The following is a 56,337-nucleotide window of genomic DNA, read 5'->3' as shown; positions in this document are numbered from 1 at the left end:
CCAAACTATTCCGCCGTCCGCGACGCGCGGCCCTGTCCGCACTGGCGGCGATGGCCGCCAGTGGCACAGCCGTCGCCGTGCTGCTCGTCAGCGGCACCGGAGCGAGCGCTGCCGAGGCACCGGTGGGCCTGGGAACGGCGGCGGACTTCTCCGTACTGGCCGGCTCCACCGTCACCAACACCGGGCCGAGCTTCCTCGCACAGAGCCTCGGCGTCAGCCCCGGCAACACCGCGCCCGGCTTTCCGCCCGGAATCGTCGCCGGCGAGATCCACCTCGCTGACGCCGTCGCACTGCAGGCCAAGAACGACCTGACCACCGCGTACAACGACGCGGCCGGCCGGACCCCGTTCACCAACCTGCCCGCGGAGCTGGGCGGCTCCACGCTGACCCCCGGGGTCTACCGGCTCGGCGCCGCGCAGCTGACCGGAACCCTGACGCTCAACAGCCAGGGCGACCCGGCGGCGGTGTTCATCTTCCAGATCGAGTCCACCCTCATCACCGCGTCCAACAGCAGCGTCGTCTTCATCAACGGCGCCACGCCCTGCAACGTCTACTGGCAGGTCGGCAGCTCGGCCACGGTCGGCACCGGCACCCGGTTCATGGGCAACATCCTGGCCCAGACCTCGATCACCATGAACACCGGCGCCACCCTCCAGGGCCGCGCCCTGGCACAGACCGGCGCGGTCACCCTCGACACCAACACCATCAACGCCCCCGTCTGCCTCCAACCGACCGGAACGCCCACCCAGCCCACCGGCACGCCCACGGGCACACCGACCGGCACACCGACCAGCACGCCCACGGGCACACCGACCGGACAGCCCACGGGCACACCAACCGGACAGCCCACGGCCACACCGACCGGGCAGCCCACGGCCCGGCCCACCCGCACCGCGCTGCCCGTCACCGGTGGCAGCGGCGGTGGCACCCTGCTGCCCGTCCTCACCGGGATCGGCAGCGTCGCCGTCGCCGCCGGCGCGGCCCTGCTGCTGCTCTACCGACGCCGGACCTCCGAGTCCTGACCGGTAGACCCCGGCGGCCGGTGACCAACCGGCCGCCGGGGCACCACCGTCAAGACCCGCCCTCAACCGCCCGGAGCACCCGCTGGCGGCGCCTGCACCATCGCGGCGATGAGGGCGGCCACCGGTACGGTGGCGAAACCGACCCGGGTGTCGCTCGCCCCGTACGGCAGCCACAGCTCGCCATCGTGGACGAGCCCTCCGCAGGAGTAGACGACGTTGGGCACGTACCCGTCCCGGTCGTTCTCGTCCGGTGACAGCAGCACACCGGGCAGGTGCCCGATGACGTGATCCGGCCGGTGCAGGTCGAGCAGGAGCGCACCGATCGCGTACCGGCGCATCGGCCCGACACCGTGGGTGAGCACGAGCCAGCCGGCGTCGGTCTCGATGGGCGATCCGCAGTTGCCGACCTGGATCAGCTCCCAGCTGTCCCGAGGCGCGTGCAGGGGGACGGGACGGCGCCAGCGGTTCTCGACGTTGAGGACGGTCAGGCCGATGGTCTCGCCGTCGGCGCGGCACAGCGCCAGGTGCCGGCCGCCGACAGTACGGGGAAAGAGCGCGATCCCCTTGTTGAGGGCACCCGGACCACGCATCGGTGTCATCTCGAAACGGCACAGGTCGGTGCTGACCAGCGCCCGGGTGGCGATGCTCCGACCGTCGAAGGCGGTGTAGGTGGCCCGGTACGTCGGCCCCGAGTCGTCGACGAACCTGACGAACCGGGCGTCCTCCATGCCGTTGCTCTCCGCCGGGATCGCCGGCCAGAGCACCCGCTCGTGCAAGGCGGTGTGCGCCGGAAAGGCCGTGGCGTAGCTGCCAGCGTTGGTACGCCGCAACTGATCGAGGGTGTCCATGCCGGTGCTGCGGGACAGCAGGTCCGGTGGCACGCCGCCGAGCACCCGCTCGAACATGGCGTCGTCGTACCGCTCGGGCAGGGCATCCAGCACGGTGGCGGTGACCTCGTTGTCCCAGTCCTCCTCGGCCAGGCCGGCGGCGAGCAGATCCCAGCGGTGCCGTACGCCCATCCGCCGCCCGACGGTCAGCGGGCCGGGCCGGCCGGCGACGGTGAGGCGGTGCCCGGGGCCGAGCACCGCGGTGGCGAACCCGATGGACGACAGGTGCCCCTCACCGATCTGGCGCAGACTGACCGCGACCCGCAGTTGCCCGTCGACCAGACCGGTCTGGTCGGGGTGGGCCACCATCGACGGGTTGCACAGGGCCGCGGACTCGACGGCGTACTCGTGGCTGAAGTACGCGCCGACCAGGAGCCGGCTCGTGGGTGAGAGGTCCCGGGCACCGGACGCGCGGTGCCGGACGAGGTCGTAGTGGTGCTGGAACGTGCCGGCGAGGTCGCGGTGCCGCGCACCGAAGCGGTCGAACGTGTCCCGTAGCAGCCGGCCGGTCTCCTCGTCGTCGAGGTGCGCCACCCGGTCGATGAGCGCCCGCGCACGGCTGCGGACCACCGCGGCGTCCTCACCCGGGACGAAGAGCTTGACGATGACCCGGCGCGCGTCCGGGGTGAGGGTGACGTCACGTCGAACGGCCTGGACTCCGGTCACGCCCACCGCCGCACGTGTTGCAGGGTGGAGATGAGCGCGAGCGTGGATTCGGCGCCCTGGTTGAGGTTCGGTCCGTGGGCGGTCAGCCCGTCGTACCCGCCGCCGGTCGCCGGATCCCACATCGGGGTGCCGACGTCGTTGTCGCCGAGGAACCACCCGACCGCCTGCCGTATCCCGGTCTCCCACTCGGGGTCGCCGCTGACCGTGGCCGCCGTGGCGCAGGCGTCGGCGAGCGCGGCCACCTCGATCGGCTGCTGGTCGTGGTGCAGCCGTACCGCCCCGTGCCGCCACCCTGCGGCCGGCACGACCGACAGCCTCCCGTCGCGCAGTTGAACGCCGCGCAGCCAGGTCAGCATCCGCAGACCGTCGTCGAGGGGTGGGCCGCCGTGCCGCAGCTGGCTGGCGGCGATGACGACCTCGGCGAGGGCCGGGTTGGCGTACGTCAGCTGCGGTCGCGGCCAGGGCCAGCGCGGGTCGTCGCCGGCCGGGCCGACGGCGCTCGCCGCGTCCGCCAGCAGAGCGGCCGCGGTGACGTGGCCCGGGTGGCGGCGCAGCACCTCGGCCGCGCCGAGCCCGGCGAAGACCATCGCGTGCGGTGCCGGGGAGCGCCGGGTGGCACCCCGGCTGAAGGCGACCAGCGCCTCCTCCCGCACCCAGGGGGCGGTGCTGCGCGCGACGGCGGTACCGAGCCCCCACAGCGCCCGACCCCACCAGTCGCCGAGCCCCGGGTCGTCGGTCCAGCGCCGGTCGTACCCCAGCCGGTTGTGGAAGGCGCCCCCGGCGTCCTGCGCGTGGGTCAGGAACGCGAGGTAGCACTCCGCGAGCCGGAGCACCTCGTCGGTGGGCTCCGGCTCGCGGCTGACCACGACCAGCCCACGGGCCACGTCGTCGGTGCAGTAGCCGTGCTCGCGGCGGACGATGGCGTGCCGGGCGTGCTCGTACAGGCCGGTGTCGTCGGTCATCCGGACCAGGTGCGCGAAGCTCGGCGCGGGCGCCGTCATCCAGCGCCGGGCGGCCTGTCGGCCGGCGGTCGTGGTCACACCGACGCCGCGCTGATCGCGGGCGGGCGGACCTCGATGAGCTGGTCGGCGAGGACGCCGTAGCGGGCCGCCACCGCCGGCCAGCGCAGGTGTGCCGCGAGCGGCCGCACGCGGCCGGCCAGCCGCGCGGTCAGGCCCGGCTCGGTGAGGACCCGCCGGATCGCCGCGGCCAACGCCGCCGGGTTCTGATGGGGTACGACCAGACCCGGTCCGCCGGTGAGCAGCTCGACGGCGTGCGGGAACGCCGTGGCCACGACGGGCACCCCGGCCGCCACCGCCTCGATGAGCACGCCGGAGGTGACCTGTTCACGGGAGTCGTAGGGCAGCACGACCACGTCGGCGGAGCGGATCAGCCGCCCGAGAGTCCCCTGGTCGTGGTAGACGTCCTGGTAGTCCACGGCATGCGCCACGCCCAGCTGGGCACCGAGCTGGTGCAGCCCCGCCCGGTACGTCTCACCGTGGTGTTCGATCACCTTCGGGTGGGTCCGGCCGGCCACGGTGTAGGTGGGTGTCGGCTCCAGGTCCTGCAACCGCGCGAGCGCCCGCAACGACCACTCGACGCCCTTGCCGGGGCCGAGCAGCCCCCAGGTCAGCAGGTGCGGTCGGGCACGTCGGTCGACGGGCACTCCGGAGAGTTCGGCGGCGCCGTGCGGGATCACCGTCACCTTGGCCGGTGGCACGGCGTAGCCGACGAGCAGCCGGTCGCGGGCGGTGTCGGTCATCGTGACGACCGCGCCGGCGGTGGCGACGATGCGCTCCAGCAGGGACTTCTGCCGGGCCGAGGGCTGACGGAGCACGGTGTGCAGCACCACGATGCTCGGCACGGTGAGCCGACGCAGCAACGGCAGGATGTCCTCGCCGTCGTTGCCGGGGTAGATGCCGTACTCGTGCTGGACGATCGCCACGTCGAAGGTGTTCAGGACGGCCGCGGCGTCCCGCCAACCGGCCGGGGTACGCGCCGACCAGGTGTGCACGACCCCCGGCACCGGTCGCTGGTCGTCGCCGTGGTCGGTGACCCGGACGATGCCACCGCGCGTGCCGTCGGCCGTGAGCTGGGTGGCGAGGGCGGAGTTGAAGGTGGCCAGTCCACACCGGGTCGGTGGATGAGTGCTGAGGAATCCGAAGCTGGGCATCGACGTCGGGCCTTCCGGTTGTCGGCCGCCACCGGAGTACGGGGCGGCCTCACGCGGTGACGGCGCACGCCGGCCAGCGTGTGTGGCCGGCGCAGCGGGTTGGTTCAGCCGTGGACGAGCTGCTCGTAGACGGCGAGGTAGTCGGTGACCATCCGGTCGGCGCTGAAGCGCTGTCGCGCCCGTGCCCGGCATCCGGCCCGGTCGAGGGTGGCGACCCGGGTCACCGCGTCGACGGCCTGGTCGACGGTGTGCACGAGGAATCCCGTCACCCCGTCGTCGACGACCTCCGGCATCGATCCCCGCGCGTACGCGACGACCGGCGTGCCGCAGACCATCGACTCCACCACCGACAGGCCGAACGGTTCGTCGAAGGCGATCGGGTGCAGCAGCGCCGCGCTCGCGCCCAGCACCTCCGCCCGGCGTCGCGGACCGACCGAGCCGAGGAAGACGACCTGGTCGCCGTCGATGTGGGGGGCGACCTGCTCCGCGAAGTACCGCTCGTCCTGGACGATGCCGCAGATGGTCAGGGGGCGACCGGCGCGGCGGGCGATCTCGATGGCGGTGTGGGTGCCCTTGTCGGGGTGGATCCGGCCGAACGCGGCCAGCCCGGGGCCAGCGTCGCTGCTGAACGGCAGCCCGCTCACGTCGACGCCGTGGTGCACGGTGGCGACGTAGTCGAGGTCCGGAGCCCGGTCCGCGTCCGAGATCGACACGTAGGACGAGCGGGCCCGGGTGTACGCGGGCAGGATCCCCGCGCCGGAGAAGCCGTGCACGGTGGTGAGCAGCGGAGCGTCACAGTGGTCCGCGAAGGCCAGCGGCAGCCAGTCGAGGTGGCTGTGCAGCAGGTCGAACTGCGCCGAGCGGGCCAGCGCGTGGGAGACGTGCATCGCCTCCCACACCCGGCCGTCCATGTCCGGGTCGTCCGCGTACCCCCGGGGGCTGACGCCGTCGAGCTGTGCGGAGGTGGCGGAGTCCAGGGTCGCGAAGAGGGTCACGTCCACGCCACGACTGACCAGCCCTTCCGCGAGCAGGCCGGTGACCTGCTCCCACGGGCCGTAGTGGTGCGGGGGCGTACGCCAGGCGATCGGGCCGAGAAGCGCAACCCTCACGGGGATGGCGCGTCGGCGAGGTCGGCCGGGTCGAGGTGCAGGGTGGCGAGCAGCCCGGAGTGCTTGGCCGGGTCGACCCGCTCCGGCAGCTCCCGCTCGACCCAGTCGGCCCGCGCCTGCTGGCCCCGGTCGCGAAGTGCGCTGACGATCCTGTTTCGGGCGATTCTCATCTGGTGCTCCCCCTGGTTGGCCGTGCGGTCGTGCGCGCGTACGGCGATCACGAACTGTGCGATGACCGGTGCATCTCACGGCGGGGACGTGGTCGGCGACGAACCAGCACGACAACACGTCACGGCGATGGGGATGGCGATCGGTTACGCCCCGAACGGGCTGGTGGCGACGGCATCTGCGGCCACCGGAGGCCCCGGGCGACATGTTCACCGTACGCCCTCCCGGTGCGGGCCGCACGGGCCGGCGACCCGACCGACCCAGATCGGCCAGCAATGTCGCCCCGATCGAGGATGCCGTCGAGACAGCCGGAGCTCAGGGCTCCAGCACGACCTTGCCCGCCCGGCTGCGGGTCTCGGCGAACACCATCGCGGCGGACACCTCGGTGAGCGGGTAGCGGGCGGCGATCTGCGGCACGATCACTCCCTGTCGCAGCAGGTCGAGCACGGTGCGGAGGTCGGTACGCAGGCGACGTCGGAACGCCGTCGGGCGGGTCAGGCGGCCGGCCCAGAAGTTGTAGAACCCGGCCCGGTGCCCGTTCGGCAACGCGTTCCAGGTGTAGAGGCGGGCCAGCAGCTTCACGAAGACCCAGACGATCGATGTGGCGGAGCCCAGTGCGGAGGCGTTGCCGTAGACGACCAGTTTGCCGCCGGGGGCGAGCAGGTCGTACGAGGTGCGGACGCCGGGGCCGGCGACCGGGTCGAAGACGGCGTCGACGCCACCCGGCGACAGCTCGCGGACGCGCACGGCCAGGTCCGGGTCGCGGTAGTCCAGCGGTTCGACGCCGAGTTCGCGCAGCGCATCGTGATGCTTCGCGGCGGCGGTGCCGATGACCCGCAGACCGAGGTGGCGTCCGAGCTGGACGAGCACCGTCCCGACGCCGCCGTTGGCGCCGTGCACGAGGATGGTCTGCCCGGCCCGCAGGTCGGCGCCGCGCAGCAGCTGCCGGGCGGTCACACCGTTCACCACGACGGTCTCGGCTTCGGCAGGGTCCAGATCCGCGGGTACGGGGGTCAGGTCGTCGACGTCGACCACCAGGTGGGAGGCCCAGGCGCCGGTCTTGGTGACCGCCGCGACCCGGGTGCCGATCAGCGAGTCGTCCCCGTCGGGCCCCACCGAACGGACCGTGCCGACCAGGTCGTAGCCGGGCACGAACGGGAACTTCGGCTGGCCGGGGTAGAGGTTACGGCGCATCGACTGCTCGGCGTACGAAATGCCGGTGGCCTCGACCTCGACGAGCGCCTGCCGCCGGTCGGGGACGGGCATCGCGCGTCGGTGGAGTTGGAGCCCGTCGGGCTCCACCACGCCGGGCAGCACCACTTCGGTGATCATCGGGTCGGTCGCCATCAAGTACTCCTTTGTTTGTAAGTGTGCACTCACACACTTCGCAGGTCGAAGAAATGGGCCGCTTCCGCGGCCCGGTTCGGGAGTCGGGTCAGGGGTGACGGATGCCGGCGGTCAGCGCCCGAGCCCACGGCTCAGGGACCTGCTCCAGGCCCGCGGTGACGATGAGATGACAGAGCTGGCCGTACGCGAAGAACTGCTGGACCTGCGCGTCGCTGGCACCGGCCCGCCCCTGCACGAGGGTCGCCACCCGCCGGTAGCCGGCCCGCACCACCTCGGCGATCTCGGGGATGTCCGTTACGGCCTGCGCCTGCACCTGGAAGAGCAGGAGATCACGGTCGGCGATCAGCTCCGCGTAGGCACCGCCCATCGCGTCGAGAACCTCCTCCGGGCTGGTGCCGCCGACCCGGTCCGCTCCGACCTCGATCGCCTCGGCGATCCGTGCGAAGCACGCCTCGGCGGCCGCCACGAACAACCCGAGCTTGCCGGAGAAGAGCCGGAACACGTACGCCTCGGAGATGCCGGCGGCGGCCGCCACGGCGGTGACCGGCGTGGCGTGGAAGCCGGTGCGCGCGAACGCCGACACGGCGGCGTTCAGGACGGTGACCCGGCGGGCCTCGGCGGTCGATCGCATGTTTGTAAGTGTGCACTCACAAACTAATGCCGTCAAGCCCGGTCAGGGCGCGATGCGCAGCACCACCGTGCCCCGCCGAGCGCAGCATGATCCTTGTCGACCGCAACACCGGCGTGGAGGCCGACCGGGCTGTCGTCCGGCGAACTGGCGGCGATCGACCCGAGCAGGGCCAGCGAACGCGCCGACTCCGAACCGGGCTCGGCGTGGTAGATCACCAGGAGCTGGCCGTCGGCGCCGGCGACCGCGAGCTTGTCGCAGTACAGGTCGAGGTCACCCACCTGCCGCTCACGACCCTGTTCCAGCCGCAGGTAGTGGTCGGCGCTGATGCCGGCCAGCATCGCCACCTCCTCCCGGCGCAGGCCGGGCACCCGGCGCAGCCCCACGCCCGGGCCGAGCCCGACGTCCTCGGGCCGGACCTACTCCCGGCGTGCCCGCAGGAAGTCGCCGAGCGGATTGGTCGCGTCCATGCCCTCGACGGTATGCCGCCCCCTCGGGCGGTGACTGGCCGTGTCACTACCAGGAACATCTCGCCCTGCCGGGCGGCCGGTTGTCGGTGCACAGTCGTACACGTATCCACTCCGAACACGGACAGAGGACGACATGAGCGAGAACCTTCCCGGCGGTGCCCTGACCCTGGCCGACGGCCTCACCCTGAGCCGGATGGGCTACGGGGCGATGCAGTTGGCCGGCCCCGGCGTCTACGGCCCACCCCGCGACCGCGAGCAGGCCCTGGCCGTGCTCCGCGAGGCGGTCGACCTGGGGGTCCGACACATCGACACCAGCGACTTCTACGGGCCCGTGGTGGTCAACGAGCTGATCCGCGAGGCACTGCACCCGTACCCCGAGGATCTGCACCTGGTCACGAAGGTCGGCGCGCGCCGCGGCGCCGACCGCTCCTGGATCCCGTCTCTCGAGCCGGACGCCCTCAAGGCCCAGGTCCGGGACAACCTGGACCACCTCGGCCTGGATGCCCTCGACGTGGTCAACCTGCGGGTCGGCGTGGCGGAGGGCACCGGCGACGCGCCGCTCGGGGAGCAGTTCGCCGCCCTGGCGGAGCTGCGGCAGGAGGGTCTGATCCGGCACCTCGGGCTCAGCAACGTCACGCTCAACCAGCTCACCGAGGCGCAGGCCATCGCGCCCGTGGTGACGGTGCAGAACCTCTACAACGTCGCCAACCGGCAGGACGACGCCCTGGTCGACCGGTGCGCGGCGGAGAACATCGCGTTCGCCGCGTTCTTCCCGCTCGGCGGGTTCACGCCGCTGCAGTCCGACACGCTCAACGACGTGGCCGCCCGGGTGGGTGCCACGCCGCAGCAGGTCGCCCTCGCCTGGCTGCTCCAGCGCTCCCCCACCACCGTGCTGATCCCCGGCACGTCGAGCCTGGCGCACCTGCGGGAGAACATGGCCGCCGCCGACCTGAAGCTGCCGGCCGACGCGATCGAGGAGCTGGACACCATCGGCGTCGCCTAGCGCTGGCGGGGCCGGGCTCGGTGCTGGCGTTGCTGGCGCGGCCGGGCTCAGTTGTGGTGCGGGCGGTTGCGGATGAGGGTGAGCGCGAGGACGGCGGTGACCAGGAAGACGATGCCGGTGATCCGCAGACCGGCCTGGACTCCGGTGGTCATCGCCTCCGCGAGTGCCGACCGGACCGGGTCGGGCAGCGGCTGGTCGCCGGTGGCGCCGGCGGCCACCGCCGCCCGCACGGCCGATCGGGTGGGTTCTTGCACCTGGTGTGCGGCGAGGCGGTCCGGCAGGTTGGCCAGCATCGTGGTGGTGAGCAGCGCGCCCAGCAGGGACGAGCCGAGCACCGAGCCGACCTGCCGGGCCGCGTTGACCGCACCGGAGGCCATGCCGGCCTGGGCGGGCGCGACGCTGGCCAACGCCGCCGCCGTCGCCGGGGAGACCACCAGACCGCTGGCGGCACCGAACAGAGCGAACAGCGCCCAACGGTGATCGAATGTCGTGGTCGCCCCCTGTGCCGCGAGCCCGAAGGTGGCCACCGCGCCGAGGGCCAGGCCGAGGGTGAGCGGTGCCTTGAAGCCGGTGCGCCGGATCGTCCGCCCGGCGGCGAAGGCCACGAGCACGTACACGCCGAAGAGCACCAGCATTCGCCAGCCGGTGTCCAGCGGGGTGAGGGCCTGGGCACGTTCGTGGAACAGGACGAGCAGGATCGCCACACCGGTGAAGCCGAACAGCGACACCGCGGCGACGACCATGACGGCGCTGAACGACGCCGACCGGAACAGCCGTACGTCGAGCATCGGCGCGGTGGCGCGCAACTCGACCAGCACGAACGCGACCAGCGCGGCGGCCGAGACGATCCAGGCGGTGGCCACGACTGGGCTGGTGTAGCCGTCGCGTCCACCCTGGATCATGGCGTAGACGGAGGCGGCGATGGCGAGGGTGCCGAGCAGCAGGCCGAGGAGGTCGAGTCGGCCCGCGCTCTGCCGGGACTCGGCCACCCCGATCGCGGCGACGACGAGGGTCACCACACCCAGCACGATCGTCGACAGGTAGACGCTGTGCCACTGGTGGTCCCGCAGCAGCGTACCGGCGATGAGCGGCCCGATCGCGAGCCCGATCCCGGAGGCGGCCGACCAGGCGGTGATGACCTCGGTACGGCGGTGCGGGTCGGTGAACGTCGCGCCGAGGATCGCCAGGCTGTTCGGCAGGATCAGGGCCCCGCCGAGTCCGGCGATCAACTGCCCGACGATCACCCAGGCGACGGTGGGCGCGCTGGCCACGACGGCACCGCCAACGATCATCGCGACGACACCCGCGCCGAACATGCGCCTGCGCCCGTAGCGGTTGCCCAGGGTGGCTGCGGACAACACCAGGCTCGCCACGACCAGGGTGTAGGCGCTGGGGATCCAGATCACGGTGGTCGGGTCGACCCGCAGGTCGCGCTGGATGGTGGTCAGGGCGGAGACCGTCGCGGTGATCTGCAGGAACGTGATCATCGCGCCCAGGCACATGGCGACCAGGGTCATCGGGCGGGAGCCACGGACGGATGAGCGGGCGGTGACGGCCGGTCCGGATCCGGACGGGGCCGTGATGCCAGTGGTCACGAGGTGTCCTCGGGTCGATGGAGGCTGGCTTTTATCTTGGCAACTCAGCAGCTCCCCAGTGAAGCACGCTGGCTAACTCCAACGCAAGTCAGGTAGGCTGGGTGGCATGGAGGACCTACGGGACGACCGCGACTCCTGGTCGATGGCGAACTGCTCGGTCGCACGGGCGATGGACATCGTGGGCAGCCGGTCGACGATCCTGATCATGCGCGAGGCGCTGCTCGGCACCCGACGCTTCGACGACTTCGTCCGCCGGGTCGGGGTCGGCGAACCCGCCATGGCGGCCCGACTCAAGGAAATGGTCGCCGCCGGCCTGCTCGAACGGATCCCGTACCGGGAGCCCGGGCAGCGCACCCGCCACGAGTACCAACTCACCCGCAAGGGCCGCGAACTACTCCCCGTCATCACGGCGCTGCGCAACTGGGGCGACACCTGGAGCGCCGACGAGGCCGGCCCCGGCATCCTCGCCACCCACCACAACTGCGGCGAGCCCGTCCGTGCCGTGATCCGCTGCGCGGCCGGACACGACGTCGAGAGCGGCGACATCGACATCACCGCCGGCCCGGGCCTGATCCGCCGCGACTGACGCCACACCGCCAGGTCAATCACTGACGCTGGCGTCCGGACGACGGTGCCTACGCGACCGCGCGGTCCCGATGAGGGCGCTGCCGTGACCAGGCGGTGGTGGAGGCCGTACGGCGTGCCCGAGCGGCGGGCAGCACCGTCAGCCTGGACGTCAACCACCACAACCGCCTCTGGTCGGTCAGCGACGCCGCCGCCGCACTGCGACCGCTGCTGCCCTCGATCGACCTGGTCGTCGCCTCCGACGACGAACTCGCCGTGCTGACCGACGCGACCGACCCCTCGCGGCACTGCGCGAAGCCGGCGTCACCGATGTCGTCGTGAAGCACGGTGCCGACGGAGCGACCAGCCACAGCGCGACCGGCACGGTGCACCGGCCGGCCCGGACGGTGCCGGTGGTCGACACCGTCGGCGCCGGCGACGCCTTCGTAGCCGGGCTGCTCTCCGGCTGGCTGGACGGCCTCGACGCGCCGGCCCGGCTGGACCGGGCCGTCACCACCGGCGCGTTCGCGGTCGCCACCAGGGGTGACTGGGAGGGCCTGCCGGACCGGAGCGAGCTGACGCTGCTCGACCACGGGCCTGGCGGTACGGTCCGCTGACCGGCGCGGCGGCCGACGCCGCCGTCGGAGATCGTTGGAGGAGCGCGATGGAGCTGACCGTCTGGAGCACCGACCGGTTGGAGCTGGGCGAGGGACTGCGCTGGGTCGACGGCCGGCTGGTCCTCGTCGACCTGCTGGCCGGCCGGCTGCTGGAGACCGGCGGCGACACCCCCGGCCCGCTGCGGGAGCTACGCCGCCTCGACGTTCCGCTCGGCGCCGTCGCCCCGGTGACCGACCGGCCCGGCGACTGGCTGGCCGCCGCCGGGACCGGCGTCACCCTGCTGCCCGCCGCCGGCGACCCCCGACCGGTCGCCGACCTGGTCGGCGACGCGCCCGAGCCGACCCGCATGAACGACGCCGTCGCCGACCCGCACGGCCGCTTCTGGGCCGGCAGCATGACGTACGCCGGAGTGCCCGGCGGCGGCACGCTGTACCGGCTGACCCCGGGCGCGGCACCGGTACCCGCGGTCACCGGCATGACCATCCCGAACGGCCCGGCGTTCGACGCCGCCGGCACCACGATGTACCTGGCCGACTCGCCGAGAGGCGAGGTCGACCGGTTCACCGTCAACCCGCGCACCGGTGACCTGCGCGGGCGGGAGCCGTTCCTGCGGCTGGCCCCCGCCGACGGCGGCCCGGACGGCATGACGGTCGACGCGGCGGGCCACCTCTGGGTCGCCCTCTGGGGCGGCTCGGCGGTCCGCCGTTACCGGCCGGACGGCACCCTCGACCGGGAGATCCGACTACCGGCAGCCCAGCCGGCCGGCATCTGCCTCGGCGGCTCCGACCTGCGCCGACTCTTCATCGGCACCGCCCGCCTGGGGCTGACGTCGGCCGGTCCGGCGGACGGCGCACTGCTCGCCGTGGACGTCGAGGTCCCCGGCCTGCCCACCCCGTCCGCCACCGCACCCGAGGCCAGCTGACCGTCCCGGCCAACGCGTCAGGCGTACCGGACGCCGGGGCGGGAATAGCGGCACGACGGCAACCGGCAGAGGGGCGAGACGATGAGCACCGTGGGGCGGGCGTCATGAACGGGCCGGTCGGCGACGAGCCGGTCGGGGAGCTGGAGCTGGTGCACACGTTCACCGGCCCGATGCCGACCGGGGTGAGCGTCTCGCACCAGGGCCGGATCTTCATCAACTTCCCGAGGTGGGGCGACGACGTGCCGGCCACCGTCGTCGAACTGCGCGACGGCCGCGAGGTGCCCTACCCCGACCAGGCGTGGAACGAACCGTCCGGCGACGACGACGCGGGGGCGTTCGTCTCGGTGCAGAGCATCGTGGTGGACCCGGCGGACCGGCTCTGGGTGGTGGACACCGGCAGCCCGAAGTTCCAGCCGACGAAGCCGGGTGGGCCAAAGCTGGTCCGGATCGACCTGGACACCGACACGGTCGCCCAGGTGATCACCTTCCCGAGGGACGTGGCACCCGCGTCGACGTACATCAACGACGTCCGCTTCGACCTGCGGCGGGGCGAGTCGGGGGTCGCGTACCTCACCGACTCGACGGACTCCGGGCCGAACGGGATCATCGTGGTGGACCTGGCCAGCGGAGCCTCCTGGCGGCGGCTGCACGACCACCCGTCCACCAAGGCGGAGCCGTTGAAGAACTACCGCCCGTTCGTCGAGGGCCGGCCACTCCTGTCCCGACCGCCGGACGGGCCGCCGAAGCCGCTGGCAATGGGCTCCGACGGCATCGCCATCTCGGCCGACGGCAGCCGGCTGTACTACTCCCCACTGATTTCCCGACGCCTGCACAGCGTGTCCGCCGAGGCGCTGGCCGACCCGTCGGTCACGCAGGAGGCGGTGGCGGCGACGGTCGTCGACGAGGGGGACAAGGCCACCGGGTCGGACGGGTTGGAGTCCGACGACGCGGGGCGCCTCTACCTCACCTCGTACGAGCACAACGCGGTGCTGCGGCGGCTGCCGAACGGCGAGTACGAGACCCTCGTCCACGACCCTCGGTTGCTCTGGCCGGACACCATGTCGGTGGCCACCGACGGGTACCTCTACGTCACCGCCAACCAACTGCACCGGCAGGCGCAGTACCAGGGTGGCAAGGATCTGCGGCGTAAGCCGTACGGGCTGTTCCGCACCCGCATCGACGCCGGCCCGGTGCTCCTGCGCCGCTGACCGGTAGGCATGGCTGGTCGGGTGGTGGGTAGCCCCTCGGGTGGCCGACTGGCATGAGGTGTTCGTCCCGGACACCCCGCTATTGGAGATCGTGGTCCGGGGCAGCGTCATGTACCTCGCGCTGTTCACCCTCCTGCGGGTCATCCTCAAGCGGGAGAGCGGCACCACCGGCGTCACCGACCTGCTGGTCATCGTGCTGCTCGCGGACGCCGCCCAAAACGGCATGTCCGGCGGCTACACCTCGGTCACCGACGGGGTGCTGTTGGTCGGGGTGATCATCGGTTGGTCGTACCTGCTGAACGCCGTCGCCTACCGCTGGCAGGCCGCCGCGCGGCTGATCCGACCCGGGTCGCTGGTGCTGGTGCGGGACGGGCGGGTCATGCGGGCCAACATGCGCCGGGAGCTGATCACCAACGAGGAGCTGCACACCCTGCTGCGCGAGCAGGGCGTCGTCGACCTCTCCCAGGTCCGCGAGGTGCGGATGGAGGCCGACGGCCGGTTCAGCGTGACCACCCGTACACCCGGTCGGCCCCGCAACGACCTCGACGCCCCGGGCGGCCTCGGCTGACGACCGGCCCGGGACAGGTCCCGCGGCCTCAGCCGACCGGCAGGGTGCGGTCCAGCAGATCGAACAGGGCGGCCCAGTGGCGTTCGGTGGCCTGCTCGTCGTACGCCGGGGTGTCGGACATGGTGTAGCCGTGGTGCGCTCCCGCGTACACCTCGGAGCGGTACCGCACGCCGGCGGCGTCGAGTGCCTTCTCCAGCGTGGCGATCTGCTCGGGCGTCATCGACTGGTCGGCGTCGGCGTGGCCGAAGTACACCTCGCCGATGATCGAGCCGACGCCCAGGTGAGGGCTGTCCGGCGCGTCGGTGACAATCCGCCCGCCGTGGAAACTCGCCGCCGCGGCGATCCGGTCCGGGTGCGCCTCGATGGCCCGCAGCGCGTTCGTGCCGCCCATGCAGTAGCCGGTGATCGCCACCGGGCCCGACCGGACGTCGTCGCGGGCGGCCAGGAACTCGAGGTACGCGGCGGTGTCCCGGCTGATGACGTCGGCGGTCAACGCGCCGATCAGCGGCATGATCTTCTCGAAGATCGCGCCCCGCTGGTCGGCCTCGGCGAGTCGGGACAGGTCGAACAGGGGCGCCCGGCCGGCCCGGTAGAACAGGTGCGGCGTCAGCACCAGGTAGCCCCGGGCGGCGATCCGCTCCGCCATCTCCACCAGGCGCGGGCGTGGCCCGAAGGCGTCCATGAAGAGCAGCACGGCCGGGAACGGGCCGTCCCCGTCCGGTCTGGTCAGGCAGGCGTCCGCCACGCCGTCGCTGGTCGGGATGTCCACCGTCGTCGTCTGCACCGGGCCTCCTCGTACGCCGATCTTGGTCCGTCCGGAACGTTACTCGCCACGCCGGCGGGCCCGACAACGGTCCGCCAGACCGGGACCGCCGATCCCTGGACAAGGCCACCCTGGGCAACGGTCGGCGGCCGGCCCAGTGTTGTCCGCGACCGATGAGGGACATCGTTGACCGGGGAGTTGCCATGCTCGACCTGACCGTTCCGGACCTGACTGGAAAGCTCGCCGTGGTGACCGGCGGCAGCGACGGGCTGGGCCTCGGCCTGGCCACGCGGCTGGCGCGGGCCGGTGCCGAGGTGGTGCTGCCGGTCCGCAATCCGGCCAAGGGCACCGCCGCGCTGCAGACCGTCCGGGCCGCCGCGCCGGACGCCGTCGTGTCGACCCGGCAGTTGGACCTCGCGTCGAAGCTGGCCACCCTGCACTTCGGGCTGGAACTCGACCGGCGCAGTCGGGCCGGCGGCTGGGGCATCCTCGTGCACTCGGTGGACGCCGGGCTGCTGCCCGCCCTCTACGCGGCCACCAGCCCGCAGGCCCGGGGCGGCCGGTTCTACGGCCCGGACGGCCTGGGGCAGTTCACCGGCAGACCGACCGAGCTGGCCGTCTACCGTTCGGCGCGCGACACCGACGACGCCGCCCGCCTCTGGAGGGTCTCCGAGCGGTTGGTGGGCGTCGAGTTCTGAGCCCGGCGTGAACGGCGCGTCAAGAATGGGCGGTGGCCCGTCGAAACGGCGTATCGACGGGCGCTCCGCCGCCGTTCGGTGGCGACGATGGGTCCATGAGTCCTTGGCGGATGACACGCTGGGAACGCGGGAACCCGCCACCCGGCGCCGACACAGACAGCAGCCCTGACGAGCCCGTCACGAGGGCGGGCGGGCCGGAACGCCGGCATGAGGCGCTGGTCAGCGTCCGGCTCGGGCCGTCCGCGCCCGGCAGCCACCTGGTGGAGTACCTGCGCCACGAGCCGTGCGCCGTCGACGCCTGGTGGATCGCCGCCGACGTCGACGCGATGGTGCGGCTCTCCGCCGACAGCATGACCGTGCTGCACCGCGCCGTGGCCGACCTGCGCCGGCGCGCCGGCGTGGAGGTGGTGGTGGCGCACCACATCCTCCGCGCCCTCGACCTGACCCCACCGGTCTACGTACGGGAGGACGCCCCGGCATGGGGGGTGTCCGCCGCATGAGCCGCCCCACCGCTGCCCGCCGGATCATCGTGGGCGTCGACCGGTCGTTCGCCGGGATGCAGGCGTTGCGCCGCGCCGTGCAGTTGGCCCGCCGCGACGGCGCGCAGGTGGACGCCGTCCGCGCGTGGGTCTTCGCGCCGACCTGGCGGCCCGGCACGCTGACCTGGCACTGGCAGGACGAGTGCGACCGGGCCGCCCTGGCCTATCTGCGCGGCGTCTTCGACGCGGCGCTGGGTGGGATGCCCGGCGACGTGGCCGTGCGACTGGTGGCGGCCCAGGGGTACGCCGGGCAGGTGCTGGTCGACCACGCGGACCGCGAGTCCGACCTGCTCGTCGTCGGCAGCCCCGAGCGAGGCCGCTTCGGCCGTTCGCGGGGGCACGTGACCCGGTACTGCGTGAAACGTGCCGTCGTACCGGTCATCGCGGTGCCGGCCCCGTCCTGGGCGCGGGCCGCGACGATCCGCCGCTTCTCTCGCGACCTCGAACGATTCAGTCATTGACCCCCTCGGGATCGACACGTTTGGAAAGGACCACATCAACCATGGACGAGGGCCCGAGAATCTACGCCGTTCCGGTGCGTGACCTGCCGGGACGGATGGTGCGGACGGTGCGGACCGGACGCTCACCCCAGGGTCAGCGGGTGGGCATCGCGTTCACCCGCGCGGATCTGCTGGTCGCCGCGATGGGCGCGGAACAGCCGTGGGAGGAGCTGTGCGAGTCGGCCCTGCGCGGCATGCTCCGTCCGCTCGGCATCGACGTGATCCAGGTCGACCCGCTGCTGGTCGCACCGCCTCTGCACCCGGTCGACCCGGCACCCCGTCCCGGTCAGGCGCGGACGAAGCGCACCGCGTCGGCGATCACGTGGCCGTCGGTGTCCTCGGTGCGGATCAGCACGCTCCCGTCGGTGCCCGCCGTGAACGGGTAGGTGCCCAACGGCACCCACTGGCCGCCGGACTGCCGCTGGTCGACGATCCGGGTGGTCACCCCGCCGGAGTACGCGATGTCCACCGGCACGTTGGTCGCCCGGTTCGGGTCGGCGGTCCAGCGCAGGTGCACGGTCCACGAGCCGGAGGTGGGCAGCGTGGGGCGGAAGCGCAACCGGTTGACGCCCTTGGCGGTGTTGCCGTCGTGCTCGTAGTCCGGGCCGTAGTAGCCGCCGATGCTGGTGCTGCGCAGCCACGTTCCGGCCCGGGTGATCCCGCTGGACGCCGCGTTGTCCAGGATCACCTCGCTGGTCGAACCCCACTCCAGCACCGCGCCGTCCTGCCGCAGCCGGTGCTGCAGGGTGGGCACGGGCACGGCCTGCACGGCGAGGTTCCCGGTGAGCGCCAGGGACGCCGCGGTGGCCGCGGCCTGCCCGAGGATCATGAACACCGGTTCCATCCGGATCGAGCCGTACGCGATGTGGCTCGCCGAGAGGCAGACCGGCACGAGCAGATTGGCGCACTGGGCCTGGTGCGGCACGATCGAGCGGTAGCTCACCGGGTACGGCGCGGGCACGCTGATCTGCACGTCCCCCTCGTTGCGGACCTTGCCGTCGACGACCACCCGCTGACAGTTGTGCGAGTCCATCGTGTAGCTGGCCAAGCCCACCGAGTCGGTGGCCCGTACGCGGCCCCGGCAGTCGGCCTCGGTCATCACGTACGCGGAGACCATCCGGCGGGCCTCGCGGATGTAGAGCAGCGGCGGCCAGCCGCCGGTGCTGGTGAACTCGTCGACCGGCAGCCCCCACCGGGCGGTCGAGTCGCGGACCGACGCCGGCAGTCGGGGGTCGTTCGCCAGGAACCACATCAGCCCCTGCTGGTACGTGCGGTGCTCGGCGATGATGCTCTCCCGCGCGGCCCAGCTCGCCGTCGGGTACGCGTGGTTGAAGCCGATGTGGTCGGTGGACACCGCCCCGTTGTTGTTGGAGTCGGTCTTGCCGCCGCCGACGGAGTGGGTGGTGAAGTACGGCCCGGTGTAGCCGGCCTGGATGTGGCGCAGCAGCAGCTCGTATCGGATCGGGTCGTAGCCGGACGGCTTGCCGAACGGGATCCGGTTGGCCGCCTGGGTCAGGCACATCCGGAAGCAGTACGCCTGGATCCGGTCGTCGCCGCTGCCCTGCGGGGCGAGGGGGGTGGCGGAGATGCCCGGCAGCAGGCCGCTCGCGGGTGAGCCGGCCGTCACGTACGGGTCGACGGGGTAGACGAACTGGTGGGTGTTGCGCGACTGCACCCCGTTGATCGTCTCGCCGTAGGTGTCGTTGGACTCCCGCCCGACGGTGAAACCCACGCCGGCCATGGCCAGCAGGTCACCCTCGTAGGTGGCGTCGACGAACACCCCGCCGGAGTAGACCGACCCGTCCTCGGTGCGCAGTTCGGTGATCCGGTTGCCGCTACGACCGAGGCTGGCCAGCCGGGCATTGACGACCACCGGAACGCCCGCCTCGGCCAGCAGGTCGGCGAAGACCTCGGCGGCGACGTGCGGTTCGAAGGTCATCCGCAGCGGCGACGTCGCCGTGAGCGTACCGCCGTGGTACTTCACGTAAACCCGGCGGTAGAACTCGGCGGCGAGCCCGCCGATGGACGCCTGGACGCCGGTGTCGGTGGTGCCGAGGCCGGCGGTGCTCAGCCCACCGACGTGGCTGGTGGGCTCCACCACGACGGCGGTGCGGCCCAGCCGGCGCATGGTGATCGCGGCGGCCAACCCACCGGAGGTGGCACCGTAGACGACCAGGTCGGCGGTGGTGACGGCGGCGCGGGCGGGACCGGCCCGGAACGGGTCGGTGAGACCGGCCAGGACGAGGCCGGCGCCGCCGGCGGTCAGCAGCCGACGACGGGACAGGGGCACAGACACGGCGGGCTCCCGAGGGGTAACCGGAGGGGGACGGTTACAGAAGCACGCCGCTGCCGCTGCGAACGAAATTCTTCAATCTCTGGCGGCGGGTGTCAACGGGTCACGGGCGGAAGCGGTAGCCCATTCCCGGTTCGGTGATGAGGTGGCGGGGGCGGGCCGGGTCATCCTCCAGCTTGCGTCGCAGCTGGGCCAGGTACTGCCGCAGGTAGTTGGTCTCGTTCTGGTATTCCGGCCCCCACACGTCCTGCAGGAGCTGACGTTGGCTGACCAGCTTGCCGGGGTGGCGCAGCAGCTTCTCCAGCACACTCCACTGGGTGGGGGTCAGCTTGACCTCGGCGCCGTCGTCGCGCCAGACCCGGTGGTCGGCCAGGTCGACGGTGTGCTGGCCGATCCGCAGCGCGGGCACCGCGTCGCTGGGCGCGGCGAGCCGCCGGGTGACGGCGCGGATGCGGGCCAGCAGCTCCTCCACCCCGAACGGCTTCGTGACGTAGTCGTCCGCTCCGGCGTCGAGCGCGGCGACCTTGTCCTCGCTGCCGGCCCGCCCGGACAGCACGATGATCGGCACGCTGGTCCATCCGCGCAGGCCACGGATCACCTCCACGCCGTCGATGTCGGGCAGGCCGAGGTCGAGCACCACCAGGTCGGGCGGGTGACTGGCGGCGGCCTTCAACGCGGCGGCCCCGGTGCCGGCGACGTCCACGTCGTACCGGCGGGCGCGCAGGTTGATCCGCAGGGCGCGCAGGATCTGCGGTTCGTCGTCGACGACCAGGATGCGGGTCATTCCTACGGCCCCTCCGAGTTGGTCTGCGCGGCGGCGGGGAGCCGCAGCACCATGGTGAGGCCACCACCGGGTGTGGTCTCCGGGGTGATGCTGCCACCCATCGCCTCCGCCAACCCCCGGGACAGGGCGAGCCCGAGACCGACGCCGGTCTGGTTGTCCCGGTCGCCGAGGCGCTGGAACGGCAGGAAGACGTGCTCCCACTGGTCCTCCGGGATGCCCGGCCCCCGGTCGATGACCCGCAGCTCCACCTGACCGGCGTGGGCGCTGGCGGTGATGGTGGGCGGCTGGTCGGGCGGGCTGTACCGCAGCGCGTTGGCGACGATGTTGACCAGCACCCGTTCCAGCAGGCCCGGGTCCGCGGCGGCGGCCGGCAGGTCGGCCGGGATGTCCGTGCCGACGGTCGCGGCCGCCGGGCCAAGTTCGTCCAGGGCCAGGGGTACGGCGTCCTCCAAGCCGATCACGGTGGCCGAGATGCCCAGCACGCCGGCCTGCAGGCGGCTCATGTCCAGCAGGTTGGCGACCAGCCGGGCGAGCCGGTCCAGCGACTCCTCGGCGGTCTCCAGCAGCTCCTCGCGATCGGACTCGTCGAACTCGATGTCGTGGCTGCGCAGACTGGTCACGGCGGCCTTCGCCGAGGCCAGCGGCGTACGCAGGTCGTGGCTGACCGCCGCGAGCAGCGCGGTGCGCATCCGGTCGGCGGCGGCGAGGGGTCGGGCGGTGGCGGCCTCCTCGGCGAGGCGCTCCTGGCGCAGCGCGACGGCGGCCTGGGCGGCGAACGCCTCGACGATGCGCCGGTCGGCGGCCTCCAACCGCCGGCCGCTGAGTACGACGGTGATCCGCTCGTCGACGGGCACCGCCGTCTCACCGCCGTCGGGTGTGCAGGCCGGCTGATCGCCGACGCTCGCCACCACGCACCAGGCGTGCTCCTCGCGTGCCCGGTCGGGGCGACCGCCGGCCTCCTCGGCCAGCTCAAGCACGCTCACCGCGCGCAGCCCGAACGTCTCCCGGAGCTGGTCCAGCAGGGCGGGCAGCGGGCGTTCGCCGCGCAGCACGCCACCGGCCACGGCGGCGAGGGTCTGCGCGTCGGCGGCGGCGCGGGCGGCCTCCCGGGTACGCCGGGCGGCCACGTCGACGATCCAGCTGACCGCCAACGCCACCGCGACGAACACGGCCAGGGCGAGCAGGTTGTCGGCCTCGGCGATGGTCAGCGTCCGGTACGGCGGGGTGAAGAACCAGTTGAGCAGCAGCGAGCCGCCGAGCGCGGCGACCAGCGCCGGCCACACGCCACCGACCAGCGCGACACCGACGACCCCGGCGAGGAACAGCAGGATGTCGTTGGTCAACGTCAGGTCGGGCAGCGTCTTCAGCAGCAGGGTGAGCAGCGGCATGCCCAGCACCGCCAGGCCGAAGCCGAGCAGCCGGCGGCGCCGGGACAGCGCCGCCGGCACGGCCGCCGCCCGCCGTCCCTTACCGGCCTGCTTGTGGGTGACCAGGTGCACGTCGATCGAGCCGGACAGCGCGGTGGTGGTCACCCCGACACCCCGGGCGAAGATCTGCGCGAGGCGGCCCCGCCGGCTGGCGCCGAGCACCAGCTGGGTGGCGTTCACGCCCTGCGCGAAGTCCAGCAGCGCGGCCGGCACGTCGGTGCCGAGCACCTGGTGGTACGTGCCGCCCAGGCTCTCGACGAGGACCCGTTGGCGGGCCAACTGTGCCGGGTCGGCGCCGGCCAGGCCGTCGCTGCGGGCCACGTGCACGGCGAGCAGGTCGGCGCCCTTGCTGCGGGCCGCGACCCGGGCCGCGCGGCGGATCAGTGTCTCGCCCTCCGGGCCTCCGGTCAGCGCCACCACGACGCGTTCCCGGGCCTCCCAGGTGGCCGCGATGCCCTGCTGGCTGCGGTACCGGTCGAGCTGCTCGTCGACCTTGTCGGCCAGCCAGAGCAGCGCCAGCTCGCGCAGCGCGGTGAGGTTGCCGACCCGGAAGTAGTTGCCCAACGCGGCGTCGATCTTGTCGGGTCGGTAGATGTTGCCGTGCGCCATCCGCCGCCGCAGCGCCTCCGGGGTCATGTCGACAAGCTCGACCTGCTCGGCGGCGCGGACGATCTCGTCCGGCACGGTCTCCCGCTGGGTGGTGCCGGTGATCTGCGCGACGACGTCGTTGACCGACTCAAGGTGCTGCACGTTGACCGTGGACAGCACGTCGATGCCCGCGTCGAGCAGCTCCTGGACGTCCTGCCAGCGCTTGTCGTGCCGGGAGCCGGGCACGTTGGTGTGCGCCAGCTCGTCGACCACCGCGATCTCCGGCCGGCGGGCCAGCACGGCGTCCACGTCCATCTCGGTGAACTCGGCGCCCCGGTACGTCATCGCGCGGCGGGGCACCTGCTCCAGGTCGCCGAGCATGGCCGCGGTGTGCTGCCGGCCGTGGGTCTCCACGAAGCCGATCACCACGTCGGTGCCGCGCGCGGCACGCCGCTGGGCCTCCTCCAACATGGCGTACGTCTTACCGACGCCGGGGGCGGCTCCGAGATAGATGCGCAGTTCTCCGCGTGGCACGGGAACCATCCTCCCTGGTCAGATCGGCCGGCGGGGCCGCGCCCGGTCGGCACGGCCCCGTCTGCGAGTGTGCTCAGCGTGCGGCGAACTGCTTGTCGAGGGCGAGGTTGAGCTCCAGCACGTTGACCCCGGGCTCACCCATGAAGCCGAGCCCGCGACCGTCGGTGTGCTCCTTGACGAGCTTGCGGACCGCCGCCGGGTCCGCGCCGCGCTCCCGCGCGACCCGGTTGACCTGCAGCTCGGCGTACGCCGGGCTGATCTGCGGGTCGAGACCGCTGGCGCTGGCGGTGACCGCGTCGGCGGGCACCGCCGGCTTGGCGGGCGCGTCGCCACGGATCGGGGTGATGACCCCGCCGTCGGCCACGTAGTCCTCGCCCGGCTGGGCCAGCTCCACCGCGACACCCTCGTACGAGGTCACGAACGGGGTGGCCGGGGCGGCCTGGTTGACGCTGACCACCCGGGTGACCTTGCCGGTCAGGCCGTCGGCGCGGAAGACCGCGAGCACCGCGCCCACCCCGTCGGTGGTGCAGAAGGGACGCCGGCCGTCGACGCCGTTCAGCTCGCCGACCTCCTTGCTGCGCCCGCACACCTGGGTGAGCAGGCTCTCGCTGGACTCCTCCGGGTCGGTGGCGATGGTGTCGACCACGCTCTCCGGGCCCAGGTTGCTGGCCGAGGTGGAGGTGGGGTCGTAGCCGTCGCCGGCCGCCGACGGGCGGGACTGGAAGTAGCGGGCGACGGGGTTGCCGTCCGCGTCGGTGAAGGACTGGCCGATCAGCGCGCTGCCGACCGTGGTCCCGCCCGACGAGATCAGCGATCCGTCGGTCTTGTGGTTGAGGCCGGGCAGCTTGCCGACCGCTACCAGGGCCAGCGGGTAGACCAGGCCGAGCAGCACGGTGAAGACGAGCACAGCGCGCAGCGCGGCGAGGTGTTGGGCGATCCAGGTGGGTAGGCGCATCACGAAATCCCCGGGATGAACTGGATGAGCAGGTCGATGAGCTTGATCCCGATGAACGGCACGATGATGCCGCCCAGACCGTAGAGCCAGAGGTTGCGGCTGAGCAGCTTCGACGCGGCGGCCGGCCGGTACCGCACGCCCCGCAGGGCGAGCGGGATCAGCGCGATGATCACCAGGGCGTTGAAGATGACCGCGGACAGGATCGCCGACTCCGGGCTGGACAGCCGCATGATGTTGAGCGCGTCCAGGCTCGGGTAGAGGCCGGCGAACATGGCCGGGATGATCGCGAAGTACTTCGCGATGTCGTTGGCGATGCTGAACGTGGTCAGCGCGCCACGGGTGATCAGCAACTGCTTGCCGATCTCCACGATCTCGATCAGCTTGGTCGGGTCGGAGTCAAGGTCGACCATGTTGCCGGCCTCCTTGGCGGCCGACGTACCGGTGTTCATCGCCACCCCGACGTCGGCCTGGGCGAGCGCCGGCGCGTCGTTGGTGCCGTCACCGGTCATCGCGACCAGCCGGCCACCCTCCTGCTCCCGCTTGATCAGCGCGAGCTTGTCCTCCGGCGTCGCCTCGGCCAGGAAGTCGTCCACCCCGGCCTCGTCGGCGATGGCCTTCGCGGTCCGCGGGTTGTCGCCGGTGATCATCACGGTTCGGATGCCCATCCGGCGCATCTCGTCGAACCGCTCCCGCATCCCGGACTTGACGACGTCCTTGAGGTGGATGACGCCCAGCGCGCGGGCGGGCTGGCCGTCGACGTGCTCGGCGACGACCAGCGGGGTGCCGCCGGTGCCGCTGATCACGTCCACGATCTCGCCGACCTGCTCGGTCGGGTGGCCGCCGTTCTCCCGTACCCACTTCATCACCGCGGCGGCGGCACCCTTGCGGACCCGGCGGGCCGTGCCCACCGCGCCGCCGTCCACGCTGCCGTCCGGGATGAGGTCGACGCCGCTCATCCGGGTCTGCGCGGTGAACGGCACGAAGGTGGCGTGCGGCATCACGCCGGGCTCGCGTTCCCGCAGCCCGAACTCGTTCTTCGCCAGCACCACCACCGAGCGCCCCTCCGGGGTCTCGTCGGCCAGGCTGGACAGCTGCGCGGCGTCGGCCACCGTCGCGGCGTCGACCCCCTCGACGGGTACGAACTCGGCGGCCTGCCGGTTGCCCAGCGTGATGGTGCCGGTCTTGTCGAGCAGCAGGGTGTTGACGTCGCCGGCCGCCTCGACGGCCCGGCCACTCATGGCCAGGACGTTGCGCTGGACGAGGCGGTCCATGCCGGCGATGCCGATGGCCGACAGCAGCGCGCCGATGGTGGTCGGGATCAGGCAGACCAGCAGCGAGATCAGCACGACGCCGGTGACACCGGCGCCGTTGATCGCCCCGCTGTCCGGGGCGGCGGCCTGGTACGCCTTGGAGAAGATCGCCAGCGGCTGGAGGGTGACCACGGCCAGCAGGAAAATGATCGTGAGCGCGGCGAGCAGGATGTTCAGCGCGATCTCGTTCGGTGTCTTCTGCCGGTTGGCGCCCTCGACCAGGGCGATCATCCGGTCGATGAAGCTCTCCCCCGGCTTCTGGGTGATCTTCACGATGATCCGGTCGGAGAGCACCTTCGTGCCGCCGGTGACCGCGCTGCGGTCACCGCCGGACTCCCGGATGACCGGGGCCGACTCGCCGGTGATGGCCGACTCGTCGACGCTGGCGATGCCCTCGACGATGTCGCCGTCGCCGGGGATGATGCCGCCCGCCTCGACCAGGACGACGTCGCCCTGGCGCAACTGCGGGGCGGGCACCGCCTCGTCGCGGTAGGTGTTGGCCTTCGCGCCGGGCTTCCAGTCGATCAGCCGGGTGGCGATGGTGTCCTGCTTGGCCTGCCGCAGCGTCGCGGCCTGGGCCTTGCCCCGGCCCTCGGCGACCGCCTCGGCCAGGTTGGCGAAGACCACGGTCAGCCACAGCCAGACGGTGATCGCCCAGGCGAACACCGACGGGTCGGTCACCGCCAGGACGGTGGTGAAGGCCGCGCCGACCTCCACGATCAGCATCACCGGGTTGCGCCACAGGGTGGCCGGGTTGAGCTTGCGTACGGCGTCCGGCAGGGACCGGACGAGCTGCTTGGGGTCGAGCAGGCCCCCGCCGATCCGGTTGCCCTGTGTCGCCGGGCTGCCGGGGAGCTGCTCTGTCGGGGCGGACGTGACGGACATGTCCTCGTTCCTCATGATGGTCAGAGCCCTTCTGCCAGCGGGCCGAGCGCGAGCGCGGGCAGGAAGGTCAGCGCGACGAGGACCACGGTGACGCCGACGACCATGCCGATGAACAGCGGTCGGTGGGTCGGCAGGGTGCCCTCGGACGCGGGAGTGGGTGCCTGGCGGGCCAGCGAGCCGGCCAACGCGAGCACGAAGATAATCGGCAGGAACCGGCCGAGCAGCATGCACAACCCGAGCGCGGTGTTCCACCAGGCCGTGTTGACCGTGATGCCGGCGAACGCGGAGCCGTTGTTGTTGCTGGCCGAGGTGAACGCGTACAGCACCTCGGAGAGGCCGTGCGGGCCGACGTTGAGCGCGGTCGAGTTGTTGCCGGTGGCGAACGCCGCCGCCGTACCGACCAGCACCAGGATCGGCGTGATGAGGAAGTAGAGGGAGGCGAACTTGATCTCCCGCGAGCTGATCTTCTTGCCCAGGTACTCGGGGGTGCGACCGACCATCAGGCCGGCCACGAAGACCGTGATCACCGCGAGGATGAGCAGGCCGTACAGGCCGGACCCGACACCGCCGGGCGCGACCTCGCCGAGCATCATGTTGACCATGGTCATCATGCCGCCAAGCGAGGTGAACGAGTCGTGGAACGAGTTCACCGCGCCGGTCGAGGTGAGCGTGGTGGCGGCGGCGAAGGCGGCCGAGTTCGACACGTCGAACCGCACCTCCTTGCCCTCCATCGCCGCGCCGACCGCCTGCGGCACCGTGCCGTGGCCGGCCAGCTCGAAGGCGTTGGTGATGGCGATGCTGGCGAACGCGAGGATGCCCATCACCGCGGCGATGGCGTAGCCCTGCCGGTTCTGCCCGACCATCCGGCCGAAGACCCGGGGCAGGCTGAACGGGATCAGCAGGAGCAGAAAGATCTCCAGCCAGTTCGTCCAGGTGGTGGGGTTCTCGAACGGGTGGGCGCTGTTGACGTTGTAGAAGCCGCCACCGTTGGTGCCCAGCTCCTTGATCACTTCTTGGCTGGCGACCGGCCCACCGGTGATGGTCTGCGTGCCGCCGGTCAGCGTGGACACGTCGGTGCCGGCGGACAGGTTCTGCACCACCCCACCGATCATCAGCACGATGGCGCCGAGGACCGCGATCGGCAGCAGGATGCGCAGCACGATCCGGATCAGGTCGACCCAGAAGTTGCCGAGCTGCCCGGTGCGGCTGCGGGCGAACCCGCGTACCAGCGCGACCGCCACCGCGATGCCGACCGCCGCCGAGGTGAAGTTCTGCACGGCCAGACCGGCCATCTGCACCAGGTGGCCCATCGTCGACTCACCCGAGTACCACTGCCAGTTCGTGTTCGTCACGAACGAGACGGCCGTGTTCCAGGCACCGTGGGTCATCACCGGATCCAGCCCGAGCGACAGCCACAGGTGGTTCTGCACCCGCTGGAACAGGTACAGGAACAGGATCGAGACCGCGGAGAACGCGAGCACGCTGCGGGCGTACACGCCCCAGGTCTGCTCGGCGGCCGGGTTGACCCCGACCAGACGGTAGATCCCCCGCTCGACGCGCGACTGCTTCGTACCGGAGACAGCCCGGAACATGTAGTCGCCGAACGGCTTGTAGACGGCGACGAGCGCCGCCACCAGCGTCAGCACGAAGATGACGCCCGCTGTTGTCATGGTCATCAGAAGCGCTCCGGGAACAACAGGGCGAACACCAGGAACGCGCCCAGGACGATCGCCAGCACCAGACCGACGGCGTTTACCGCGTTCACAGCTTCTCCACCGCCCGGACCACCAGGGCGAGCACTGCGAACAGCGCCACCGTGAGGACCACGAACACCACGTCAGACACGCTGACTCCTCTTACCGGAAAGGTTCGTCGCGACCGCCTTCCGGTCGCGCCGGGCAATCAAAGCCCCACCACCCGCCGGACGGCAGGGGTCATAACGCGACCATGACGGAGCCGAACCTTTTCTTGACGTGGTTTTCACACCTGCCCACTGAACAGGTGAAATACGGCACAGACCCTCGGTGGATCCGCGAGGCAATGAGCCAGTTGTCGGCCCTTTGCTCTGCTTCAACGGACGCAACAGAAACGCGTCGTCACCGTTGCGCCGGTCGAAACAGAGCAAAGGACGCGCGAGGGAGGGCCGTGCGCGACCCGGATGGTCCGGCGGCGGGCGGCGGGCGGCGGGCGGCGGGCGGCGGCGAGGGTGGAGGTACCAGCCGTCAGGCCGGGCGGCGGGCCACCAGCACGTCTCGCATGATCGACTGGTCGACCCGGTGCCGCAGCGCGCGGTAGGGCTCCGCGTCCACCACGGTCAGGCCGGCGTCGGCCAGCGCCGCCGCCGCGTCGTCCCGGCTGGCGACGTGGGTGTTCCAGGAGATGCCGAGCGCCCCGCCGGGGCGCAGCAGCCGCGCCCAGACCGGCGCGGCGTCCGCGAGCAGCGCCAGCGGATCGCGGGTCAAGCCATGATCGGCGGTACGACTGCCGTGCTGCACGCCGTACGGGGCGTCCGCGACGACCAGGTCGACGGTCTCCGGGCGGAAGAACTCCGCCGAGCGGGTGGTGTCGGCGTTGACCACGTCCAGCAGCTGCGTGCGACCGGCCTTGTGCTCCTCGCGGGTCGGGGCCACCTCGATGCGTACCCGCCGGCCGACCACCTTGCGCTCCCGCCGCACCGGCCCCGACTCCAGCACCCGGTGCTTGACCCGCTTCTGCTTCAGCCAGGTGGTGATGAACGCCCGGTACGCCTCGACGTCCTTCTGGTCCCGCTCGATCCCGGCGGCGTCGAAGCCGTACATCAGGGCCTGGTTGAGGGTGGTGCCGCGACCGCACAGCGGGTCGAGCACCCGGAAGCGCCGGCTGGTGAACTCGCCGGCCCAGTCCGAGGCGAGCAGTGTGACGTTGAGGAGCAGCTTGGTGAACTGCTCGTTGGTCTTGCCCGGGTACTTCTGGATGGTGAGCAGATCGTCGTCGTACCGGTCCAGTCGGCTCCACTCGATCGGGCGCAGCAGCTCGCCGACGATCTCGAACAGCGCGTACCCGGCGGAGAGGTTGCCCAGGACGGCCAGGTCCCGTTCGGTCAGCCCGTCACCGGTGAAGGTGACATAGGACGCCCCGCCGACCACCTCGGTGTCCAGCTCGCCGACCCGGCCGTCGAGCGCCGTGCGGCCGAAGATCTCCAGCTCGGCCCGGGTGAGGTCGATGGCGGAGCGGGCGTACACCCGGTTGGTGGCGGGCAGGATCAGCAGGCCGTAGCGCGTCATGATCCGGCGAGTATTCCACAACACGCCCGGGTCGCCGGGAACCGGAGCGGCCACTGGAGCGACTACCGGTACATGGGGTGTGAGCAGTGGCGGGAGGTCCTGTCCGCGCAGTTGGACGGGGAGGAGACCGCCGCCGAACGGACGGCGGCGCAGGGGCACCTCGACGAGTGCGCCGAGTGCCGGGCCTGGTTCCTGGCTGCGGCCGCGGTGACCCGTCGGGTTCGTACCCGATTGGTCGTTGAGGTGCCCGACCGGACGACGGCGATCCTGGCCGCGGCCGCCGAGGCACCGCCGGCCCGCCGCTGGCGGTGGCGGCCCCGGATGCCTCGACGTGGCCCGCTGGTCGCCGCGCTGCGCGCGACGCTCGGGCTGCTCGGCGCGGTGCAGCTGGTGCTCGGCCTGGCCCAGGTGGGCCGGGGCGCGACCGCCGATCATGTGCATGCCGCCGGTCAGCACCTGTGGCACGAGTCTGCCGCCTGGAACGTGGCGGTGGGTGCCGGCTTCCTCTTCGTGGCGGTACGCCGCACCCCGCCGGCCGGTCTGCTGCCGATGCTCAGCGCGTTCGTCGGCACCTTGCTGCTGCTGTCGGTCAACGACCTGGCCACCGGGTCGGTGGGCGGGGAACGACTGATCAGCCACGGCTTCCTGGTGGTCGGCTACCTGATCACCGTGCTGCTGTCCCGGCCCGGTCTGCGCCCCGGCGGGCCGGCACCGCAGCGGCAGCCGACGCCGTCCCGCTGGCGGTTCGGGGCCGACGAGGTGGAGCGACCCCTGCGGGTGGTACGCCCCGAGTCGTATCCGGCGCAGGCCGCCGACCGTTTCGCCGCCCCGGCTGCGCGTACCGGCCAGGCCAGGCGTGCCGGTCGGGCCGCCTGATCCCGCGACCGTGCGCGCCGGTGACTAGGCGCGAGGATCGGCCGGGCGCACCGGCTCGCCGGCAGCGATGACCTGCGGGACGACCTGTTCGACGATGGTCAGCAGGGTCGTCGTGAGCAGCAGGTGCACCTGGGCGCGGGTCAGCGCGCCACGCTGGAGCCATTCGCGGGCGGTCGACGTGGCCAACCCGCAGTACGCCCGGACCATGCCGCGAAGCTCCTCGTGGTACACGGCCTGACCAGCCAGCCCGACGGCGACGAGCATCCGGTCAGCGGCCACCTCCTCGGCCTCGGCGAGCACCCGCTCCACGTCGGCGTCACCACCCATCCCCCGGGCGGTTACCGCCGCCAGCCACGAGGTGCTGTGCCGGGACACCACGTCGAGGAACCACGAGACGCTCGCGTCGACCCGCGTCCGCAGGTCACCCTTGGGCAGCCGTTCGAGGGCGACCTCCGGGATGGTCACCATGACCCGGACGACCTCCAGATAGAGGTCCTTCTTGGTGCCGAAGTAGTGGTTGACCAGCCCTCGGGCGACGCCCGCCTCCCGGGCGACGTCGGTGGTCGACACGTCCGCGTACGGCCGCTCGCCGAACAGCCGGACCGCGCAGGCCAGGATCTGCCCGCGCCGGGCGTCCGGCTCCAACCGGCGGCGGCGAGGGGCGGTCTCGACACTCATCTGCCCGACCCTAGCGGCAGCTCCGGGCCAGCCGCCGCTCATCACCTCGGTCACGCGGGATGATCGGCTCGTGCGGCCCTTCACGGGCAATAAACCAATCGTCTAGAGTGCCGCTTTAGCGTCTGCAACGCCCCATCCTGGTGATGTGTCCGAAGGGCCTGCCAGGGCACCAAGGCTCAGGCTGACGGCTCGGCATGCCGGCTGGCGCCTGAGGCATCGAGCAAGGGAGCAGCATTTTGGTTTCTCGACGTCGAGTCCTCTCCGGCGCGGCCGGCGCGGCGGTTGGCCTCTCGGCCGCTGGCACGTTCGCCGGGTCCGCGACGGCGGCGCCGTCCACCTCCACCGAAGTGACGTCGCCGCTGGCCGCCCCGCGCGGTCGCCTGATGAGCAGGACGGTGGTGACCTCACCGGCCATCCCGCTGACCCATCTCTCCATCAAGCACGGCGGCCCCTCGGCGGCGGTTCGACTCCGCACCGGCAAGGGGTGGAGCGACTGGCTGGAGCTGAACGCGTGTCAGAACGGCCGGGACGGAGCCCTGGCAGCGGCCCGCTCCAACGTCGTGGTCGCCAACGGCGCCACCGCGTACGAAGTCCAGGTCGCCGACGGTTCCGACGCCACCGTGTCCGAACTGAACATGGTCGACGGGCCCCGGCGGAGGATCCCGAACCCGCAGACGAACAGTCTTCCGGTGCCGCGAGGTGGCCGGCAGCCGACCTACCTGCCCCGCGCACGCTGGGGTGCTGACGAGTCGCTCCGCTTCGCCGACGACGGCAGCGAGCGGTTTCCGACCGAGTTCTTCCCGGTGCAGACGCTGACGGTCCACCACAGCGGGGTGTACGAACACAACGAGGACCCGGATCCGGCGGCGACGGTCCGTGCCATCTACTACGACCAGTGCATCCTGCAGGAATTCGGTGACATCGGCTACCACCTGCTGATCGACGAGGCGGGGCGGATCTACGAGGGTCGCTACTCCGACCCGGGAGGCCTCCCGGTGTACGGCCCGAGCGCCGGCACCGACGGCCGGCCGCTCATGGTCAACGCGGCGCACGTGGGTGGCTACAACGCGGGCAACATCGGCATCTGCCTGTTGGGCCGGTTCACGTCCCGCCAGCCCAGCGCCGCGGCACACCGGTCGTTGGTGTTCGTCCTGGCGGGCCTCGCCGCCACGGGTCGACTCGCCCCCGGTGCCAAGACCAACTACGTCAACCCGATCAGCGGGGCGAGTGGCACGGTCAACGTCATCTCCGGTCACCGGGACTGGGCGACCATCGGGGCCGGTCCGACCGAGTGCCCCGGCGACGCCTTCCACCCCTACCTCGGCGCTCTTCGCCAGGAGGTCGCGGTGATGCTGTCGCAGTTCCCGACTCCTCCGAGGCGCTCTCGATAGGTCGACACACCCCCGCGACAGGTCGACCCCTCGCCCCACCGTCTCCACCGCCCCCCGGTGGAGACGGTGGGGCCCGCGCTCATCCAGCGCGCCGGTAGCTTGAGCTCACCATGAAGGCGGGGTGTCCAGCTCGAGCGGATGGCCCGACTCCACGAAACCGGGAGTCGATCACGGCGAGGGCTGCTCACGGCTTATTGACATGCCGCCAACAGGGCGCGAGGGTGGTGCACATGCCCACGCCCGACGGCTCCCCCTCGCCCTGGCGCGAACCGGAACACGACGACCTCGCCGACCTGGCCCGCACCTTCTTCACCAAGGAGGTGCTGCCGCACACCGAACGCCTGCTGGCGCAGGGCCACCCGGATCGCGAGCACTACCGTCGCGCCGGCGAGCTGGGGCTGCTCGGCCTGTCCGTCCCGGAGGAGTACGGCGGCGGAGGCGGTGGCTTCACCCACGAGGCCGTCCTGCTGCACGAGCAGGCGTACACCGGGGAGAGCAGCCTCGGGCTGGCCGTCCACAGTGGCATCGTCACCGGCTACCTGGTGGCGTACGGCAGCGAAGAGCAGAAGCGGCGGTGGCTACCCGGCCTGTGCAGCGGTGAGCTGGTCGGCGCGATCGCGATGACCGAGCCGGACGGCGGCTCGGACCTGCAGGCCATGCGCACCCGGGCGGTCCGCGACGGCGACGACTACGTGGTCACCGGCGCGAAGGCGTTCATCACCAACGGCGGACTGGCCGATCTGATCCTCGTGGCGGTGAAGACCGACCCGGAGCAGCGGGCGGCCGGCGTCTCGCTGCTGGTCTGCGAGGTCGGTGGCGACCCGGAGGGCTTCCGCCGGGGCCGGCTGCTGTCCAAGATCGGGCTGCACGCCAACGACACCGCCGAGTTGTTCTTCGACGAGTTCCGGGTGCCGGCGGCCAACCTGCTCGGGGGCGCCGAGGGGTTGGGCTTCATCCAGCTCATGCAGCAGCTTCCGCAGGAACGCCTCGTGATCGGCGTCGGCGCGGTCGCCGCCATGGAACGCGCCGTCGAGCTGACCGTCGCGTACGCCAAGGAGCGCAGCGCCTTCGGCAAGACGCTGATGGGTCACCAGAACACCCGGATGGTGCTCGCCGAGTGTGCCACCCGCGCCCGGGTCAGCCGGGTCTTCCTGGACGACTGCATCGTCCGGCACAGCCGTGGCGAGCTGGACGTTTCCACCGCCGCGATGGCGAAGTCCTGGCTCACCGACGGGCAGTGCGAGGTCATCGACCGGTGCCTGCAGATCTTCGGCGGCTACGGCTACACGACGGAGTACCCGATCGCCCGGATGTACGCCGACGCGCGCGTCCAGAAGATCTACGGCGGCACCAACGAGATCATGAAGGAGCTGATCGCCCGTGCCCTCTGAGGCGTACGTCTATGACGCGGTCCGCACCCCGCGCGGACGCGGCCGGGACACCGGCGCGCTGCACGGGGTCAAGCCGATCTCGCTGGTGGTCGGCCTGATCGACGCGTTGCGTGAGCGCAACCCCGGCCTGGACGTCGGCCGGCTGGAGGACCTGCTGCTCGGCATCGTCACCCCGGTCGGCGAGCAGGGCGGTGACCTGGCCCGCGCCGCCGCCCTGCTGGCCGGCCTGCCCGATCAGGTGGGTGGGGTGCAGCTCAACCGGTTCTGCGCGTCCGGGCTGGAGGCGGTCAACGCGGCCGCCGCGCGGATCCGCTCCGGCTGGGAGCACCTGCTGCTGGCCGGCGGGGTGGAGTCGATGTCCCGGGTGCCGATGGGCTCCGACGGCGCGGCCTGGGCCACCGACCCGCAGACCGCGCTGGCCACGTCGTTCGTGCCGCAGGGGGTCAGCGCGGACCTGATCGCCACCCTGGAGGGCTTCAGCCGCGACGACGTGGACGGCTATGCGCTGCGGTCGCAGGAGCGGGCCGCCAAGGCGTGGGCCGGCGGGCACTTCGCCCGGTCGGTGGTGCCGGTCCGTGACGCCAACGGGTTGGACATCCTCACCGTCGACGAGCACCCGCGCCCGGAGACCACCCGGGAGGCTTTGGCCCGGCTCACCCCGTCGTTCGCCACGATGGGCGAGGCGGCCGGCTTCGACGCGGTGGCGTTGCAGAAGTTCCACTGGCTGGAGGCCATCGAGCACGTCCACCACGCCGGCAACTCGTCCGGCATCGTGGACGGCGCGGCGCTGGTGCTGATCGGCTCGGAGGAGGTCGGTCGGGATCTCGGCCTCACCCCGCGCGCCCGGATCGTCGGCGCGGCGGTCACCGGCGCCGACCCGACCCTCATGCTGACCGGCCCGATCCCGGCCACCCACAAGGCGCTCGCCGTCGCCGGGCTGACCCTCGACGACATCGACCTGTTCGAGATCAACGAGGCGTTCGCCGCGGTGGTGCTCAAGTACGTCCGCGATCTGGGCCTCGACCCGGACCGGGTGAACGTCAACGGCGGCGCGATCGCCCTCGGCCACCCGCTCGGCGCCACCGGAGCGATGCTGCTCGGCACGGCGTTGGACGAGTTGGAACGCCGCGACCTGCGCCGCGCCGTCGTGACCCTGTGCATCGGCGGCGGCATGGGCGTCGCCACCGTTCTCGAGCGCTGCTGACCGGGGGTAAGACCGATGACCGACACCATCCGGTACGACCGTGGCGCCGACGGCATCGTCACGCTCACCCTGGACGACCCGACCCAGTCCGCCAACACCATGAACCGGGCGTACGCCGCCTCGATGTGCGCCGTCCTCGACCGGCTGGCCGCCCAGTTGCCGGCCTTCCCGGCCACCCTGCGCAAACAGCTCAAGGGTGCCCGGCTGCCCGCGCCCGAGGCGATCCTCGCCACCGCCGTCGAGGGCGCGCAGGTCGACGTGGAGACCGCGTTCACCGTGGAGACCCGGCACCTGATCGGTCTGCTCACCGGGCAGGTCGCCAAGAACATGATCGGGGCGTTCTTCTTCGACCTGAAGGCCGTCAACGGTGGTGCGGCCCGACCGTCCGGCGTGGACGTGGCGCCGGTGCGCCGGGTGGCGGTGCTCGGCGCCGGCATGATGGGCGCCGGCATCGCGTACGCCTGCGCCAGCGCCGGTCTGGAGGTGGTGGTGCGGGACGTCTCGCCGGAGGCGGCGGGGCGGGCCCGGGAGCACGCCGAACGGCTGCTGGCCCGCGCGGTCCGCAAGGGCCGCGCCACCGAGGCGGACGCCCGCGCCGTACTGGACCGGATCACCACCACCGACCAGGTGGACGCCCTCACCGGCTGCGACGCGGTCATCGAGGCGGTCTTCGAGGACCCGGCACTGAAGAAGGCGGTCTTCGCCGAGGTGTTGCCGATGCTGGCACCCGACGCGTTGCTCGCCTCCAACACCTCCACCCTGCCGATCACCGGGCTGGCCGAGGGCGTGGACCGTCCGGCCGACTTCATCGGCATGCACTTCTTCTCCCCGGTGGACCGGATGCCGCTGCTGGAGATCGTGGTCGGCGACCGGACCGGCGACGAGGCGCTGGCCCGTGCGTTCGACCTGGCCCGGCGGATCGGCAAGACCCCGATCGTGGTCAACGACGGCCGGGGCTTCTTCACCAGCCGGGTCATCGGCCGGTTCATCGACGAGGCGGTCGGCATGGTCGTCGAGGGCGTACCGGCCGCGTCGGTGGAACAGGCCGCGTTGCAGGCCGGCTACCCGACCGGGCCCCTCGCGCTGGCCGACGAGGTGAGCCTCACCCTGATCCAGCGGATCCGCCGCCAGTTCGAGGCGGCCAGCGAGGAGTACCTGCCACTGCCCGCACACCGGCTCGTCGACGAGTTGGTCGACGCGTACGACCGGCCGGGCCGCGCCGCCGGACGCGGCTTCTACTCCTACGACGACGGCACCCGGGGCCGGTTGTGGCCCGGCCTCGCCGACCTGGTCACCGACGCCGGCCGTGCCGTGCCGTTCACCGACCTCCAGGAGCGGATGCTCTTCGCCGAGGCGCTGGACGCGCTGCGCTGCCTCGACGAGGGAGTGCTGCGCACCGAGACCGACGCCAACATCGGTTCGATCTTCGGCATCGGCTTCCCGGCCTGGACGGGCGGGGTGATCCGCTACGTGCGGCAGTACGCGGGCGGGCCGGCCGGTTTCGCGGCACGGGCGGCCGAACTGGCGCAACGCTACGGCGAGCGGTTCACACCGCCGGACGATTTGGTCGACCGGCTCGCCGCCTCGGCCGGCCGCCCCGCCGAGTCGGTGGGCACCGCGTGACGCCGGCACGCGGCGGGCCGCTCGCCGGGGTGCGGGTGGTCGAGTTGGCCAGCCTCGCGCCGGCGCCGTTCGGCTGCATGGTGCTCGCCGACCTCGGCGCGGACGTGGTGCGGGTCGACCGGCCCGGCGCCCCGGGAGCCGGCCGGCTGGCCGCGCCGACCGACGGGCCGTTGCAGCGCGGCCGGCGGGTCACCACGCTGGATCTGAAGTCCCCGGACGGCGTGGCGGACCTGCTGCGCCTCGCCGAGCGGGCGGACGTGCTGGTCGAGGCGTACCGGCCGGGGGTCGCCGAGCGGCTCGGCTTCGGCCCGCAGGTGTGCCAGGACCGCAACCCCGGACTGGTGTACGCGCGGATGACCGGCTGGGGTCAGGACGGCCCGCTGGCGAGCCGCGCCGGACACGACATCGACTACATCGCGGTGGCCGGGGCGTTGGAGCCGCTCGGACGGGCCGGCGAGCGCCCGTACGCGCCGATGAACCTGCTCGGCGACTTCGGTGGCGGCGGCATGCTGCTGGCCGTGGGAGTGCTGGCCGCGCTGCTGGAACGGGAACGCTCCGGCGTCGGCCAGGTGGTCGACGCGGCCATGGTGGACGGGTCGGCGCTGCTCACCTCGTTCCTGCACGGGCTCATGGGCGGTGGCCTGTGGGCGGCGCCGCGCGGGCGCAACATGTTCGACGGTGGGGCGCCGTTCTACGACACGTACGCCACCTCGGACGGTGGATTCATGGCCGTCGGCGCGATGGAACCGGCCTTCTACGCCGTTCTCCTCGACGGCCTCGGCCTCGCCGACGACCCGGACCTGCCCGCCCAGTACGACCCGAGCGGCTGGGACGAGCTGCGCCGACGGTTCACCGAACGGTTCGCCGAGCGGACCCGGGACGAGTGGACGGCGGTCTTCACCGACCTGGACGCCTGCGTCGCCCCGGTACTCGCCCCCGGCGAGGCGCACCAACACCCGCACAACACCGCCCGAGGCACCTTCGTCGAGGTGGACGGCCAGATCCAACCGGCCCCGGCCCCCCGCTTCAACCGCACACCAGCACCGCGCCCGACCCCGGCCCCCGACCCGACCCGCAACGCCCTACCGGTAGAGCAGATCCTCACCACCTGGCCCTAACACCCACCCACACCGACCTCCCTAAGTTGATCAAGAGGTTCGCGTCAGCGAGCCGTCCTCTGATGACGCGAACCTCTTGATCAACGCGGGAGAGCGGGCCTGGGAGCGGCGATCGGGCGGGCGGGCGGGCGGCGACTTCCCTGTTTCGCGCCGCCGGCACCTGGCGCGGCATGATCATGGAGCCTGAAGGGTCAGCCGAGAAGGAGGTGCACGTGCCGGACGCGGACGAACTCGTCGCCAACGCGCTCGCGGCGGTGCGCGGCACCGACGTACGCCAGGCCGAACGGCAGCTGGACCAGCTGATGGTCGGCACCGGCGCGGCGGACGGCACCACGGCGGTCGACGCGGCGTTGCTGCGTCGCCTGGTCCGTGGCCTGGGGCGGCTCTGGCCGCGCGGGTGGCAACCGGCCGACGTGCACCGGCTCACCGCGCGACGGCTCGACGCCCGCGCGGCCCGGCTGGTCGGTGACGCGATGGCCGCCCAGCGGCGCGAGCAGGCCGAGCCGGTCCCCGCCTGGTGGGACGACCAGCTCCGCGAGCTGACCGCCGAGGTGCGCCACGACGACCGGGGCGTGCTGGCCGGCTGGGCCAGCCGCGAAGGGCTGGACCGGGTCGACGCCCTCCGCGCCGCCATCGACGTACTCGCGCTGGTGGAGAGCCTGCCGCCGATCGCGGTGCTACGCCCGCCGCCCGGCTCGACCGGCGCGGCGATCCCCCGCGCGGCCGGTACGGCCCGCAGTGGGTCGCCGATGCTGGATCGGGTACGGGCGCTGCTGGCGAAGGCCGAGTCGACGACCTTCCCGGCCGAGGCGGAGGCGTTGACCGGCAAGGCACAGGAGTTGATCGCCCGGCACAGCATCGACGAGGCGTTACTGGCCGCCGGGGCGGAGAGCGGCGACGTGCCGGGCGGAGTCCGGCTGAGCACCGACCCCCCGTACGCGGGCGCGAAGGCCCTGCTGGTGCAGGAGGTGGCTGCGGCGAACCGGTGCGAGGCGGTCTGGTCCGACGACCTGGGCTTCACCACCGTGCTGGGCTGGCCGGCGGACCTGGTGGCGGTGGAGTTGCTCTACACGTCGCTGCTGGTCCAGGCGACCGCCGCGATGCTGCGCGGGCGTACCGAGCGCCGAGCGGGGTCGGGCCGGCGGACGAAGGTGTGGGACGAGTCGTTCCTCAACGCGTTCGCGCTGCGCATCGGTGAGCGGCTGCGGACGGCCACCGACGCGGCCACCGACGCCGCGGACCAGGCGGCGGCCGGGACGGCTGGGGCGGAGCGGCTGTTGCCGGTGCTCGCCAAGCGCGGCGAGGCGGTCCGGGAGCGGCTGGACACCCTGTTCCCCGGCGTCACCCGGCACCGGCTCAGTGTCCGCGACGCCGAGGGCTGGTCGTCGGGCACGTCGGCCGCCGACCGGGCGTCGCTGGAGGTCGGCGGCGGCGGGAAGCCTCGACAGGTGCCCGGACGGCCCGATCGGCGCTGACCCGATCGGCGTGGGACCGCCGCCGGGGAGGTTTTCTGCGATTTTCTTCGGTACGCGGTAGGGAACGGGCTGACGGCTCCGACCCTCCGGTGAGCCGCACCCCGACCGGGGTGCGACCAGGACGCGAGGAGCATCGCCGTGAAGTACATGCTGCTGATCTGGAACCGGCCCGGCTTCACCGAGGAGCTGTCCGAGCAGGAGCGTACCGCCCTGTTCGGCGAGGTCGACGAGATCATGAAGGAGCTGACCGAGACCGGCGAGCTGATCGGCGGCCAGGCGTTGGCCAATCCGTCGCAGACCCGTACGGTCCGGCTCGCCGGCGGCCACCCGGAGGTCGTCGACGGACCGTTCATGGAGAGCAAGGAGCAGTTCGCCGGTTACCTGGCTGTCGACTGCGACAGTCCCGAGCGGGCCGCCGAGATCGCCGCCCGCTGGCCGGACGTCCGCTTCGGCGGCGCGATGGAGGTCCGTCCGATCATGGACGAGGCCGGGACGGAGATGTGACCGGGGACCGGACGGTCGAGGATCTGCTGCGCACGCTCGCGCCGCAGGTCCTCGGCCTGCTGGTCCGCCGGCACGGGCAGTTCGACAGGTGTGAGGACGCGGTCCAGGAGGCGCTGCTCGCCGCCGCCCTGCAATGGCCCGGGCAGGGCGTACCGGACAATCCCCGTGCCTGGCTGCTCACCGTCGCCACCCGCCGGCTCACCGACGAGTGGCGCAGCGAGCGCGCCCGCCGCGACCGCGAGATGGCGGTGGCGTTGCGGGAGCCGGCGTACGGTCAGGTGGCGCCACCGGCCGACGCGGAGCCGACGGTGGCGGACGCCGACGACACCCTCACCCTGCTGTTTCTCTGCTGTCATCCGGCACTGGCCGGGTCGGCGCAGGTGGCGCTCACGCTGCGCGCGGTCGGCGGGCTCAGTACCGCCCAGATCGCCCGGGCGCACCTGCTGCCGGAGGCGACGATGAGCCAGCGGATCCGCCGGGCGAAGCAGCGGATCGAGGCCGCGGGCGCCCGCTTCGACATGCCGGCGCCGGGTGAGCGGGAGGAGCGGCTACGCACGGTGTTGCGGGTGCTCTATCTGATCTTCAACGAGGGGTACACGGCCTCCAGCGGGCCGGATCTGCACCGGGTCGACCTGACCGGCGAGGCGATCCGGCTGGCCCGCATCCTGCACGGGCTGCTGCCCGACGATGGTGAGGTGGCCGGCCTGCTGGCGCTGATGCTGCTCACCGACGCGCACCGGGCGGCCCGGGTGGGTCCGGACGGCGAGTTGGTGCCGCTGGCCGAGCAGGACCGCAGCCGCTGGGACGCCGCCGCCACCGCGGAGGGGATCGTGCTGATCACGGAGGCGTTGACCTGGTCGCCACCCGGCCCGTACCAGCTCCAGGCGGCGATCGCCGCCGTGCACGCCGAGGCGCCGACGGCGGCGCAGACGGACTGGCGGCAGATCGTCGCGCTCTACCGGCTGCTGGCCCGGATCGCCCCGAACCCGATGGTCACCCTCAACCAGGCGGTGGCGGTCGCCATGGTGGACGGTCCACGCGCCGGGCTGGCCCTGCTCACACCACTGGACGCCGACGAGCGCACGGCCGGGCACCACCGGCTCGCCGCCGTCCGGGCGCACCTGCTGGAGCTGGCCGGTGAGCCCGGTGCGGCGCGGGAGGCGTACCTGGCGGCGGCGCGTGGCACCACGAGCCTGCCGGAGCAGCGCTACCTGGAGGTGCGGGCGGCGCGGCTGGCCGCCGGGCGGCACTGACCGCCCGACAGCCGCGCGGTCAGACCACGGGGTCGACGGCCGGACAGCGCGCGCCCCACTCGGGTACCACCTGGTCGATCAGGTAGGCGCGACGGCGTCCTCGGCGATTATGCAGATGAGGGATTTCTAGTAACGCTGCGATCGGTCCCGACCACCCGGTACGCCTTCAACCGGTCGCGCGCCCACCGCAGTTCGCTGCACCCACCTGGCCGGCAGCGCTGGCACGACCCATGCGCCTGGTGCTGCGCGATGGTCTGCCGGGCCAGCATCGGCACCCACACCGACCGGGGCAACTCCCGCTCGATCACCTGCGGTGCGCCTTGAGCGTGTCTCGTGCCCACGTCAGCATGTCGCACCGGTCGCCCTGGCACTGTGCGCAGCCTCCGGTGGCCCGGTGCTCGCTGGGTGGCTTGTGATGCTGGGTGATCACCCGTTGCGCGGTCCAAACGACCAGCGCTGGCGTCACAGGTCCGTCGTCCATGGCCACGGCTCTACCTCCAGAACGGGCAGGTCCGGCCACCGATCCCTGATCAGGTGACCGGACCGCATCCGGTTGTCGCCCCGCCAGCCTCCATTGCAACGTGCGCACCGCCAAGCTTGGAAGTGGCAACGTGCGCACGTAACACGTACATACGGTCATGGCGTGAGACTCGTGGCGCTCTCCGACATCGCGGACATGCTCGGCGGCGTGTCGCGCACCCGCGCCACCGAGATCACGAACCGCGCGACCTTCCCGGCACCGATTGATACGGTCGCCAGCGGCAAGGTGCGAGTCTGGGACCGCGCCGACGTCGAAGCGTGGATCAAGAAGCACCGGCCGCACCAAGCGCGTGACGAAAGCTGAGACGGCCCGGACCCTGCCAAGGTCCGGGCCGTCTGCTGTACCGCTTACTGCTTCTCCACCACACCCTTGAGCCAGTCGGAGATGTAGTAGAGGCTCGTGCCGGCGTCGGAGGCACCCGGGCCATCGAGCTTGTCGGCTACGTCCTTCACGGCGTCGCGGAGTCGGTTCAACTCCTGCGCAACGGCCAGCATCGCGTACGCCGCGCCGCACTGGCGGAGGTCGTTGGCATTCAGCTTGACCCCCGATTCGTCGTCCCGCTTCTCTGCGCCGGACAGGTAGTTGGCGGCCAGCCCCCGGTAGTTCATCTCGGGGCACGTCTGGCACACCTGCGCGGAGCACCGACGGCGAAAACGGCGATCCGTCAGACAGCGTCCACATACTTATCCACAGCGACACCCCGCAAGTTGTCGCACTGATGTGCATTTGCCCTCTAGCTGCGACGCCCTGGCGCACGCGCGGGCGAGTCGGTAGTGGAGGGAGGTGCCGTTACAGTCCAACCGAGCGCGCGAGACGGGCCGCTGAACGCTGAGTGGTGGGGTCGCTGTCCGGTGCGAAAGCTAGATTGCTCCAACGGAAGTAGCCGGCCTGGCTCGCCAGGTCAAGGCGGCCGGCTCCCGGGGATGGCACTCCCCGGGGCCGCCTTGAACGGTCACGTCCGCTCATGTCCGAGGCAAGGACCATCTATGAGGGAGAACGAGACCCAGTGACCACGGTAACGAGAGGTACCGGGCCGCACCAGCCCGGGGGACCTGGCAGCACGGAGAACGCCCTGATCGCGGGGTTGTTGCTGGTGACGGCGCTGTCCATCGGGGCGCTGCTCTGCATCGTCTTGAGCAGCGCCGAGGAGATGGGCGACGTCGCCCCGGGTAGCGATTCCTGCCATCAGCGGAATTGCCCTGGCCGCGATCGGCGCGATTGCGGTCGTGCTGCGTAAGCGGCCTCCCCGGAGCCGGCGCTAGCGCGAGCGGCAGTGGGGGTTGTTAAAAGCACCTCCCTGCCAGCCGTTCGCCCACAACTTCATCAAGGCGGGCGACACTGACCCGGAGAAGATGTCGTCAGGGGGTCGAATGCCGGCTTCACTGATTCGGACCGGCTGGTCAGCGCGACGCCGGGCCGGTAAATGATCACCGGCCCGGCGTGCGGGTTACGTCGTACGTCAGCTCTTGAAGGCGTCCTTGATCTTCTCGCCGGCCTGCTTGAGCTTGGCGGTGGACTGGTCAGCGCGGCCCTCGGCCTCGAGCTGCTCGTTGTCGGTGGCCCGACCGGCGCCTTCCTTCAGCTTGCCGGTCGCGTCCTCGGTGGCGTTGTTGATCTTGTCGTCGATACCCATTGCCAACCTCCAATTGCAAGCGTCTCTACGACCCCAGAGGTACCCCCGCCGTCACCACTCCAACCATTACCGCCGTCACAGATCACCAGCAGCCGGGCGGAACCGGCGCAGGCGCAGGCTGTTAGCCACCACGAAGACCGAGGACAACGCCATGGTGGCGCCGGCGATCATCGGGTTGAGCAGCCCGGCGGCGGCCAACGGCAGGGCCGCCACGTTGTAGCCGAACGCCCAGAAGAGGTTGCCCCGGATGATGCCGAGCGTGCGCCGGGACAGTCGGATCGCGTCCACCGCCGCGTCCAGGTCGCCTCGGACGAGCGTGAGGTCGGACGCCTCGATCGCCACGTCGGTGCCGGTGCCCATGGCCAGACCCAGGTCGGCCTGGGCCAGCGCCGGGGCGTCGTTGACCCCGTCACCGACCATCGCCACCGACCGCCCCTCGGCCTGGAGCCGCTTCACGACGTCGACCTTGCCGGCGGGCAGCACCTCGGCGATCACCTCGTCCACGCCCACCTCGGCGGCGACCGCGCGGGCCACGGTGGCGTTGTCCCCGGTCAGCAGGATCGGGGTGAGCCCCAGCGCGCGCAACCGCGCAACGGCCGCCCGGCTGGTCGGCCGGACCACGTCGGCGACCGCGAGGACCCCGCGGGCCCGCCCGTCCCAACCGGCGAGGATCGCCGTCCGGCCGGCGGCCTCCGCGTCGCTGACGGCCCACTCGACCTCCGGCGGTACGTCGAGTCCCCGCTCGCGCAGCAGCCGGGGCCGACCGACCAGCACGACCCGCCCGTCGACGGTGCCGGTCACGCCCAGCCCCTCGAGGTTGGCGAAGCCGGTGACCGGGGGCAGCGTGCCGGCCTCGGCGGCGCCCGCGGCGACCGCACGGGCGATCGGGTGCTCGGAGGCGGTCTCCACCGCCCCGGCCAACCGGAGCAGCTCGCCGCGGTCCTCCCCGCTCGCCGGCACCGCGTCCACCAGGGTCATCCGGCCGGTCGTCACGGTGCCGGTCTTGTCCAGCACCACGGTGTCCACCCGCCGGGTCGACTCCAGCACCTCCGGCCCCTTGATCAGTACGCCGAGCTGGGCGCCCCGCCCGGTGCCGACCAGCAGCGCGGTCGGGGTGGCCAGGCCGAGCGCGCACGGGCAGGCGATGATCAGCACGGCCACGGCGGCGGTGAACGCGGCGGTCGGGCCGGCACCGGTGCCGAACCACCAGCCGAGCGTGCCGACGGCGAGGGTGATGACGATCGGCACGAAGACCCCGGAGATCCGGTCGGCCAGCCTCTGCACCGCCGCCTTGCCGCTCTGCGCCTGCTCGACCAGGTCGGCCATCCGGGCGAGCTGGGTGTCGCCGCCGACCCGGGTGGCGGTGACGACCAGCCGGCCGCCCGCGTTGATCGTGGCACCGACCACGCCGTCACCGGGACCGACCTCGACCGGCACCGACTCGCCCGTCAGCATGCTGGCGTCGACGGCCGACGTGCCCTCGTCGACCACCCCGTCGGTGGCGATCTTCTCCCCGGGCCGGACCACGAACCGGTCGCCCACGGCGAGCCGGTCCACCGGTATCCGGGTCTCCACGCCGTCGCGCAGCACCGCCACGTCCCTGGTGCCGAGTTCGAGGAGGGCGCGCAGGGCCGCGCCGGCGGTGCGCTTGGACCGCGCCTCGAAGTAGCGGCCGGCCAGGATGAACACCGTCACCCCGGCGGCCGCCTCCAGGTAGATGGTGCCGGCGCCGTCGGTGCGGGTGATGTCGAGGCGGAACGGGTGTGTCATGCCGGGCAGACCGGCGTCGCCGAGGAAGAGCGCCCACAGCGACCAGCCGAACGCGGCCAGGGTGCCGAGCGAGACCAGCGTGTCCATGGTCGCCGCGCCGTGGCGCAGGTTGGTCCAGGCGGCCCGGTGGAACGGCAGGCCACCCCAGACCACCACCGGTGCGGCGAGGGTCAGCGACAGCCACTGCCAGTAGTCGAACTGCCAGGCCGGGACCATGGCCAGCAGGACCACGGGCACGCTGAGCGCCACCGACACCCACAGCCGGGTACGCGGGCCGCGCAGCGGGTCCACCGGCTGCTCTGCGGTCGGCGGGGCCGGCAGCGCCGCCGAGTAGCCGGTCTTCTGGACGGTGTCGATCAGGTCGTCGGGCGTGACGCCGTCGGCGTAGCGGACGGTGGCCTTCTCGGTGGCGTAGTTGACGGTGGCGCTCACCCCGTCCATCCGGTTCAGCTTCTTCTCGATCCGGGCGGCGCAGGCGGCGCAGGTCATCCCCCCGATCGCCAGCTCGATCCGGTTCGGCGCCTCGGGCAGGGGTCTGCTGGTGGTGGTCATCGTCTGGTCCCGTCAGTTGTGCCCGTGCCCGGGGGTGCCGTGCTCGGCGCCTCCGGTCGGCGCGGGTCCGCTCGCGCCGGGGTCGCCCCCGGTCGGGGCGGTGCCGGCGACGACGGTGAACTCGGCGGTGTGCACCGCCCCGCCGTGCCGGAAGTCGAGGTAGAGCCGGTAGCTGCCGGTCGACGGCACCTCGGCGAGGAAGGTGACGTTCGGGCCGGGACGGGTCCGGCCGTCGCCGGGTGTCCCGTCCGGGTGCACGTGCAGGTACGCGAGGTCACCCCGGCGCAGCGCCACCAGGTGGCCGTACGCGCCCAGGTAGGGCTCCAGGTCGGTGACCGGCTGCCCGGCACGGCTGACGGTCAGGGTGAGCGACGAGGTGCGGCCGGGCTGCGGCGCGCCGGTCAGGGTGACCGTGTAACCGTCGACGGTGGTGCTGGTCGCCGGTGCGGGCAGCGGCCGCTCGGTCAGCTCCCCGGGGACGGTCACGTCGACACCGAGGGTCAGCGGCTCACCCCCGGTCGGAGCGAAGTCGGCGAAGGCACGCCACTGGCCGGGGCCGGCCAGCGGGGTGGCGACCCGCCAGGTGCCGTCCGGGCCGAGGTCGGGGTGGACGTGGCGGAAACCGGAGAGGTCCCGCCGGGCCACGATCAGGTGCATCCGCTTGTCGTGCGCCACGTCGTACCGGGTGACCGGGCGGCCGTCCGGGCCGTCGATCCGGAAGGCGAACTCGCCGGCCGGGGCGCCGACCGGGGCGAGGGTGTAGCCCCGGTCGGAGACGAGCAGGCCGCCGGGGAGCCGGTCGGCCGTCTCGTCGTGGCCCCCCGCCGAGGTGGCGCCGCCGTCGTGCCGACTCTCCACGGCGGGCACCTCGGGGTCGACCACCTGGCCAACCCCGTACGCCGTGCCGAAGACCGCAACGAGAGCGAGGGCGAATCCGCCCAGTCGGGTCACCGTGCTCACGCCGGGACTTCCGACGACCCGTCCACGAGGTCGTAGCCGGCCTCGTCGACGGCGGCCCGGACGCTCGCCACGTCCAGCGGCTGGTCGCTGCTCACGGTGACCCGGCCGCTGGCGAGATCGACCTGGACGTCGCGCACACCCGCGAGGGCGCCCACCTCGGCGCTCACCGCGCTGACGCAGTGCCCACAGGTCATGCCCTGCACCTGGTACGTCGTGTTGACCATCGGACCGTCTCCTCCGCCTCGCTTACCGGTACCCGGTGGGGGTATCGCACGAAGGACCGTACCATACCCCCCAGGGGTAGGCTATCCTGGTCGCCATGACCGCACCCACCCCGATCCGCGGGTACACCGCCAGCAAGGACCAGCTGCTCGCGCGGCTCCGCCGCGTCGAGGGGCAGGTCCGGGGGATCGAGAAGATGGTCGACGACGACCGCTACTGCATCGACGTGCTCACCCAGATCTCCGCGATCCAGGCCGCCCTGGACAAGGTGGCGCTGGGGCTGCTCGACGGGCACGCCCGGCACTGCATGCACGAGGGCGCCGCCGAGGGCCGCGCCGACGAGATGGCCACCGAGATGATGGCCGCGGTCGGCCGGCTGATGAAGCGCGGCTGACGCCCCTCAGTCCCGCTCCGGGTCGAGCCGCACCCGCCGCAGCAACTGGGCGTTGAGCGCGACCACGACGGTGGACGCGGACATCAGCACCGCGGCCAGCGCCGGGCTCAACGCCACCCCGGCCCAGGCCAGCACCCCGGCCGCCAACGGCAGCGCCACCGCGTTGTAGCCCGCCGCCCAGGCCAGGTTCTGCCGCATCTTCCGGTACGACGCCCGGGACAGCCGCACCACGGCAGCCACCCCGCGCGGGTCCGACGAGGCGAGCACCACCCCGGCCGACTCGATCGCCACGTCGGTGCCCGCACCGATCGCGATGCCCACATCCGCGCGGGCCAGGGCGGGCGCGTCGTTCACCCCGTCGCCGACCATCGCCACGGTCAGGCCCCGGCGCTGGAGTTCGGCCACCCGGCCGTCCTTGTCGGCGGGCAGCACCTCGGCGAAGACCTCGTCGACGCCGGGACGGAACCCGAGTTCGGCAGCGACCGCCTCGGCCACCGGCCGCGCGTCTCCGGTGATCATGGCGATGGTCCGGACACCCTCGGCACGCAACTCGTCGACGGCCCGCCGCGCCTCCGGACGCACCTCGTCGGCCAACGCGAACGCGCCGAGCACGGTGTCCGGCAGCCGCACCAGGTGCAGCACCGCCGCACCGCGCGCGGACCAGTGCCCGATCGCCGCCTCCAGATCGGCCGGGAGGGACACCCCCAGCTCGCGGAGCAGCGCCGGCCCACCCACCGCGTACCGCGTACCGTCGACGGTTGCCTGCACCCCGCGGCCCGGCAGCGACCGGAACCCGGCCGCCCGAGCCGGACCGGCGGGCCCCGCCGCCGCGACGATCGCCCGGGCCAACGGGTGCTCGCTGTCCGACTCCACCCCGGCGGCGAGCCGCAGCGCCTCGTCCCGGTCGACACCCGCCGCGGCCAGCACGTCGGTGACGGCGTGCTCGCCCCGGGTCAGGGTGCCGGTCTTGTCGAAGAGCACCGCGCCCACGGTCCGCATCCGCTCCAGCGCCAACCGGTCCTTCACCAGGATCCCGGATCGCGCGGCAAGCGCGGTGGAGAGCGCGACGACGAGCGGAATGGCCAGGCCGAGCGCGTGCGGGCAGGCGATCACCAGGACGGTGACCGCGCGCACCACCGCCTCGTCGGGCTGGCCGAGCGCCGTCCACACCAGCACGGTCAGCACGGCGGTGCCGGTGGCCACGTAGAACAACGCCGCGGCGAACCGGTCGGCCAGCAGTTGGGCACGACCGCCGGAACGCTGCGCCTGGGCGACCATGCGCTGGATGCCGGCGAGCGCCGTCTGGGCACCCAGCGCCTCGACACGTACCCGGATCGCCGAGTCGGTGGCGACGGTGCCCGCCACCACCCGGTCGCCGACCGCGCGGGCAACCGGCCGCGACTCGCCGGTGATCATTGATTCGTCCAGCTCCGCGCCGCCGTCGACGATGCCCCCGTCGGCCGGCACCCGACCGCCCGGGCGGACCAGCACCACATCGCCGACCCGCAGCTCGCCGACGGACACGGCCTCGACCCGCCCGTCGGCGGTCACCCGCTCGGCGTCGTCGGGCAGCAGCGCGGCCAGCGCCGCGAGCGCGCCCCGAGCCTGTCCGATGGCCTTCATCTCCTGCCAGTGCCCGAGCAGCATGATGGTGACCAACGCCGCCAGCTCCCACCAGAAGTCCAGGTCGAAGGCGCCCGCGCTGGTGGCCAGCGACGCGGTGTACGCGACGGTGATCGCCATCGCGATCAGCAGCATCATGCCCGGCGCCCGGTCCCGGACCTCCCGGACCGCACCGACCAGGAACGGCCAGCCACCCCACCAGAACACCACCGAGCCGAGCACCGGCCCCACCCAGGAACGCCCCGGAACATCCCCGCGCAGGCCGAGCCGGTCCGCCACGAGGTGACTGGTCAACACCACCGGCACGGTGAGCACCAGACAGACCCAGAACCGGCGACGGAACATCGCCGGATCGTGACCGGCGTGCTTGTCGTGCCCGCCATGATGCCGGTCCTGCGGTGACTCAGCGCGCATGACTCCACCATCCAGCCCCGCACGCCGCCCCGCGGGCTGTTCGACAACCCCCGACACTCCGCCACGACCTGCGTCCCGCGCCCGGGCTGGTTAGCATTTCCGGCGATGGCCCTCCGGATCCCGCCGCGCAGTCCGGCGCCGACACCGCCTCGACGCGGCGGCGCCCCCGGCCGAGCCGGCCCCTCGTTCACGGTGTGTGACCAAACGGTCGTCATTCAGCGATCCGCCGCGCCCGCCGCCGCAATACCGCGGCGGCGGTGAACCGACCGGCCCGTCGGCACGTACCCCGCACCGGATTCGTTGGGAGTCTCGCATTGGGTTCCGACCACACCCGTTCCGCTCCGTCCGCCCCGCCCCGGGTACGACGGATCCTCGTCGCGACGGTGGTACCCCTGTTCGTCGCCACGGTGGTCGCGGCGCTGGTGCTCTGGCCCCGCGACGGCACGCCGGAGACCGGCGGCGGCGCGGACGTCCCGCGCTACCAGGGCACCGTGACCCGTGTGGTGACCGAGCCGTGCCCGCCCACGCCGCAGACCCCGGAGGGCACACCGGACGCCGGCGACGGGCCGTGCGGCACCGTGGACGTCCGGGTGCAGAACGGGCCGAGTGCCGGGCAGCAGGTCCAGACTCCGGTACCGGACGGCCCGGGGGCGCCCCGGGTCGACGTCGGCGACGAGGTCATCCTGGTCGAGCTGAACGACCCGGCCGATTCCAGCGCCAGCAGCTGGAACATCGCCGAACACCAGCGCGGCACGCCGCTGGTGTGGCTCGCGGTGGTCTTCGCCGCCGCGATCGTGGCGTTCGGCCGGTGGCGCGGCCTGGCCGCGCTCGCCGGGCTGGCCGCGAGCTTCGCCATCCTGCTCACCTTCGTGCTGCCGGGCATCGCGGCCGGTCGGTCACCGCTGCTCGTGGCGGTCGTCGGCGCCGCGCTGATCATGTTCGTGGTGCTCTACCTGACGCACGGGGTGACCGCGCAGACCTCGGTCGCCGTGCTCGGCACCCTGGGCAGCCTGGTGCTCACCGGCGTGCTGGCCACCATCGCCACCGCCGCCACCCACCTGACCGGCTTCGGCAGCGAGGACGCCACCACGCTGTCGATGTTCCAGGCCGACGTGGACCTGCACGGCCTGCTCCTCGCCGGGATCATCATCGGTTCGCTCGGGGTGCTCGACGACGTGACGGTCACCCAGGCGGCCACCGTCACCGAGCTGGCGAACGCCAACCCCGGCCTGACCCGGTTGCAGCTCTACCGGGCGGCCACCCGGGTCGGCCGGGCCCACATCGCCTCCACGGTCAACACCATCGTGCTGGCGTACGCGGGCGCCTCGCTGCCCCTGCTGCTCCTGCTCACCGCCGACACGCGCCCCCTCGGCCAGATCCTCACCAGCGAGTTCCTCGCGCAGGAGATCGTCCGCAGCGCGGTCGCCACCCTCGGCCTGATCGCCGCCGTACCGCTGACCACCGGGCTCGCCGCGGTGGTGACCGCCGCCGGCCGGTCGGCTGCCGCGCCGGCCGACGACGCCCCCGCCGGGCGGCCCCGGCCGGACCGGGCGGAAGCGCTGGCCGCCCTGAGCTCCCCCCGCACGGGTCCACCGGACGGACCGGACCCGACGGGGCCCACACCCCCGCCCACCGCCACCGACCGGTGGCCAGAGCCGAACAGGAGCACGGATACGGCATGGTGACACTCCTCAGCGTGACCAGATCGGGCATCCGGCCTGAGAATCGCATCACTGGTCACTCAACGCCATGGCGAAATGACGCTTTTAGTCGGCATCGGGACGTAGCTCAGGCGGTCGACTCTCGGGTAACCTCGCTGCCGGTCACCGCCGAAGGCGCGAATCGGCGCCTGCGGTACCACCGCCCAATCGCCAACCGGCGAGCCGGGAACCCAGGTACGTGGGGTGAATCCGCGACAGCGGTAGGGGCCACTTCCGCCCCGAACCCGTCAGCTAACCCGGTCGGCGGTCGACGGAAGGGAACATTGTGACGGCACCCCTACGCCGCTGGTTGACACCGGTGGTGGCCGTGATCGCCGCACTGACCGTGCTCGCCGGGCCCCTCCCCGCGCACGCCGCCCCGACGACTCCCACGCCGTCCGGGCACGAGGAGGACGGCGAGCCCAAGCTGCTCACCGACGTCATCGAGAAGACCAACCGGGACTACGTCGCCGCCAAGTCCAAGCTGGACAAGTCCAAGAAGCGACAGCTCGAACTCTCGCACGAGGTGGACCGCGCGAAGGCCGACCTGGAGGCCCTGGCCCCGCAGGTCGGTCAGATCGCCGCCCAGTCGTACCGGACCGGTCGGATCGGCGCGATCGCGATGCTGCTGGAGAGCGACGCCCCCGACTCGTTCGTCCGGCGCGTCGCCACGCTCGACGAGATGAACATGGTCAACGAGAAGAAGCTCGCCGAGGTCAACGCGGTGAAGTTTCGCGCCGAGCAGGCCAAGCTGGCCCTCGACGCGGAGGTCCGCGAGCAGCAGAAGCAGGCCGCCCTGATGGCCAAGGAGAAGCGCGACGCGGACAAGGCGCTTGCCCTGGTCGGCGGCCAGGGCTTCACCGGCGGTCTGGTGGACGCCACCTCACGGGTCGCCGCGATCGGCCCCGGCCGGACCGTCGACGGTGAGTGGAAGTCCGAGTCCTGCAGCGAGAACGACCCCACCACCTCCGGCTGCATCACGCCGCGCACGCTGCACGCGTACAAGGAGGTCAAGAAGGCCGGCTTCAACCGGTTCGTCGGCTGCTACCGCCCCGGCGGGCCGTGGGAGCACCCGAAGGGCCGCGCCTGCGACTGGTCGTTGCAGCAGAGCGGCTTCAGCCCGTGGCACAACGACGACACCCGCATGTACGGCAACAACGTCGCCGCATTCCTCATCCGTAACGCCGACCGCCTCGGCATCTACTACGTGATCTGGAACCGGCAGATCTGGTTCCCGGCAACCGGCTGGAAGTCGTACAGCGGGGACTCGGACCACACCGACCACGTCCACATGTCGATGCTCTGACCCGCACCTCTCGCTGTCGAGGGCCGTCCCGCGTCACGCGGGGCGGCCCTCGTCGCGTCAGGCGGCTGCCGCCGCAGACCCGTCGGGCACGTCGAGCGTCGCCACGCCGGCCGGGACGGCGGCGACCGGGCGCACCACTCCGGCGGCCAGCCGGTACGACACGCCCACCACCGCGCACCGTCCCCGCGCCACCTCGTCGGCCAGCACGGACGACTGCCCGAGCAACGTCTCGACGGTCTGCGCGATGTGAATGTCGACGATGCCGTCGATGTCGTCGACCCCCTCGGCGGCGGCCCGACGGAGGCTGGGCAGGACGGCGTCGACCACCGCGCCCAGGTGCCCCGCCGGTGCGACGCCGGTGGCGGTGACCTCCCGGGCCGCCTGGACCGCGCCGCACGAGTCGTGGCCCAGCACGACCACCAGCGGGGTGCCGAGCACGGTCACGGCGTACTCGACGCTGCCCAGCACCTCCGGGCCGGTCGTGTGCCCGGCCGTGCGGACCACGAACAGGTCCCCCAGCCCCCGGTCGAAGATGATCTCGGCGGCCAACCGTGAGTCGGAGCAGCCGACGATCACCGCGAACGGGTGCTGTCCGTCGGCCACCGCGGCCCGGTGCCCGGCGTCCTGGTTGGGGTGGCGCGGGGAGCCGCTGACGAAACGCCGGTTGCCGGCGACCAGCTCGGCGTACGCCCGGGCCGGTTCGGTGTTCGTCGACGACTCGTCTGCGCCGCGCTGCGAACCCGGCTGCCCGCCGGATGCTCCGGGAAGACTCATCCCCGCTCCTCGTCCATGCGTATGACCTGGTCAACCGGGCTCTTCAGGCGGGCCTGCGGTGAGCGCCGGCTCGGGGCTACACCGTCACACGCACCGGAAGAGGCGTCAAGATATGCGTGATTTAGATTTCATGCATTGACCCGGCGGTCAGTCGTCGGACACCCCCCGAGAGTGGGGCGGGGAAGCCCTTGAGGCAGGCTTGGCACCTGGAGAGGTGGTCCAACCATGGCACGGACTGTGACGGGCGACACCGGCGGCGGGCGGAACTGGACGTTCCTCACCAACCACGGGCACGTTCTGCTGGCCATCGCCCGCGACCCCACCGCACGGCTGCGCGACGTCGCGGCGGAGGTCGGCGTGACCGAACGGGCCGCGCAGGCGATCGTCGCGGACCTGGAGGCGGAGGGGTACCTGCGGCGCACCCGGGTCGGGCGGCGCAACGAGTACACCCTCAACCCGTCCGGCCGGTTCCGGCACCCCGCCGAGGCCGACCGGCAGGTCGGCGACCTGCTCGCGCTCTTCACCGAGGCACCTCCCGTGGACACCACCCGCCCCTCCTGACCGCGACCGCCGGGCCGCTGCCCGGCGCACCACAGCGGTAATCTCTGCGGGTGCGCGAAAGCCTGCCGATGAGCGCGACCGAGCCGCCCCGCCGTGCCCGGCGGGCCACCCGACGCGTCCTCAGTGGAGCGTTGGCGACCCTGCTCGGCACCGCCCTGGTGGCACCCGCCCCGGCGGTCGCGGCACCGCCCACCTGTGGCCCTGCCGGCGAGTCGGGCCTGACCGAGATGCCGTGGGGGCTGCGCCGACTGGAGCCGTCCTCGGCCTGGCCGTTGTCCCGTGGCGCCGGCGTGACGGTCGCCGTCATCGATTCCGGGGTTTCCGCCATCCACCCGGTGCTCAAGGGCCAGGTGCTCGACGGTCGCGACTTCAACGACCTCCCGGCCAACCAGGGGCAGTGCGACCTGGTCGGGCACGGCACGATGATCGCCGGCATCATCGCCGGGAAGGAAGGCACCGGCGTCCCGTTCAGCGGCATCGCCCCGGCCGCGCGCATCCTGCCGATCCGGGTCCTGCCCGATCTCAAGAGCACCAACGACGAGGCGCTGCCCGGGCAGGTCGCCGCCGCCATCGACTGGGCCGTCGACCAGGGCGCAGACGTGATCAACATGTCGCTGACGACACTGCCCCGCCCCGAGCTGGCGCAGGCCGTCGAACGGGCGCTGACCAAGCGGGTGATCCTGGTCGCCGCCGCCGGCAACCGGCAGGAGAACCAGCAGGACCGGCCGGGCTACCCGGCCGCCTATCCCGGCGTGATCGCCGTCGGCGGCGTGGACGAGCAGGGTGGCCACGTCGGCACGTCGGTCAGCGGCTCCTACGTGGACATCGCCGCGCCGGGGTTGAACATCGTCGGACCGGCCCCCGGAGGGTCCGGCTACCGCGCCGAGCCCAACGGCGGCACCAGCTACGCCGCCGCGTACGTGTCGGGGACGGCCGCGCTGGTCCGGGCCGCCTACCCCGACCTCGACCCACAGCAGGTCGCCGACCGGCTGGAACGGACCGCCGACAACCCGCCCGACGGGCACAACGCGGACATCGGCTACGGCGTGGTCAGCCCGTACCGGGCGGTGTCGAGTGTGCTCGGCACCCGCACGGACCCACCCGCCGGGGCACTGCCGGCACCCACCCCGGAGACCGACCCGCTGAGCTGGCAACGCACCGCCGCGCTCTGGGCCGCGGCGATCGGCGCTCTGCTCGTCGTGCTGCTGCTGGTCGCGCGACCGGTGCTGGCCCGAGGCCAGCGGCGCGGCTGGCGCCCGGGCCGGCGTACGGACACACCCGTCACCGACTGAGCTGGCTCCTGGGCCGCCGCGGGCTGGACAACGCACTGCGGCCCCGACCCAGGTCGAACCCGGACCGGAGCCGCAGCGGCGATTGCCTCAGCTCCACACCTTGGAGTTGCTCATCTCGGTGGAGACGTAGTTTTCCCGGGCGATGCCGACGGCACCACCGATCTCGTTGAGAATCCGGTTGATGTCCCGGACGGCCGTGTCCCACTTCGCCTGGTGCTGCTCGTAGGCGACCCGGTCCTCGCCGTCCCAGTGCAGCTTGGACAGCATCGACCGCAGCGTGTCGAGCTTCTCGTCGATGGTCTTCGAGATGGCCTGCATCTGCTGGTTGCTGCTCTCGAGGACCGCGTAGTCAACCTTGATCGTCACGACTTCCTCCTCTGCTGACTGCGGATCACGGGTTGAGAGCAGAGTGGAACTTGTCCAGCATCTGCTGCTGCTCTTCGTCGTTGACCTGGTGCGTCGTACCCGACTTGTCGAGCAGGTCGGCGATGCTGTCCATCGCCGTCAGCAGCTTGACGGTGTCCTCGTTCCAGCGCGACATCAACGACTGGAAGCCCGTGGACGCCTGACCCTTCCACGCCATGGCCAGGTCGTCGACCACGTTCCACAGCTTCTTCAGCTCGCCGTCGACCTCGCTGCGCGTGGACCGCACGTCACTCGCGGCGGTATGCAGAGTCGCAGCTTCGACCTCGAACGCCATGCTTCACACCCTTCCGTCATGTTGTGGTGGCGGCTTCGCCGCACCCCTCCCCCGCGGCAAGGCAGCGACACCCCACCGACGGACACTCCAGTGAAGACCGTAGCCGACCCGGTCCAGCCGGCGCAGCCCTGACCGGCCACGTTCGATGGATAGTGGTGAATCGGGAATGCGACCCAACGATCGGCGCCCGTGCACGTCGACCCCGTCAGGACGGCTCGGACCAGGCGGTCTGGATCAGTTGCTGGCCGTCGCGGCGACGCACGAGGGTGCCCCGACCCGGCGGCTGCGGGCTCGGCCGCAACGTGCCGAAGACGGCACCCTCCTCCCGGTTGCCGGACATCAGCAGGCCCGGCGAGTCCAGTTCCCGTAGCCGTTGCAGCACCGGTTCGTAGAGCGCCCGGGACACGCCACCGACCCGCCGCGTGACGACCAGGTGCAGGCCGATGTCCCGAGCCTGCGGCAGCAACTCCAGCAGGGCGCTGAGTGGGTTGCTGCCGCCGGAGGCCACCAGGTCGTAGTCGTCCACCAGGATGTACAGGTCCGGACCCTTCCACCAACTGCGGTCGCGCAGCTGGGCCGTGGTCACGTCCGGGCCGGGCAGCCGGTTGGACAACGCGCTGCGGATCGAGCCGAGCCCCTGGGCGAACGCCTGGTTGGACGGTGCGTAGTCCAGCAGGTGGTCGCCCTCCACCGCACCCAGCAGGCCGCGCCGGTAGTCGGCGATCACCAGCCGGGCCTGCGCCGGCGTGTACCGCTCGGTGATGCCTCGGGCGATCAACCGCAGCAGGTTCGTCTTGCCGCACTCGGCGTCGCCGAAGACCGTCAGATGCGGCTCGTTGACCAGGTCCAGGTAGACCGGCGCGAGCGCCGACTCGTTGACGCCGATCGGCAGGCC

Annotated in this window: 55 protein-coding genes, 1 pseudogene and 1 riboswitch (2 of these 57 only partly in view); of the genes and pseudogenes, 27 read left to right on the top strand and 29 right to left on the bottom strand. The window is 72.3% G+C overall.

Annotated elements, in window-relative coordinates; translation table 11 throughout:
• A protein-coding gene (locus tag AB0H52_RS10870; RefSeq protein WP_225854515.1) for an ice-binding family protein crosses the window boundary here: on the top strand, positions 1-1,022 show its 3' portion. 7 nt of this gene lie to the left of the window's left edge; the window shows 1,022 of its 1,029 coding nt (coding positions 8-1,029); its start codon lies beyond the left edge, outside the window; the stop codon is at positions 1,020-1,022.
• A gap of 62 nt (positions 1,023-1,084) precedes the next feature.
• Here AB0H52_RS10870 and AB0H52_RS10865 read toward each other — a convergent pair whose 3' ends face one another.
• The 8 genes and pseudogenes from AB0H52_RS10865 to AB0H52_RS10830 all read right to left on the bottom strand — a co-directional run bounded on the left by AB0H52_RS10865 (position 1,085) and on the right by AB0H52_RS10830 (position 8,470).
• On the bottom strand, positions 1,085-2,575 hold the full coding sequence (locus tag AB0H52_RS10865; protein WP_151490141.1) for a glycoside hydrolase family 130 protein: 1,491 nt from the start codon (positions 2,573-2,575) through the stop codon (positions 1,085-1,087).
• On the bottom strand, positions 2,572-3,576 hold the full coding sequence (locus AB0H52_RS10860; protein WP_151490232.1) for a glycosyltransferase: 1,005 nt from the start codon (positions 3,574-3,576) through the stop codon (positions 2,572-2,574). The genes AB0H52_RS10865 and AB0H52_RS10860 overlap by 4 nt, the downstream gene beginning before the upstream one ends.
• Positions 3,577-3,611: 35 nt before the next feature.
• Complete coding sequence (locus AB0H52_RS10855; RefSeq protein ID WP_357946607.1) at positions 3,612-4,748, bottom strand: glycosyltransferase; 1,137 nt, start codon at positions 4,746-4,748, stop codon at positions 3,612-3,614.
• A 104-nt stretch (positions 4,749-4,852) separates the two neighbouring features.
• On the bottom strand, positions 4,853-5,857 hold the full coding sequence (locus AB0H52_RS10850; RefSeq protein WP_151490145.1) for a glycosyltransferase family 4 protein: 1,005 nt from the start codon (positions 5,855-5,857) through the stop codon (positions 4,853-4,855).
• Positions 5,854-6,027: a hypothetical protein gene (locus AB0H52_RS10845; protein ID WP_167627081.1), complete on the bottom strand. Its 174-nt coding sequence runs from the start codon at positions 6,025-6,027 to the stop codon at positions 5,854-5,856. Before AB0H52_RS10845 ends, AB0H52_RS10850 begins: the two co-directional genes overlap by 4 nt.
• Before the next feature lie 313 nt (positions 6,028-6,340).
• Positions 6,341-7,372 (bottom strand): medium chain dehydrogenase/reductase family protein, encoded by a 1,032-nt coding sequence (locus AB0H52_RS10840; RefSeq protein WP_357946602.1) that lies wholly within the window; start codon positions 7,370-7,372, stop codon positions 6,341-6,343.
• A gap of 88 nt (positions 7,373-7,460) precedes the next feature.
• Positions 7,461-8,003, bottom strand: a complete 543-nt coding sequence (locus AB0H52_RS10835) for a TetR/AcrR family transcriptional regulator (RefSeq protein ID WP_151490149.1) — start codon at positions 8,001-8,003, stop codon at positions 7,461-7,463.
• A 32-nt stretch (positions 8,004-8,035) separates the two neighbouring features.
• Positions 8,036-8,470, bottom strand: a pseudogene (locus AB0H52_RS10830) (helix-turn-helix domain-containing protein).
• 133 nt (positions 8,471-8,603) lie between these two features.
• Between AB0H52_RS10830 and AB0H52_RS10825 the strand changes: the two are divergent.
• Positions 8,604-9,473, top strand: a complete 870-nt coding sequence (locus AB0H52_RS10825) for an oxidoreductase (protein ID WP_151490151.1) — start codon at positions 8,604-8,606, stop codon at positions 9,471-9,473.
• A 47-nt stretch (positions 9,474-9,520) separates the two neighbouring features.
• Here the strand turns inward: AB0H52_RS10825 and AB0H52_RS10820 are convergent, their stop codons facing one another.
• A complete protein-coding gene (locus AB0H52_RS10820) occupies positions 9,521-11,068 on the bottom strand; it encodes an MFS transporter (protein ID WP_357946598.1) in 1,548 nt (515 codons plus the stop codon).
• A gap of 106 nt (positions 11,069-11,174) precedes the next feature.
• Between AB0H52_RS10820 and AB0H52_RS10815 the strand changes: the two genes are divergently transcribed.
• The 6 genes from AB0H52_RS10815 (at position 11,175) to AB0H52_RS10790 (ending at position 14,948) form a co-directional block, all read left to right on the top strand.
• A complete protein-coding gene (locus tag AB0H52_RS10815; protein ID WP_151490153.1) occupies positions 11,175-11,654 on the top strand; it encodes a helix-turn-helix domain-containing protein in 480 nt (159 codons plus the stop codon).
• A gap of 98 nt (positions 11,655-11,752) precedes the next feature.
• Positions 11,753-11,974 carry a hypothetical protein gene (locus tag AB0H52_RS10810; RefSeq protein WP_225854521.1) on the top strand — a complete coding sequence of 74 codons (222 nt, stop codon included), beginning with the start codon at positions 11,753-11,755 and terminating at the stop codon, positions 11,972-11,974.
• The gene (locus tag AB0H52_RS10805; RefSeq protein ID WP_255473693.1) at positions 11,971-12,249 is read left to right on the top strand and encodes a PfkB family carbohydrate kinase; all 279 of its coding nucleotides are present in this window, start codon (positions 11,971-11,973) and stop codon (positions 12,247-12,249) included. Before AB0H52_RS10810 ends, AB0H52_RS10805 begins: the two co-directional genes overlap by 4 nt.
• A 47-nt stretch (positions 12,250-12,296) precedes the next feature.
• A complete protein-coding gene (locus tag AB0H52_RS10800; protein ID WP_151490155.1) occupies positions 12,297-13,172 on the top strand; it encodes an SMP-30/gluconolactonase/LRE family protein in 876 nt (291 codons plus the stop codon).
• 104 nt (positions 13,173-13,276) lie between these two features.
• Positions 13,277-14,380 carry an L-dopachrome tautomerase-related protein gene (locus AB0H52_RS10795; protein WP_151490157.1) on the top strand — a complete coding sequence of 368 codons (1,104 nt, stop codon included), beginning with the start codon at positions 13,277-13,279 and terminating at the stop codon, positions 14,378-14,380.
• Between the two features lie 40 nt (positions 14,381-14,420).
• On the top strand, positions 14,421-14,948 hold the full coding sequence (locus AB0H52_RS10790) for a YetF domain-containing protein (protein ID WP_151490159.1): 528 nt from the start codon (positions 14,421-14,423) through the stop codon (positions 14,946-14,948).
• Between the two features lie 28 nt (positions 14,949-14,976).
• Here the strand turns inward: AB0H52_RS10790 and AB0H52_RS10785 are convergent, their stop codons facing one another.
• Positions 14,977-15,732, bottom strand: a complete 756-nt coding sequence (locus AB0H52_RS10785; protein WP_151490161.1) for a dienelactone hydrolase family protein — start codon at positions 15,730-15,732, stop codon at positions 14,977-14,979.
• Positions 15,733-15,914: 182 nt separating this feature from the next.
• Here AB0H52_RS10785 and AB0H52_RS10780 point away from each other — a divergent pair, with 182 nt between their 5' ends.
• From AB0H52_RS10780 to AB0H52_RS10765, 4 genes are all read left to right on the top strand, one after another.
• On the top strand, positions 15,915-16,409 hold the full coding sequence (locus AB0H52_RS10780; protein ID WP_151490163.1) for an SDR family NAD(P)-dependent oxidoreductase: 495 nt from the start codon (positions 15,915-15,917) through the stop codon (positions 16,407-16,409).
• Positions 16,410-16,504: 95 nt separating this feature from the next.
• Positions 16,505-16,909 (top strand): hypothetical protein, encoded by a 405-nt coding sequence (locus tag AB0H52_RS10775; protein WP_357946592.1) that lies wholly within the window; start codon positions 16,505-16,507, stop codon positions 16,907-16,909.
• Positions 16,906-17,409 (top strand): universal stress protein, encoded by a 504-nt coding sequence (locus AB0H52_RS10770; protein ID WP_278124862.1) that lies wholly within the window; start codon positions 16,906-16,908, stop codon positions 17,407-17,409. The genes AB0H52_RS10775 and AB0H52_RS10770 overlap by 4 nt, the downstream gene beginning before the upstream one ends.
• Positions 17,410-17,450: 41 nt before the next feature.
• Complete coding sequence (locus AB0H52_RS10765) at positions 17,451-17,834, top strand: SAV_915 family protein (protein ID WP_357946589.1); 384 nt, start codon at positions 17,451-17,453, stop codon at positions 17,832-17,834.
• Here AB0H52_RS10765 and AB0H52_RS10760 read toward each other — a convergent pair.
• The 8 genes from AB0H52_RS10760 to AB0H52_RS10725 all read right to left on the bottom strand — a co-directional run bounded on the left by AB0H52_RS10760 (position 17,735) and on the right by AB0H52_RS10725 (position 29,487).
• Positions 17,735-19,744 (bottom strand): FAD-dependent oxidoreductase, encoded by a 2,010-nt coding sequence (locus tag AB0H52_RS10760; protein ID WP_357946586.1) that lies wholly within the window; start codon positions 19,742-19,744, stop codon positions 17,735-17,737. The two genes, AB0H52_RS10765 and AB0H52_RS10760, sit on opposite strands and share 100 nt — an antisense overlap.
• 100 nt (positions 19,745-19,844) lie before the next feature.
• Positions 19,845-20,525: a response regulator gene (locus tag AB0H52_RS10755; RefSeq protein ID WP_151490191.1), complete on the bottom strand. Its 681-nt coding sequence runs from the start codon at positions 20,523-20,525 to the stop codon at positions 19,845-19,847.
• 2 nt (positions 20,526-20,527) lie between these two features.
• Complete coding sequence (locus tag AB0H52_RS10750) at positions 20,528-23,074, bottom strand: DUF4118 domain-containing protein (RefSeq protein WP_278124865.1); 2,547 nt, start codon at positions 23,072-23,074, stop codon at positions 20,528-20,530.
• Between the two features lie 73 nt (positions 23,075-23,147).
• Positions 23,148-24,029: a potassium-transporting ATPase subunit C gene (locus AB0H52_RS10745; RefSeq protein ID WP_357946583.1), complete on the bottom strand. Its 882-nt coding sequence runs from the start codon at positions 24,027-24,029 to the stop codon at positions 23,148-23,150.
• Positions 24,029-26,224, bottom strand: coding sequence for a potassium-transporting ATPase subunit KdpB (gene kdpB / locus AB0H52_RS10740; protein ID WP_357946580.1), 2,196 nt, complete (start codon positions 26,222-26,224; stop codon positions 24,029-24,031). The genes AB0H52_RS10745 and kdpB overlap by 1 nt, the downstream gene beginning before the upstream one ends.
• Before the next feature lie 20 nt (positions 26,225-26,244).
• Complete coding sequence (gene kdpA / locus AB0H52_RS10735) at positions 26,245-27,900, bottom strand: potassium-transporting ATPase subunit KdpA (protein ID WP_151490210.1); 1,656 nt, start codon at positions 27,898-27,900, stop codon at positions 26,245-26,247.
• Complete coding sequence (kdpF, locus tag AB0H52_RS10730) at positions 27,900-27,989, bottom strand: K(+)-transporting ATPase subunit F (protein WP_036390805.1); 90 nt, start codon at positions 27,987-27,989, stop codon at positions 27,900-27,902. Before kdpF ends, kdpA begins: the two co-directional genes overlap by 1 nt.
• A 457-nt stretch (positions 27,990-28,446) precedes the next feature.
• A complete protein-coding gene (locus tag AB0H52_RS10725) occupies positions 28,447-29,487 on the bottom strand; it encodes an SAM-dependent methyltransferase (protein WP_151492784.1) in 1,041 nt (346 codons plus the stop codon).
• 72 nt (positions 29,488-29,559) lie between these two features.
• On the opposite strand from AB0H52_RS10725, the gene AB0H52_RS10720 reads away from it, so the two are divergent.
• Positions 29,560-30,363, top strand: coding sequence for a zf-HC2 domain-containing protein (locus AB0H52_RS10720; protein WP_357946576.1), 804 nt, complete (start codon positions 29,560-29,562; stop codon positions 30,361-30,363).
• Between the two features lie 24 nt (positions 30,364-30,387).
• Here AB0H52_RS10720 and AB0H52_RS10715 read toward each other — a convergent pair whose 3' ends face one another.
• Positions 30,388-31,041 (bottom strand): TetR/AcrR family transcriptional regulator, encoded by a 654-nt coding sequence (locus tag AB0H52_RS10715; protein ID WP_357946573.1) that lies wholly within the window; start codon positions 31,039-31,041, stop codon positions 30,388-30,390.
• Positions 31,042-31,277: 236 nt separating this feature from the next.
• On the opposite strand from AB0H52_RS10715, the gene AB0H52_RS10710 reads away from it, so the two are divergent.
• The 9 genes from AB0H52_RS10710 (at position 31,278) to AB0H52_RS10670 (ending at position 41,844) form a co-directional block, all read left to right on the top strand.
• On the top strand, positions 31,278-32,432 hold the full coding sequence (locus tag AB0H52_RS10710) for a peptidoglycan recognition family protein (RefSeq protein WP_278124873.1): 1,155 nt from the start codon (positions 31,278-31,280) through the stop codon (positions 32,430-32,432).
• A gap of 230 nt (positions 32,433-32,662) precedes the next feature.
• On the top strand, positions 32,663-33,823 hold the full coding sequence (locus AB0H52_RS10705) for an acyl-CoA dehydrogenase family protein (protein ID WP_357946570.1): 1,161 nt from the start codon (positions 32,663-32,665) through the stop codon (positions 33,821-33,823).
• A complete protein-coding gene (locus tag AB0H52_RS10700; RefSeq protein ID WP_151492779.1) occupies positions 33,813-35,027 on the top strand; it encodes an acetyl-CoA C-acetyltransferase in 1,215 nt (404 codons plus the stop codon). Before AB0H52_RS10705 ends, AB0H52_RS10700 begins: the two co-directional genes overlap by 11 nt.
• Before the next feature lie 15 nt (positions 35,028-35,042).
• Positions 35,043-36,650: a 3-hydroxyacyl-CoA dehydrogenase family protein gene (locus AB0H52_RS10695; protein WP_151492778.1), complete on the top strand. Its 1,608-nt coding sequence runs from the start codon at positions 35,043-35,045 to the stop codon at positions 36,648-36,650.
• Positions 36,647-37,768 carry a CaiB/BaiF CoA-transferase family protein gene (locus tag AB0H52_RS10690; RefSeq protein ID WP_357946566.1) on the top strand — a complete coding sequence of 374 codons (1,122 nt, stop codon included), beginning with the start codon at positions 36,647-36,649 and terminating at the stop codon, positions 37,766-37,768. The genes AB0H52_RS10695 and AB0H52_RS10690 overlap by 4 nt, the downstream gene beginning before the upstream one ends.
• A 212-nt stretch (positions 37,769-37,980) precedes the next feature.
• Positions 37,981-39,243, top strand: a complete 1,263-nt coding sequence (locus tag AB0H52_RS10685) for a DUF2786 domain-containing protein (RefSeq protein ID WP_357946563.1) — start codon at positions 37,981-37,983, stop codon at positions 39,241-39,243.
• A 147-nt stretch (positions 39,244-39,390) separates the two neighbouring features.
• On the top strand, positions 39,391-39,747 hold the full coding sequence (locus AB0H52_RS10680) for a YciI family protein (RefSeq protein ID WP_357946654.1): 357 nt from the start codon (positions 39,391-39,393) through the stop codon (positions 39,745-39,747).
• A complete protein-coding gene (locus AB0H52_RS10675) occupies positions 39,744-41,000 on the top strand; it encodes a DUF6596 domain-containing protein (protein ID WP_151488018.1) in 1,257 nt (418 codons plus the stop codon). The genes AB0H52_RS10680 and AB0H52_RS10675 overlap by 4 nt, the downstream gene beginning before the upstream one ends.
• 643 nt (positions 41,001-41,643) lie before the next feature.
• Positions 41,644-41,844: a hypothetical protein gene (locus AB0H52_RS10670; RefSeq protein ID WP_151488017.1), complete on the top strand. Its 201-nt coding sequence runs from the start codon at positions 41,644-41,646 to the stop codon at positions 41,842-41,844.
• A gap of 44 nt (positions 41,845-41,888) precedes the next feature.
• Here AB0H52_RS10670 and AB0H52_RS10665 read toward each other — a convergent pair whose 3' ends face one another.
• The 5 genes from AB0H52_RS10665 to AB0H52_RS10645 form a co-directional block, all read right to left on the bottom strand.
• Entirely contained in the window at positions 41,889-42,149 is a 261-nt protein-coding gene (locus AB0H52_RS10665) for a hypothetical protein (protein WP_357946560.1), read from the bottom strand.
• 851 nt (positions 42,150-43,000) lie between these two features.
• Positions 43,001-43,174, bottom strand: coding sequence for a CsbD family protein (locus AB0H52_RS10660; protein ID WP_036390803.1), 174 nt, complete (start codon positions 43,172-43,174; stop codon positions 43,001-43,003).
• Positions 43,175-43,249: 75 nt separating this feature from the next.
• On the bottom strand, positions 43,250-45,496 hold the full coding sequence (locus AB0H52_RS10655; RefSeq protein ID WP_357946557.1) for a heavy metal translocating P-type ATPase: 2,247 nt from the start codon (positions 45,494-45,496) through the stop codon (positions 43,250-43,252).
• A 12-nt stretch (positions 45,497-45,508) separates the two neighbouring features.
• A complete protein-coding gene (locus AB0H52_RS10650; RefSeq protein ID WP_151488014.1) occupies positions 45,509-46,456 on the bottom strand; it encodes a hypothetical protein in 948 nt (315 codons plus the stop codon).
• Positions 46,453-46,680, bottom strand: a complete 228-nt coding sequence (locus tag AB0H52_RS10645) for a copper ion binding protein (RefSeq protein ID WP_151488013.1) — start codon at positions 46,678-46,680, stop codon at positions 46,453-46,455. Before AB0H52_RS10645 ends, AB0H52_RS10650 begins: the two co-directional genes overlap by 4 nt.
• Before the next feature lie 95 nt (positions 46,681-46,775).
• Here AB0H52_RS10645 and AB0H52_RS10640 point away from each other — a divergent pair, with 95 nt between their 5' ends.
• Positions 46,776-47,072, top strand: coding sequence for a metal-sensitive transcriptional regulator (locus AB0H52_RS10640; protein WP_030329541.1), 297 nt, complete (start codon positions 46,776-46,778; stop codon positions 47,070-47,072).
• A 6-nt stretch (positions 47,073-47,078) separates the two neighbouring features.
• Here the strand turns inward: AB0H52_RS10640 and AB0H52_RS10635 are convergent, their stop codons facing one another.
• Complete coding sequence (locus AB0H52_RS10635) at positions 47,079-49,109, bottom strand: heavy metal translocating P-type ATPase (RefSeq protein ID WP_151488012.1); 2,031 nt, start codon at positions 49,107-49,109, stop codon at positions 47,079-47,081.
• Positions 49,110-49,423: 314 nt separating this feature from the next.
• Between AB0H52_RS10635 and AB0H52_RS10630 the strand changes: the two genes are divergently transcribed.
• Both AB0H52_RS10630 and AB0H52_RS10625 read left to right on the top strand, forming a co-directional pair.
• Positions 49,424-50,794 carry a YibE/F family protein gene (locus tag AB0H52_RS10630; protein ID WP_357946553.1) on the top strand — a complete coding sequence of 457 codons (1,371 nt, stop codon included), beginning with the start codon at positions 49,424-49,426 and terminating at the stop codon, positions 50,792-50,794.
• 166 nt (positions 50,795-50,960) lie between these two features.
• A riboswitch (cyclic di-AMP (ydaO/yuaA leader) is annotated at positions 50,961-51,091 on the top strand.
• A 4-nt stretch (positions 51,092-51,095) separates the two neighbouring features.
• Positions 51,096-52,115, top strand: coding sequence for a hypothetical protein (locus tag AB0H52_RS10625; protein WP_151488010.1), 1,020 nt, complete (start codon positions 51,096-51,098; stop codon positions 52,113-52,115).
• A gap of 57 nt (positions 52,116-52,172) precedes the next feature.
• On the opposite strand, the gene AB0H52_RS10620 is transcribed toward AB0H52_RS10625, so the two are convergent.
• A complete protein-coding gene (locus tag AB0H52_RS10620; RefSeq protein ID WP_151488009.1) occupies positions 52,173-52,889 on the bottom strand; it encodes a carbonic anhydrase in 717 nt (238 codons plus the stop codon).
• A 225-nt stretch (positions 52,890-53,114) separates the two neighbouring features.
• On the opposite strand from AB0H52_RS10620, the gene AB0H52_RS10615 reads away from it, so the two are divergent.
• Together AB0H52_RS10615 and mycP are read left to right on the top strand one after the other, a co-directional pair.
• On the top strand, positions 53,115-53,450 hold the full coding sequence (locus AB0H52_RS10615; protein WP_151488008.1) for a MarR family winged helix-turn-helix transcriptional regulator: 336 nt from the start codon (positions 53,115-53,117) through the stop codon (positions 53,448-53,450).
• Positions 53,451-53,500: 50 nt separating this feature from the next.
• Positions 53,501-54,742, top strand: coding sequence for a type VII secretion-associated serine protease mycosin (gene mycP, locus AB0H52_RS10610; RefSeq protein ID WP_357946548.1), 1,242 nt, complete (start codon positions 53,501-53,503; stop codon positions 54,740-54,742).
• A gap of 87 nt (positions 54,743-54,829) precedes the next feature.
• Here the strand turns inward: mycP and AB0H52_RS10605 are convergent, their stop codons facing one another.
• From AB0H52_RS10605 to eccCa, 3 genes are all read right to left on the bottom strand, one after another.
• A complete protein-coding gene (locus AB0H52_RS10605; RefSeq protein ID WP_139583997.1) occupies positions 54,830-55,108 on the bottom strand; it encodes a WXG100 family type VII secretion target in 279 nt (92 codons plus the stop codon).
• A 25-nt stretch (positions 55,109-55,133) separates the two neighbouring features.
• Positions 55,134-55,442 (bottom strand): WXG100 family type VII secretion target, encoded by a 309-nt coding sequence (locus tag AB0H52_RS10600; protein ID WP_151488007.1) that lies wholly within the window; start codon positions 55,440-55,442, stop codon positions 55,134-55,136.
• 205 nt (positions 55,443-55,647) lie between these two features.
• A protein-coding gene (eccCa, locus tag AB0H52_RS10595) for a type VII secretion protein EccCa (RefSeq protein WP_357946545.1) crosses the window boundary here: on the bottom strand, positions 55,648-56,337 show its final stretch. 3,276 nt of this gene lie beyond the right edge of the window; only the last 690 of its 3,966 coding nucleotides appear in the window; the start codon falls outside the window, past its right edge — the gene reads right to left on this strand; it ends in the stop codon at positions 55,648-55,650.

The organism is Micromonospora sp. NPDC050695, assembly GCF_040654415.1.
In the GTDB taxonomy this organism is placed as follows: Bacteria; Actinomycetota; Actinomycetes; order Mycobacteriales; family Micromonosporaceae; genus Micromonospora.
The sequence above is the reverse complement of the archived record's forward strand: the minus strand, read 5'-3'. Positions and strand labels throughout refer to the sequence as shown.

Bases quoted from the DNA above. Each gene is read 5' to 3' on its own strand.
- AB0H52_RS10860 (WP_151490232.1), bottom strand. From the start codon at position 3,576: ATGACGGCGCCCGCGCCGAGCTTCGCGCACCTGGTCCGGATGACCGAC.
- AB0H52_RS10855 (WP_357946607.1), bottom strand. From the start codon at position 4,748: ATGCCCAGCTTCGGATTCCTCAGCACTCATCCACCGACCCGGTGTGGA.
- AB0H52_RS10845 (WP_167627081.1), bottom strand. From the start codon at position 6,027: ATGAGAATCGCCCGAAACAGGATCGTCAGCGCACTTCGCGACCGGGGC.
- AB0H52_RS10840 (WP_357946602.1), bottom strand. From the start codon at position 7,372: ATGGCGACCGACCCGATGATCACCGAAGTGGTGCTGCCCGGCGTGGTG.
- AB0H52_RS10835 (WP_151490149.1), bottom strand. From the start codon at position 8,003: ATGCGATCGACCGCCGAGGCCCGCCGGGTCACCGTCCTGAACGCCGCC.
- AB0H52_RS10825 (WP_151490151.1), top strand. From the start codon at position 8,604: ATGAGCGAGAACCTTCCCGGCGGTGCCCTGACCCTGGCCGACGGCCTC.
- AB0H52_RS10815 (WP_151490153.1), top strand. From the start codon at position 11,175: ATGGAGGACCTACGGGACGACCGCGACTCCTGGTCGATGGCGAACTGC.
- AB0H52_RS10800 (WP_151490155.1), top strand. From the start codon at position 12,297: ATGGAGCTGACCGTCTGGAGCACCGACCGGTTGGAGCTGGGCGAGGGA.
- AB0H52_RS10795 (WP_151490157.1), top strand. From the start codon at position 13,277: ATGAACGGGCCGGTCGGCGACGAGCCGGTCGGGGAGCTGGAGCTGGTG.
- AB0H52_RS10780 (WP_151490163.1), top strand. From the start codon at position 15,915: ATGCTCGACCTGACCGTTCCGGACCTGACTGGAAAGCTCGCCGTGGTG.
- AB0H52_RS10775 (WP_357946592.1), top strand. From the start codon at position 16,505: ATGAGTCCTTGGCGGATGACACGCTGGGAACGCGGGAACCCGCCACCC.
- AB0H52_RS10770 (WP_278124862.1), top strand. From the start codon at position 16,906: ATGAGCCGCCCCACCGCTGCCCGCCGGATCATCGTGGGCGTCGACCGG.
- AB0H52_RS10765 (WP_357946589.1), top strand. From the start codon at position 17,451: ATGGACGAGGGCCCGAGAATCTACGCCGTTCCGGTGCGTGACCTGCCG.
- AB0H52_RS10755 (WP_151490191.1), bottom strand. From the start codon at position 20,525: ATGACCCGCATCCTGGTCGTCGACGACGAACCGCAGATCCTGCGCGCC.
- AB0H52_RS10745 (WP_357946583.1), bottom strand. From the start codon at position 24,029: ATGCGCCTACCCACCTGGATCGCCCAACACCTCGCCGCGCTGCGCGCT.
- kdpB (WP_357946580.1), bottom strand. From the start codon at position 26,224: ATGTCCGTCACGTCCGCCCCGACAGAGCAGCTCCCCGGCAGCCCGGCG.
- kdpA (WP_151490210.1), bottom strand. From the start codon at position 27,900: ATGACCATGACAACAGCGGGCGTCATCTTCGTGCTGACGCTGGTGGCG.
- AB0H52_RS10725 (WP_151492784.1), bottom strand. From the start codon at position 29,487: ATGACGCGCTACGGCCTGCTGATCCTGCCCGCCACCAACCGGGTGTAC.
- AB0H52_RS10720 (WP_357946576.1), top strand. From the start codon at position 29,560: ATGGGGTGTGAGCAGTGGCGGGAGGTCCTGTCCGCGCAGTTGGACGGG.
- AB0H52_RS10715 (WP_357946573.1), bottom strand. From the start codon at position 31,041: ATGAGTGTCGAGACCGCCCCTCGCCGCCGCCGGTTGGAGCCGGACGCC.
- AB0H52_RS10705 (WP_357946570.1), top strand. From the start codon at position 32,663: ATGCCCACGCCCGACGGCTCCCCCTCGCCCTGGCGCGAACCGGAACAC.
- AB0H52_RS10695 (WP_151492778.1), top strand. From the start codon at position 35,043: ATGACCGACACCATCCGGTACGACCGTGGCGCCGACGGCATCGTCACG.
- AB0H52_RS10680 (WP_357946654.1), top strand. From the start codon at position 39,391: ATGCTGCTGATCTGGAACCGGCCCGGCTTCACCGAGGAGCTGTCCGAG.
- AB0H52_RS10665 (WP_357946560.1), bottom strand. From the start codon at position 42,149: ATGAACTACCGGGGGCTGGCCGCCAACTACCTGTCCGGCGCAGAGAAG.
- AB0H52_RS10660 (WP_036390803.1), bottom strand. From the start codon at position 43,174: ATGGGTATCGACGACAAGATCAACAACGCCACCGAGGACGCGACCGGC.
- AB0H52_RS10655 (WP_357946557.1), bottom strand. From the start codon at position 45,496: ATGACCACCACCAGCAGACCCCTGCCCGAGGCGCCGAACCGGATCGAG.
- AB0H52_RS10645 (WP_151488013.1), bottom strand. From the start codon at position 46,680: ATGGTCAACACGACGTACCAGGTGCAGGGCATGACCTGTGGGCACTGC.
- AB0H52_RS10640 (WP_030329541.1), top strand. From the start codon at position 46,776: ATGACCGCACCCACCCCGATCCGCGGGTACACCGCCAGCAAGGACCAG.
- AB0H52_RS10635 (WP_151488012.1), bottom strand. From the start codon at position 49,109: ATGCGCGCTGAGTCACCGCAGGACCGGCATCATGGCGGGCACGACAAG.
- AB0H52_RS10620 (WP_151488009.1), bottom strand. From the start codon at position 52,889: ATGAGTCTTCCCGGAGCATCCGGCGGGCAGCCGGGTTCGCAGCGCGGC.
- AB0H52_RS10615 (WP_151488008.1), top strand. From the start codon at position 53,115: ATGGCACGGACTGTGACGGGCGACACCGGCGGCGGGCGGAACTGGACG.
- AB0H52_RS10600 (WP_151488007.1), bottom strand. From the start codon at position 55,442: ATGGCGTTCGAGGTCGAAGCTGCGACTCTGCATACCGCCGCGAGTGAC.